Source organism: Polaromonas sp. (assembly GCF_010365105.1).
Classification (GTDB): domain Bacteria; phylum Pseudomonadota; class Gammaproteobacteria; order Burkholderiales; family Burkholderiaceae_C; genus Polaromonas.
This window is the reverse complement of the sequence record NZ_JAAFGZ010000009.1, coordinates 1-55,775: the sequence shown is the minus strand read 5'-3', so window position 1 is coordinate 55,775 and position 55,775 is coordinate 1. Positions and strand designations below refer to the sequence as shown.

Annotated in this window: 55 protein-coding genes and 1 tRNA gene (1 of these 56 running past the window's edge); 23 read left to right on the top strand and 33 right to left on the bottom strand. The window is 60.9% G+C overall.

Annotation, left to right across the window (positions count from 1 at the left end; genetic code table 11):
• Positions 1-977, bottom strand: the 5' portion of a protein-coding gene (locus GZ092_RS07970) for a tetratricopeptide repeat protein (RefSeq protein ID WP_293635863.1). It extends 820 nt beyond the left edge of the window; 977 of the gene's 1,797 nt are visible here — the first part of the coding sequence; its start codon is at positions 975-977; the stop codon falls past the left edge of the window.
• Between the two features lie 123 nt (positions 978-1,100).
• Here GZ092_RS07970 and mutM point away from each other — a divergent pair, with 123 nt between their 5' ends.
• The 3 genes from mutM (at position 1,101) to mutY (ending at position 5,125) form a co-directional block, all read left to right on the top strand.
• The gene (gene mutM / locus GZ092_RS07965) at positions 1,101-1,916 is read left to right on the top strand and encodes a bifunctional DNA-formamidopyrimidine glycosylase/DNA-(apurinic or apyrimidinic site) lyase (RefSeq protein WP_293635862.1); all 816 of its coding nucleotides are present in this window, start codon (positions 1,101-1,103) and stop codon (positions 1,914-1,916) included.
• A 66-nt stretch (positions 1,917-1,982) separates the two neighbouring features.
• Positions 1,983-3,971 carry a dynamin family protein gene (locus GZ092_RS07960; protein WP_293635861.1) on the top strand — a complete coding sequence of 663 codons (1,989 nt, stop codon included), beginning with the start codon at positions 1,983-1,985 and terminating at the stop codon, positions 3,969-3,971.
• Between the two features lie 65 nt (positions 3,972-4,036).
• On the top strand, positions 4,037-5,125 hold the full coding sequence (gene mutY, locus GZ092_RS07955) for an A/G-specific adenine glycosylase (RefSeq protein WP_293635981.1): 1,089 nt from the start codon (positions 4,037-4,039) through the stop codon (positions 5,123-5,125).
• Between the two features lie 151 nt (positions 5,126-5,276).
• Here mutY and rapZ read toward each other — a convergent pair whose 3' ends face one another.
• From rapZ to GZ092_RS07940, 3 genes are all read right to left on the bottom strand, one after another.
• The gene (gene rapZ / locus GZ092_RS07950) at positions 5,277-6,134 is read right to left on the bottom strand and encodes an RNase adapter RapZ (protein ID WP_293635860.1); all 858 of its coding nucleotides are present in this window, start codon (positions 6,132-6,134) and stop codon (positions 5,277-5,279) included.
• Positions 6,135-6,255: 121 nt separating this feature from the next.
• Positions 6,256-7,917: a DNA repair protein RecN gene (gene recN, locus GZ092_RS07945; RefSeq protein WP_293635859.1), complete on the bottom strand. Its 1,662-nt coding sequence runs from the start codon at positions 7,915-7,917 to the stop codon at positions 6,256-6,258.
• 33 nt (positions 7,918-7,950) lie between these two features.
• Positions 7,951-8,829 (bottom strand): NAD kinase, encoded by an 879-nt coding sequence (locus GZ092_RS07940; RefSeq protein ID WP_293635858.1) that lies wholly within the window; start codon positions 8,827-8,829, stop codon positions 7,951-7,953.
• A 48-nt stretch (positions 8,830-8,877) separates the two neighbouring features.
• On the opposite strand from GZ092_RS07940, the gene hrcA reads away from it, so the two are divergent.
• From hrcA to GZ092_RS07900, 8 genes are all read left to right on the top strand, one after another.
• A complete protein-coding gene (hrcA, locus tag GZ092_RS07935) occupies positions 8,878-9,891 on the top strand; it encodes a heat-inducible transcriptional repressor HrcA (protein ID WP_293635857.1) in 1,014 nt (337 codons plus the stop codon).
• 24 nt (positions 9,892-9,915) lie between these two features.
• Positions 9,916-9,992, top strand: a tRNA-Ile gene (locus GZ092_RS07930).
• Between the two features lie 166 nt (positions 9,993-10,158).
• Positions 10,159-10,626: a dihydroneopterin triphosphate diphosphatase gene (gene nudB / locus GZ092_RS07925; protein ID WP_293635856.1), complete on the top strand. Its 468-nt coding sequence runs from the start codon at positions 10,159-10,161 to the stop codon at positions 10,624-10,626.
• A gap of 143 nt (positions 10,627-10,769) precedes the next feature.
• Entirely contained in the window at positions 10,770-12,005 is a 1,236-nt protein-coding gene (gene clsB, locus GZ092_RS07920; protein WP_293635855.1) for a cardiolipin synthase ClsB, read from the top strand.
• Between the two features lie 149 nt (positions 12,006-12,154).
• Complete coding sequence (gene folE, locus GZ092_RS07915; RefSeq protein WP_293635854.1) at positions 12,155-12,877, top strand: GTP cyclohydrolase I; 723 nt, start codon at positions 12,155-12,157, stop codon at positions 12,875-12,877.
• A 3-nt stretch (positions 12,878-12,880) separates the two neighbouring features.
• Positions 12,881-13,303, top strand: a complete 423-nt coding sequence (locus tag GZ092_RS07910; RefSeq protein WP_293635853.1) for a BLUF domain-containing protein — start codon at positions 12,881-12,883, stop codon at positions 13,301-13,303.
• Between the two features lie 61 nt (positions 13,304-13,364).
• Complete coding sequence (locus tag GZ092_RS07905; RefSeq protein ID WP_293635852.1) at positions 13,365-14,198, top strand: DUF429 domain-containing protein; 834 nt, start codon at positions 13,365-13,367, stop codon at positions 14,196-14,198.
• A 288-nt stretch (positions 14,199-14,486) separates the two neighbouring features.
• Positions 14,487-15,020 (top strand): BON domain-containing protein, encoded by a 534-nt coding sequence (locus tag GZ092_RS07900; RefSeq protein WP_293635980.1) that lies wholly within the window; start codon positions 14,487-14,489, stop codon positions 15,018-15,020.
• A gap of 183 nt (positions 15,021-15,203) precedes the next feature.
• Here the strand turns inward: GZ092_RS07900 and GZ092_RS07895 are convergent, their stop codons facing one another.
• From GZ092_RS07895 to GZ092_RS07865, 7 genes are all read right to left on the bottom strand, one after another.
• Entirely contained in the window at positions 15,204-15,518 is a 315-nt protein-coding gene (locus tag GZ092_RS07895; protein WP_293635851.1) for a BON domain-containing protein, read from the bottom strand.
• 96 nt (positions 15,519-15,614) lie between these two features.
• The gene (locus GZ092_RS07890; protein ID WP_293635850.1) at positions 15,615-16,148 is read right to left on the bottom strand and encodes a ferritin-like domain-containing protein; all 534 of its coding nucleotides are present in this window, start codon (positions 16,146-16,148) and stop codon (positions 15,615-15,617) included.
• A 5-nt stretch (positions 16,149-16,153) separates the two neighbouring features.
• Positions 16,154-16,615, bottom strand: a complete 462-nt coding sequence (locus tag GZ092_RS07885; RefSeq protein ID WP_293635849.1) for a hypothetical protein — start codon at positions 16,613-16,615, stop codon at positions 16,154-16,156.
• Between the two features lie 24 nt (positions 16,616-16,639).
• Positions 16,640-17,005, bottom strand: a complete 366-nt coding sequence (locus GZ092_RS07880; protein WP_293635848.1) for a hypothetical protein — start codon at positions 17,003-17,005, stop codon at positions 16,640-16,642.
• A gap of 54 nt (positions 17,006-17,059) precedes the next feature.
• Positions 17,060-17,464, bottom strand: a complete 405-nt coding sequence (locus tag GZ092_RS07875; protein ID WP_293635847.1) for a hypothetical protein — start codon at positions 17,462-17,464, stop codon at positions 17,060-17,062.
• Positions 17,465-17,537: 73 nt separating this feature from the next.
• A complete protein-coding gene (locus GZ092_RS07870; RefSeq protein ID WP_293635846.1) occupies positions 17,538-17,702 on the bottom strand; it encodes a DUF1328 domain-containing protein in 165 nt (54 codons plus the stop codon).
• A 209-nt stretch (positions 17,703-17,911) separates the two neighbouring features.
• On the bottom strand, positions 17,912-19,252 hold the full coding sequence (locus tag GZ092_RS07865; protein WP_293635845.1) for a CHASE3 domain-containing protein: 1,341 nt from the start codon (positions 19,250-19,252) through the stop codon (positions 17,912-17,914).
• 135 nt (positions 19,253-19,387) lie between these two features.
• Here GZ092_RS07865 and GZ092_RS07860 point away from each other — a divergent pair, with 135 nt between their 5' ends.
• Positions 19,388-20,020 (top strand): response regulator transcription factor, encoded by a 633-nt coding sequence (locus GZ092_RS07860; protein ID WP_011800333.1) that lies wholly within the window; start codon positions 19,388-19,390, stop codon positions 20,018-20,020.
• A gap of 145 nt (positions 20,021-20,165) precedes the next feature.
• Here the strand turns inward: GZ092_RS07860 and GZ092_RS07855 are convergent, their stop codons facing one another.
• Complete coding sequence (locus GZ092_RS07855) at positions 20,166-20,555, bottom strand: response regulator (protein ID WP_293635844.1); 390 nt, start codon at positions 20,553-20,555, stop codon at positions 20,166-20,168.
• Positions 20,556-20,915: 360 nt separating this feature from the next.
• Between GZ092_RS07855 and GZ092_RS07850 the strand changes: the two genes are divergently transcribed.
• Positions 20,916-22,922 (top strand): AsmA family protein, encoded by a 2,007-nt coding sequence (locus GZ092_RS07850; protein WP_293635843.1) that lies wholly within the window; start codon positions 20,916-20,918, stop codon positions 22,920-22,922.
• Positions 22,923-23,108: 186 nt separating this feature from the next.
• On the opposite strand, the gene moeB is transcribed toward GZ092_RS07850, so the two are convergent.
• From moeB to gpmA, 3 genes are all read right to left on the bottom strand, one after another.
• Positions 23,109-23,870 (bottom strand): molybdopterin-synthase adenylyltransferase MoeB, encoded by a 762-nt coding sequence (gene moeB, locus GZ092_RS07845; RefSeq protein WP_293635842.1) that lies wholly within the window; start codon positions 23,868-23,870, stop codon positions 23,109-23,111.
• 141 nt (positions 23,871-24,011) lie between these two features.
• Positions 24,012-25,451 carry a S41 family peptidase gene (locus GZ092_RS07840; protein ID WP_293635841.1) on the bottom strand — a complete coding sequence of 480 codons (1,440 nt, stop codon included), beginning with the start codon at positions 25,449-25,451 and terminating at the stop codon, positions 24,012-24,014.
• Between the two features lie 258 nt (positions 25,452-25,709).
• Positions 25,710-26,462: a 2,3-diphosphoglycerate-dependent phosphoglycerate mutase gene (gene gpmA, locus GZ092_RS07835; protein WP_293635840.1), complete on the bottom strand. Its 753-nt coding sequence runs from the start codon at positions 26,460-26,462 to the stop codon at positions 25,710-25,712.
• A 121-nt stretch (positions 26,463-26,583) separates the two neighbouring features.
• Between gpmA and GZ092_RS07830 the strand changes: the two genes are divergently transcribed.
• From GZ092_RS07830 to GZ092_RS07815, 4 genes are all read left to right on the top strand, one after another.
• Entirely contained in the window at positions 26,584-26,994 is a 411-nt protein-coding gene (locus tag GZ092_RS07830) for a rhodanese-like domain-containing protein (RefSeq protein ID WP_293635839.1), read from the top strand.
• A gap of 117 nt (positions 26,995-27,111) precedes the next feature.
• Positions 27,112-27,375 carry a glutaredoxin 3 gene (gene grxC, locus GZ092_RS07825; protein ID WP_293635838.1) on the top strand — a complete coding sequence of 88 codons (264 nt, stop codon included), beginning with the start codon at positions 27,112-27,114 and terminating at the stop codon, positions 27,373-27,375.
• Between the two features lie 234 nt (positions 27,376-27,609).
• Complete coding sequence (gene secB, locus GZ092_RS07820; RefSeq protein ID WP_293635837.1) at positions 27,610-28,077, top strand: protein-export chaperone SecB; 468 nt, start codon at positions 27,610-27,612, stop codon at positions 28,075-28,077.
• Positions 28,078-28,117: 40 nt separating this feature from the next.
• Positions 28,118-29,185: an NAD(P)H-dependent glycerol-3-phosphate dehydrogenase gene (locus GZ092_RS07815; RefSeq protein WP_293635836.1), complete on the top strand. Its 1,068-nt coding sequence runs from the start codon at positions 28,118-28,120 to the stop codon at positions 29,183-29,185.
• Positions 29,186-29,236: 51 nt separating this feature from the next.
• On the opposite strand, the gene GZ092_RS07810 is transcribed toward GZ092_RS07815, so the two are convergent.
• The 4 genes from GZ092_RS07810 to GZ092_RS07795 all read right to left on the bottom strand — a co-directional run bounded on the left by GZ092_RS07810 (position 29,237) and on the right by GZ092_RS07795 (position 33,225).
• A complete protein-coding gene (locus tag GZ092_RS07810; RefSeq protein WP_293635835.1) occupies positions 29,237-29,566 on the bottom strand; it encodes a cupin domain-containing protein in 330 nt (109 codons plus the stop codon).
• 222 nt (positions 29,567-29,788) lie between these two features.
• Positions 29,789-30,640: a pantoate--beta-alanine ligase gene (gene panC, locus GZ092_RS07805; RefSeq protein WP_293635834.1), complete on the bottom strand. Its 852-nt coding sequence runs from the start codon at positions 30,638-30,640 to the stop codon at positions 29,789-29,791.
• Positions 30,641-30,737: 97 nt separating this feature from the next.
• Entirely contained in the window at positions 30,738-31,649 is a 912-nt protein-coding gene (gene panB / locus GZ092_RS07800) for a 3-methyl-2-oxobutanoate hydroxymethyltransferase (RefSeq protein WP_293635833.1), read from the bottom strand.
• A gap of 145 nt (positions 31,650-31,794) precedes the next feature.
• Entirely contained in the window at positions 31,795-33,225 is a 1,431-nt protein-coding gene (locus GZ092_RS07795) for a PLP-dependent aminotransferase family protein (RefSeq protein WP_293635832.1), read from the bottom strand.
• Between the two features lie 96 nt (positions 33,226-33,321).
• On the opposite strand from GZ092_RS07795, the gene GZ092_RS07790 reads away from it, so the two are divergent.
• Genes GZ092_RS07790 through GZ092_RS07780 form a run of 3 tightly spaced genes read left to right on the top strand, consistent with a single transcriptional unit; the run spans position 33,322 to position 35,819 of the window.
• Entirely contained in the window at positions 33,322-33,762 is a 441-nt protein-coding gene (locus tag GZ092_RS07790) for a carboxymuconolactone decarboxylase family protein (RefSeq protein ID WP_293635831.1), read from the top strand.
• Between the two features lie 9 nt (positions 33,763-33,771).
• Positions 33,772-34,209, top strand: coding sequence for a cupin domain-containing protein (locus tag GZ092_RS07785; protein ID WP_293635830.1), 438 nt, complete (start codon positions 33,772-33,774; stop codon positions 34,207-34,209).
• Between the two features lie 17 nt (positions 34,210-34,226).
• Positions 34,227-35,819 (top strand): MFS transporter, encoded by a 1,593-nt coding sequence (locus GZ092_RS07780; RefSeq protein WP_293635829.1) that lies wholly within the window; start codon positions 34,227-34,229, stop codon positions 35,817-35,819.
• 153 nt (positions 35,820-35,972) lie between these two features.
• Here GZ092_RS07780 and bioB read toward each other — a convergent pair whose 3' ends face one another.
• The 3 genes from bioB to panD form a co-directional block, all read right to left on the bottom strand.
• The gene (gene bioB / locus GZ092_RS07775) at positions 35,973-36,995 is read right to left on the bottom strand and encodes a biotin synthase BioB (RefSeq protein WP_293635828.1); all 1,023 of its coding nucleotides are present in this window, start codon (positions 36,993-36,995) and stop codon (positions 35,973-35,975) included.
• Between the two features lie 293 nt (positions 36,996-37,288).
• Complete coding sequence (locus tag GZ092_RS07770) at positions 37,289-38,530, bottom strand: sodium:proton antiporter (protein WP_293635827.1); 1,242 nt, start codon at positions 38,528-38,530, stop codon at positions 37,289-37,291.
• A gap of 86 nt (positions 38,531-38,616) precedes the next feature.
• Positions 38,617-38,997 carry an aspartate 1-decarboxylase gene (gene panD, locus GZ092_RS07765; protein WP_293635826.1) on the bottom strand — a complete coding sequence of 127 codons (381 nt, stop codon included), beginning with the start codon at positions 38,995-38,997 and terminating at the stop codon, positions 38,617-38,619.
• A 159-nt stretch (positions 38,998-39,156) separates the two neighbouring features.
• Here panD and nadC point away from each other — a divergent pair, with 159 nt between their 5' ends.
• From nadC to GZ092_RS07750, 3 genes are all read left to right on the top strand, one after another.
• A complete protein-coding gene (gene nadC / locus GZ092_RS07760; protein ID WP_293635825.1) occupies positions 39,157-40,035 on the top strand; it encodes a carboxylating nicotinate-nucleotide diphosphorylase in 879 nt (292 codons plus the stop codon).
• The gene (gene nadA / locus GZ092_RS07755) at positions 40,032-41,165 is read left to right on the top strand and encodes a quinolinate synthase NadA (protein WP_293635824.1); all 1,134 of its coding nucleotides are present in this window, start codon (positions 40,032-40,034) and stop codon (positions 41,163-41,165) included. The genes nadC and nadA overlap by 4 nt, the downstream gene beginning before the upstream one ends.
• A gap of 128 nt (positions 41,166-41,293) precedes the next feature.
• The gene (locus GZ092_RS07750) at positions 41,294-43,096 is read left to right on the top strand and encodes a chorismate-binding protein (RefSeq protein ID WP_293635823.1); all 1,803 of its coding nucleotides are present in this window, start codon (positions 41,294-41,296) and stop codon (positions 43,094-43,096) included.
• Between the two features lie 23 nt (positions 43,097-43,119).
• Here GZ092_RS07750 and GZ092_RS07745 read toward each other — a convergent pair whose 3' ends face one another.
• The 11 genes from GZ092_RS07745 to fahA all read right to left on the bottom strand — a co-directional run.
• On the bottom strand, positions 43,120-44,175 hold the full coding sequence (locus GZ092_RS07745; RefSeq protein WP_293635822.1) for a hypothetical protein: 1,056 nt from the start codon (positions 44,173-44,175) through the stop codon (positions 43,120-43,122).
• Between the two features lie 5 nt (positions 44,176-44,180).
• Positions 44,181-44,429, bottom strand: a complete 249-nt coding sequence (locus tag GZ092_RS07740; RefSeq protein WP_293635821.1) for an acyl carrier protein — start codon at positions 44,427-44,429, stop codon at positions 44,181-44,183.
• Positions 44,426-46,351: an HAD-IIIC family phosphatase gene (locus GZ092_RS07735; RefSeq protein WP_293635820.1), complete on the bottom strand. Its 1,926-nt coding sequence runs from the start codon at positions 46,349-46,351 to the stop codon at positions 44,426-44,428. The genes GZ092_RS07740 and GZ092_RS07735 overlap by 4 nt, the downstream gene beginning before the upstream one ends.
• A gap of 23 nt (positions 46,352-46,374) precedes the next feature.
• Positions 46,375-47,982, bottom strand: a complete 1,608-nt coding sequence (locus GZ092_RS07730; RefSeq protein ID WP_293635819.1) for an MBOAT family O-acyltransferase — start codon at positions 47,980-47,982, stop codon at positions 46,375-46,377.
• Between the two features lie 533 nt (positions 47,983-48,515).
• Positions 48,516-49,553 carry an SDR family oxidoreductase gene (locus tag GZ092_RS07725; RefSeq protein WP_293635818.1) on the bottom strand — a complete coding sequence of 346 codons (1,038 nt, stop codon included), beginning with the start codon at positions 49,551-49,553 and terminating at the stop codon, positions 48,516-48,518.
• Positions 49,550-50,878, bottom strand: a complete 1,329-nt coding sequence (locus GZ092_RS07720) for an NAD(P)-dependent oxidoreductase (protein ID WP_293635817.1) — start codon at positions 50,876-50,878, stop codon at positions 49,550-49,552. Before GZ092_RS07720 ends, GZ092_RS07725 begins: the two co-directional genes overlap by 4 nt.
• A complete protein-coding gene (rfbC, locus tag GZ092_RS07715) occupies positions 50,875-51,420 on the bottom strand; it encodes a dTDP-4-dehydrorhamnose 3,5-epimerase (protein WP_293635816.1) in 546 nt (181 codons plus the stop codon). The genes GZ092_RS07720 and rfbC overlap by 4 nt, the downstream gene beginning before the upstream one ends.
• Positions 51,421-51,467: 47 nt before the next feature.
• Complete coding sequence (gene rfbF / locus GZ092_RS07710) at positions 51,468-52,241, bottom strand: glucose-1-phosphate cytidylyltransferase (protein ID WP_293635815.1); 774 nt, start codon at positions 52,239-52,241, stop codon at positions 51,468-51,470.
• On the bottom strand, positions 52,229-53,380 hold the full coding sequence (locus GZ092_RS07705) for a hypothetical protein (protein ID WP_293635814.1): 1,152 nt from the start codon (positions 53,378-53,380) through the stop codon (positions 52,229-52,231). The genes rfbF and GZ092_RS07705 overlap by 13 nt, the downstream gene beginning before the upstream one ends.
• 640 nt (positions 53,381-54,020) lie before the next feature.
• Positions 54,021-54,692 carry a tRNA-uridine aminocarboxypropyltransferase gene (locus GZ092_RS07700; RefSeq protein ID WP_293635813.1) on the bottom strand — a complete coding sequence of 224 codons (672 nt, stop codon included), beginning with the start codon at positions 54,690-54,692 and terminating at the stop codon, positions 54,021-54,023.
• 187 nt (positions 54,693-54,879) lie between these two features.
• Positions 54,880-55,775 (bottom strand): fumarylacetoacetase (gene fahA / locus GZ092_RS07695; protein WP_293635812.1); only part of this gene is annotated, 896 nt, incomplete at its 5' end.

Here is a 55,775-nt window from a genome sequence, read left to right as displayed (position 1 = left end):
GAGGCCTGTGCGGCCGCCTGCTGGTTGTCCTGCAACTGCAGCGAACCGAGCACCAGCCAGCCTTCCGGGTAGTCGGGCTTTTCGCGCGTCACGATCTGCAGTTGTGCGGTGGCTTCGGCATAGCGTTGCGCATCAAGCAGCACGCGGGCATAGGCCATGCGAATTTCAGGCAGCGCTGTGGATGGGCTCTGGCCACCGGCCAGGTAGTTTCTGACCAGCGCCTCGGCTTCGGGCCGTTTCGGATCGATCAGTTCGAGCGCCACCACGACCGGGCCTTCGGCGCGCGGATCGGCTGCCTGGCCGCGCTGGGCCGCCTCGAAGGCGCCTGGCTTGTCGTCCGCAGCCAACCGCAACCGTCCGGCGGTGGTCCAGGCAGCGCTTGCCGTGGCGGGATTGGTCAGGTAGTCGGCCAGAGCGGTCTCGACCACGCTGGCCGCCAGCTTGCGGTCGCTGCTGCGGGCATAAATGCGCGGTATGGCCGCCAGCATGGCCAGTCGCTCGGCATCGGGCACCATCCTGAGCTCGGTTTTCAGCGGCTCGACGCTGTCGGCAACACGGTTCAGCGCAATCATGATCTGCAGGACATAGCGGTTGGCCTCGCGGGATGCGGGCAACTGCTGCTTCCACGCCAGAGCGGCCTGCAACGCCGCATCGCCGGAGCGGGCCTGCAGGGCAATGTCGGTGGCCCGCTGGTAAAGCTGGGCGTCGCCGGTTTTCCGGGCTGCGTCGAGCAGCAGGGCAAAGCCTGCGGCCGCTTCTCCCTCCTGCGCCGTCAGCTCGCCGACCAGCACCTGGTAAAACAACTCGCCGTCGAGCGGGGAAATGGTCGCCGCTGCCTGCGCCGCCCTGGCTTCGGAAAGGCCCGAGACTGCAGCGGGTCTGACGGGCGAGGGGGTCTCGGGCTTCGTGGCCTGCGCCAGCACCAGCGGAGCAGCAAGGCACAGGCAGACAAAAGCAAGGCCGGTTTTTTTCTTCATCGGCCCATGATAATTGAAGGCTTCTGTTGGCGCTTTGCGCCGGTCATGCATGCCGTCACTGAAGTGGCGTGCTCTTGTGTCAGGCTTTGCAAGCCCCATGTTTCCATGAAGAGTTGTAAACACATGCCTGAACTGCCCGAAGTTGAAGTCACCCGCCTGAGCTTTGCCAACCGTATCGCAGGCGCCCGCATTGAAGACGTGGTGGTGGGAAAACCCTTGCGCTGGCCACTGGGCTGCGAGGCGATGCAGTTGCGTGGCCAGCAGGTGCTGGCCGTGCGCCGCCGGGGCAAGTATTTGTTGCTGGACTTGAGCGACGGCCTGCTGCTGATGCACCTGGGCATGTCGGGCAGCGTCAGTTTTGGTGTCAACCTGCCGGTGCCAGGCAAGCATGATCACTTTGACCTGGTGACCAGCCTGGGCACCTTGCGATTGCACGACCCGCGCCGCTTTGGGGCCGTGGTCCATGCGGCGGGCGAAGCTGATGCGTCGGCACAGAAGCTGCTGGGCCGGCTGGGTGTCGAGCCGCTGAGCGAGGCTTTTGACGCGCTGGTGTTTCACGGATGGCTCAATGCGCGCAATACCGCCATCAAGCCGCTGCTGCTGGCGGGCCAGGCGGTGGTCGGCGTCGGAAACATCTATGCCTCCGAGGCCTTGTTCCTGGCAGGCATTCGCCCCACCACCCGGGCGTCGCGGATCAGCAAGCCGCGCGCTGCCCGCCTGCACCATGCGATCCAGACGGTGTTGACGAATGCGGTGGCCAAGGGCGGCAGCACGCTCAGGGATTTTTCCAATGCCGATGGCGAGGCCGGCCATTTCCAGCTGGACGCCATGGTGTATGACCGGGCCGGCTTGCCGTGCAGGGTTTGCGCCGCGCCGATCAAGATGATTCGGCAGGGACAGCGCTCCACTTTCTATTGCGCCAACTGCCAGAAACCCTAAGTGTTTCGATGCGGCCGGCCGGGGGCCGGTGCTATATTGCCTTGACCACTTTTATGACTACAGCGCATGTCTTTCAACGAACAATTTGACCAGCACGGTGTCTGGCGGCGCGAATTCGCCTTGCGCCTCAAACGTCTCTCCGAGTGGCTGAAAGAGCAGGGGCTGCTCAACGCGGCGGTCGAAGACCGGATGCTCAGGCTGCAGGCCCGGGTGCGCTCCGACAAGGTGATGGTGGCGTTCGTGGCGGAGTTCTCTCGCGGAAAGTCCGAGTTGATCAATGCCCTTTTCTTTGCCGGCTATGGTCGCCGCATCATGCCGGCAAGCGCCGGGCGGACCACCATGTGTCCGACCGAACTGGGCTATGACCCGGACATGGCGCCTTGCCTGCGCCTGTTGCCCATCGAAACCCGGCTGCAGCCGCAGGCCCTGGTGGAATGGCGCCTCGTGCCCGAAAAATGGCTCCAGATCGATCTGCAGGTGGACAACCCCGCCCAGCTGGCGGATGCCCTGCAGAAGGTCGCCGAAGTGCAGCACGTGTCCTTGGCGCAGGCCCGCGCCCTCGGTTTCTGGAATGACGACAGTCCCGAAGACCATCCGCCGGTAACGGCCGATGGCCGGGTCGAGGTGCCGAAATGGCGCCATGCGGTGATCAATATTGCACATCCGCTGCTCAAGCAGGGGCTGGTGATTCTTGATACGCCGGGGCTGAACGCCATCGGCGCGGAGCCTGAGCTGACGGTCAGCCTGATTCCGCAGGCGCATGCCGTGGTCTTCATCCTGGCGGCCGACACGGGCGTGACCCGGTCCGACCTGTCCATCTGGCAAGAGCATCTGGTCAGCAGCGCAAAAGGTAGCGACAACCGGCTGGTCGTGCTCAACAAGATCGACACCTTGTGGGATGCGCTGAGCACGCCCGAACAGGTCCAGGCGCAGATTGACCGGCAAATTGCAAACTCGGCCGAAATTCTGGGCTTGCAGCGCTCGCAGGTGCTGGCCGTGTCGGCGCAAAAGGGGCTGGTTGCCAAAGTCACACATGACGACGCGCTGTTGCAGGCCAGCCAGTTGCCGGCGCTTGAAGCAGCCCTGGCGAAAGGCTTGATGGGCCAGCGGCAAAAAATCCTGCGAACCGCCGTCGCCGCCAGTCTTCAGGAATTGAACACCGAGGCCTCACGCGCATTGCACATGCGCCGTCGCGACCAGGCCGAGCAGATGCTTGAACTGCGCGGCCTGCGGGGGAAAAATAGCATGGTCATCCAGCAGATGCGCAAGCGGATCGAGCACGAGCAGGCCGAGTTTTCAGGCAGCAGTGCCCGGCTGCATGCGGTTCGTTCGGTACACAACACCCTGCTGGGCGATGTTGTGGGTTTGATGGGCATGCCGACGCTAAAGGCCGAACTCGCCGGCTTGACCACTGCGCTCAAGCAGCCCGGCATCAAGCTGCGTCTGAAAAAAATCTATGGTGAAACGTTTTTGCGCCTGCGCGAAACGCTTCACCAGGCACAAACGATCATGTCTGAAATACAGGAAATGCTGGATTCGGCCTTCCGGCAGATCAACGCAGAATTCGGTTTTTCGCTGCAGGCAGGGCGGGCGCCGGAGATGGCGCAATATGCGCAGGACCTCGAACTGATCGAGCGCAGTCACTTGCAATACCTGAGCCTGGGAAATGTCATGCGGCTGGCGCAGGCCGGGTTTTCCGAACGGCTGGTGCGTGCGCTGAACAGCCGCCTGCGCATGGTGTTCGAGTCTGCCCTGGGTGAAGTGGAACTGTGGAACCAGTCAGCATCCGCGCAACTCGATGCGCAAATACGCGAGCGGCGCCATGGTTTTTCCAGACGCATCGAAGCCATCGAGCGCATCGAACAGGCTGCGTCCACGCTGGATGAACGAATTGCCGAACTCGATGCGCAGGACATCCGTCTTCAAGCCCTGAAAACCACGCTTGGCGACTTGACCTCTGAGCTTCTGGATGTTCAGCCTTTGCCTTTTGCGCTGCAGCCACCCCCGGATCAGGAAATTGATGCAGCGGATACACCTCTGACTGTATTGGCATGATGCGCAGTAAATCAGATGCCGGCGGCCTGCTTCCAGTAGGCCATCCGGCCGGGGCAGGCTCTTTTTTGCCGCCTTCGTTCGCCAATGAAATCGTGCATTGGCAGCAACGCCATGGACGCAACAGCCTGCCATGGCAGAACACGAGCGATCCTTACCGGGTCTGGCTGTCGGAAATCATGCTGCAGCAGACGCAGGTAGCCACGGTGCTGGCATATTACGACCGGTTTTTGCAGCGCTTTCCCGGTGTGGGGGATCTGGCTGCCGCTTCTGACGACGAGGTGATGTCCTTGTGGAGCGGACTGGGGTATTACCGCCGCGCCCGCAACCTGCATCGCTGTGCCCAGGAGGTGATGGCGCTGCACAACGGCCAGTTTCCAGCGTCTGCCGAGCAACTGCAGACCTTGCCGGGCATAGGCCGCTCGACCGCTGCTGCCATCGCTTCATTTTGCTTTGGAGAGCGGGTTGCCATTCTGGACGGAAACGTCAAGCGGGTGCTCACGCGGGTGCTGGGTTTTTCTGGCGATCTGGCGCAGGGCGCCCAGGAACGCGCGCTCTGGAGCCTGGCCACCGAGCTGCTGCCGCATGAAGACCTGGCGCAGGCGATGCCGCGCTACACCCAGGGGCTGATGGATTTGGGCGCCACCATTTGCACCGGCCGCCAGCCAAAGTGCCTGTTGTGTCCGGTGCAGGCGCTTTGCCGTGGACGGGCGCAAGGAAACCCCGAAAAATACCCGGTCAAGACGCGCAAGCTCAAGCGCAGCGCCCAGTCGCTCAGCCTGCTGTGGGCGCAACGGCCCGATGGTTCGGTGTGGCTTGAAAAGCGTCCTGCCACCGGCATCTGGAGCGGGCTTTACTGCCTGCCGGTGTTTGAAAGCGATGAGGCCTTCAAGTCGCTTCTGCCTGAAAGCCTTGAGGACCGTGTCGAGGCCCTGCCGGCCTTTGTCCATGTCCTGACGCACAAGGATCTGTACTTGTCGCCGTGGATTGCAGGCTTCCAGGCCGATCAGCCCATGCCTGAATCGATGGTGTCTGAAACGCTTCCGGCCGCCTGGTTCAGTCCGCAAGCGTGGCCGGCGCTGGGTCTGCCCGCGCCCATTCGCAAACTGCTGTCCCAAAATGCATCCGACCCAGAGGATGGGTCGGCTACGGTCTAACCCGAAAGCGGTTTTTTTATATAGAAAAGGCCTTTTCCGCAAGACTGGTATGCGTTAGTAGCTATGAATTAAGTAGCGAAAACCAGTCATGCGTGTTGGACGCTGTGAGGCAAGGGCAAGTGGATACTGCTCCAGGGTTGAGCCGGGCTGATCAGCCTGCTTCAAGCTCGCGGTGCCGTTTCAGCGTCGGCCAATCCTTGCCAAAGGCGGCGGCCAGCGCCTCCACCAGATAAACCGAACGATGCTGACCACCCGTGCAGCCCACCGCCACCGTGACGTAACTCCGGTGGTCGCGAACCAGGGCCTGCAGCCAGTGACTGAGGAATTGCTCGATATGCCTGAACATGTCGTCCACCTCCGAATGCGCCTTCAGGAAGTCCGCCACCGGCTCGTCAAGTCCGGTCTGGTGCCGAAGCCCTGCCTCGTAGTGGGGGTTGGGAAGCATGCGGACGTCAAACACGTAATCGGCATCAAGCGGCACGCCGCGCTTGAAGGCAAACGACTCAAACACCAGCGTCAGTTGACGGCCCGAATGCTGAAGAAGCGATTTCACGTAGCGCTGCAACTGGGCTGACCGGATCATGCTGGTGTCAATTACATGGGCCTGCTCGCGCATTTCGCCCAGCAGCTGCCGTTCAAGTTCGATGGCATCGACCAGCGCCCGGTGCTGGTCGGTGGCGTCGATTCTCGACAGCGGATGCAGACGCCTGGTTTCTGAAAATCGCCGCACCAGCGTGTCGGTGTTGGCATCGAGGAAGAGTGACTGTACTTCCACGCCCTGGGCCTTCAACTCCCTGAGTTGCTGTGGCACCAGCGGCAGTGACGTAGCGCTCCTGACATCCATGGCAATGGCGAGTTTGGGGGCGTTGTGCGGCCGCTTCAGGGCGACAAAAGGTGAAAGCAGTTCTGGCGGAAGATTGTCCACGCAGTAATAACCGGCATCCTCCAGTGCATGGAGCGCGACCGACTTGCCGGAGCCTGACATGCCGGTGATAAGGATCATTTTCATCACGCCATCCTTTCGTTGCGTGGCAAGCGACGCACGGCCTTGGGACGGTCATGGGGACAGGGTGAATTCGGGTAATTCAGAAGGCAGGTATTCATGCCCCTGATGGTATCAAGCAGGGTAACTACATCGCATCTTCAGGGGATTGGCCCAGCATTTCAGTGGCATGCGCAAGCGTGGCACCCGAAAGGCGTTCCCCGCCCAGCATTCGCGCAATTTCGGTCACGCGCAGTTTGCCGGTCACATGTTCAACGCTGCTCAGCGTCGTGCCCTGTTCCGAGCGTTTGGACACCACAAGATGCTGGTTGGCAAAAGCGGCCACCTGCGGCAAATGCGTCACCGCCATCACCTGCCGGTCCTGGCCGAGTTGCCGCATCAGCCTGCCAACGGTTTCCGCCACCGCGCCACCCACACCGGAATCCACCTCGTCAAACACAAGAGTCTGGGCCTGTCCCAGCTCGCTGGTGGTGACGGCAATGGCCAGCGCGATGCGTGACAATTCCCCCCCCGAAGCCACCTTGCCCACCGGTCTGGGCGTGCTGCCGCCATGGCCGGCGACCAGAAACTCGGCCTGCTCCAGCCCGTGCTGAGCCGGCTGTTCGGCTGGCGCAAGTACCACTTCAAACCTGCCGCCCTGCATGCCCAGACCTTGCATGGCCTGGGTGATGGCGTTGGCCAGCAAGGGGGCCGCCTGGCTTCGCAGGCACGAAACCTGGCTGGCCTCTTTCAGGTAAGCGGCTTTGGCCTGGTTCTCATTTCTTTCAAGCTGAACCAGGTCAGCGGCTTCGTCCAGTGCGTGCAGTTCAGCCTTCCACGATTTCAGTAATTCGGGCAGTTCGGCAGGCGCCTGCCTGTAACGACGCGCCAGGCTGATCCATTGCGCCAGGCGTTCGTCCAGCTCGGCCAGCCGCAGCGGGTCCAGTTCGGCATCCCTGGCATAGGCACGCAAGGAATGCACGGCGTCGTCCATCTGTGCCAGCGCCGTGTTCAGGACTTCGGCCAGTTCCTTGAATTGCGGCTCTATATGGGCCTGTTTTTCCAGGGCATGAATGGCACGGCTCAGCAGCGTCAGGGCATTGTCATCGGCCTCCCGCAAGGCATCGACCGCTGTTTGCACGGCATCGCGCAAGTCCTGGATGTTTGACAGTCGTCCATGCTGGGCGTTGAGTTCTTCCCATTCCTGCTCGCCAGGCGCCAGTTTGCCAAGCTCCCCAATCTGCCACGCCAGCCGTTCGCGGTCACGCTCCAGGCTCCCCCGGGCATCTTTCGCCTGTGCGAGGATTTTTTGTGCCATGCGCCATTCCTGCCAGCGCAACGAGAGCAGGTCGGTCGAAACCCCCGCATACGAATCCAGCAGGCCGCGAACGGCATCGGGACGCGTGAGGCTTTGCCAGGCATGCTGGCCATGAATGTCCACCAGCTGGCTGCCGATGTCCTTGAGCTGGGTCACGGTGACCGCGCTGCCGTTGATCCATGCCCGGCTCTTGCCCTGCGCGTCCACCGTGCGGCGCAGCAGCAAGATGTCTCCAGGCTCCAGGCCGGCGTGCTCCAGCCATGGCGCCAGCCGGGCAGGGCTGTCGAATTCGGCACTGATCTCGCAGCGCCCGGCGCCCTCGCGCACCACGCCGGCATCAGAGCGTGCGCCGAGCACCAGCTGCAGGGCGCCAACCAGTATCGACTTGCCGGCGCCGGTTTCCCCTGTAAGTGCCGTGAACCCGTCCATCAGCTCAAGATCGAGTTCGCGCACGATCACGAAATCCCGCAGGGCAATGCTTTTAAGGCTCATATTTCTGTGTTGTTCGACGCAGCGAGGCAGGCCTCAGCCCACGACGCCTTCGTTCCAGTGAAGCTTCTTGCGCAGCGTGTCGAAGTAGCTCCAGCCCTTGGGATGCAAAAAGCGCATCTGGAACTCCGAGCGCCTGACGCTGATCCGGTCGCCATGCAGCAAGCTGGCCAGCGACTGCATGTCGAAGCTGGCGCTTGCATCCCGGCCTGCCACCAGTTCAATGGCAACCTCTCCACTGTCTGAAAGCACGATGGGCCGATTTGACAAGGTATGCGGGGCAATCGGCACCAGTACCCAGCCGCCAATCGAGGGATGCAGCAACGGACCGCCCGCAGAAAGTGCGTAGGCCGTTGAACCGGTGGGCGACGCAATGATCAGGCCGTCGGCCCGCTGGTTGGCCACGAATCGGCCATCGACTTCGACGCGAAGTTCGACCATGCCGGAGGTTGCACCGCGGTTGACCACGACGTCATTCATCGCCGTTGCGCTGAAAACGCAGCGGCCATCGCGCATCACCTTGGCTTGCATCATCCAGCGCCGGTCTTCCTCGAATTCTCCGCGCAGCATGGGTGTCAGGGTATTTTGGTAGTCCTCAAAGGCAATGTCGGTGATGAAGCCCAGCCGTCCCTGGTTGATCCCGACCACGGGCACGCCAAACTGGGCCAGCAGGCGCCCAATGCCCAGCATGGTGCCGTCGCCGCCCACCACCAGGGCCAGGTCGCACTGCGCGCCAATTCCGGCCGCATCAAGCGTCGAGAACTGGCTCAAGCCTGTATTGCGCGCGGTGTCCTCCTCCAGCGCCACCTCGCAACCCTGCGAACCCAGGAAATGCGCAATGTGTTCCAAGGCCGAACGGGAGCCTTGGGCCTGGTACTTGCCGATCAGTGCGACATGGCGGAATTGCGACTTCATCGTCAAATTACATCACAACCTGCCAAGCAAGCTTCGTAGAATGTCCCCATGCTTGATAGTCGCGCCCGTTTGTTGTTGAAAGCGCTGGTTGAGCGCTATATTGCCGACGGCCAGCCGGTCGGTTCGCGTACGCTTTCCAAGGCTTCAGGCCTGGAATTGTCGCCCGCCACGATCCGCAATGTGATGAGCGACCTGGAGGATCTGGGCCTGATCGTCAGCCCGCACACCTCTGCCGGACGCATTCCGACAGCGCGGGGCTATCGCCTGTTTGTCGACACCATGCTGACCACGCAGCGCGACCCGTTGACGGTGGCCAGCCAGATGGCCCGCATTGCGCCGGACCAGCCGCTCAAGGTCATCAGCAATGCCGCTCACATGCTGTCAAGTCTTTCGCAATTTGTCGGGGTGGTGATGGCGCCGCGCCGGACATCGGTGTTCCGGCATATCGAGTTCTTGCGCCTGTCTGAAAAGCGCTTTCTGGTAATCATCGTGTCACCCGATGGTGATGTGCAGAACCGCGTCATCTTCACAGAAACCGACTACAGCGCCTCGCAATTGATCGAAGCGTCGAATTTTCTCAATTCCCACTATGCCGGCATGGCAATCGAGGAAGTGCGTGAGCGGCTGAAGACTGAAGTGGATGCACTCAGGGGAGAAATCGCTTCCCTGATGCAGGAAGCGGTCGTGGTCAGCTCCGAAGCCATCGAGTCGCGCGACGAAGTGGTCGTTTCAGGCGAGCGCAACCTGCTGGCGGTCAGTGATTTTTCGGGCGACATGGGCAGCCTTCGAAAGCTGTTCGATCTGTTCGAGCAAAAGGCGCAACTGATGCGCCTGCTCGATGTCTCCAGCCGCGCCGAGGGGGTGCGCATCTACATTGGCGGCGAAAGCCAGGTGATTCCGTATCAGGAACTGTCGGTGGTCACGGCGCCTTACGAGGTCGATGGCCAGGTGGTCGGAACACTGGGGGTGATTGGCCCGATGCGAATGCCCTATGAAAAGATGATCCAGATTGTCGATATCACGTCCAAGCTGGTCAGCACGGCGCTCAGCCACAGCAAATAGAGCCACTACAATCTGTCGGTGGAAGGGGCGTTAGCTCAGTTGGTTAGAGCAGAGGACTCATAATCCTTTGGTCCACGGTTCAAGTCCGTGACGCCCTACCACGACAGATATGGAAAGCCTGCTATTTAAAACGTGGCGGGTTTTTTTGTTTTTGATGCCGCAAGGCTGATTCCCGATTTACATGCTTTTCGTGTGAGCCTCCATATTGGCATGGTCATCGACCATTGGCTTTCCGGGCAAACGTCTGCCAAGCCGCAATAATCCATCATGGATTCAAATATTGCCTCATTCAAGATTCCGGAGTCGGTCCTGGTCATCGTTTACACGTCCGGACTTGATGTGCTGCTGATCGAACGCGCTGACCATCCGGGTTTCTGGCAGAGCGTGACCGGTTCAAAAGACACGCCAGACGAGCCTTTGCTGGAAACGGCGTTGCGTGAGCTTGAAGAAGAAACCGGCATTGTTGCCGCGCCGGCCCAAATGCAAGACTGGTGTCTTTCAAACGTGTACGACATCTATCCTGCCTGGCGCCACCGTTATGCGCACGGTGTAACACGCAACACCGAGCATGTCTTCGGCCTGTGCCTGCCCGAATGCTGCGCAGTCAGGCTCAGTCCAAGGGAGCATACGGCTTCGCAATGGCTCGCGCATCAAAAGGCTGCGGAAAAATGCTTTTCCCCATCCAATGCGGAGGCAATCTTGCTGTTGCCAAGGTTCAGGGGTTCAGTGGATTGAAGGGGTGTGGCACCGTCCGCGAATTTCAAGGCTCTTAGCGTTGCTGGTGGCCCCATGCTTCTCGGCTCCAATAGCGCGTTGTCTGTCGATTTGCTGTTATTCCAGGGATTTGAAGTTTTTCCCACAATTTTGTTCATCGACTCATGGCATCTTCCACCACGTCCGAAACATTCCACCTGCTTCAAGGGGGGGAGACATTGTTTCCCGCGCTAGTCCGTACCTTCGACGATGCTGCCAGCTGGATACAGCTTGAAACTTATATTTTTGATTTTCACGGGGCAGGTGCCGTTGTGGCCGAAGCCCTGGTCCGAGCGGCCCAACGCGGTGTGACAGTTCAGGTGCTGGTGGATGCAGTTGGTAGCGGGCCATTGCCAGACGAATGGCAGCAAAAGTTTTCCGGGTCAGGCGTTCAATGGTGTGCCTACTCGCCAGTGGGGTCAAGCCTCGGCTTTCTGGTGCCCGAGCGCTGGCGCAGGCTGCACCGCAAGCTGTGCGTGGTGGACGAGCGGATTGTTTTTTGCGGCGGAATCAATGTGCTGGACGATTTTTACGACCCCAACCACGGAGAACTGGAGGCGCCACGGTTTGATTTTGCAGTGATCCTGACCGGACCCCTGGCTGCCGAAGCGACCGACGCCATGGCCCTGTTGTGGTGGCGTGTGCAGGCTGGCTACAGCGCGCGGCAAAGGCATTTGAATGAAGCCTGGGAGAAATTCAAGGCGGCAGGTTACGGGGGGCGCACCGATTCAAAGTTGCTTTCACGTCCTGAGGACTCTGGCCTTTCTGGCCTGGCAGGCAGTTCACGCCCCAAGGCGGCGCTGCTGCTGCGCGACAACCTGCGCAACCGCCACAGCATCGAAAGGGCTTACCGCAAGGCCATTGGCAAGGCGCGCCAGGAGATCATCATTGCCAATGCTTATTTTCTGCCCGGCGGCAAGTTACGCCGTGCGCTGATGAAGGCCGCCAGGCGCGGTGTACGCGTAACCCTGTTGCTGCAGGGTAAATATGAATATTTCATGCAATACCACGCCGCCCGGCCGGTGTACGGCGCCCTGTTGGCCGCAGGTGTTGAAATTCATGAATACTCCACCAGTTTTTTGCATGCCAAAGTGGCAGTGGTCGATGGGCATTGGGCCACTGTCGGTTCGTCCAACCTTGATCCTCTGAGCCTTCTGCTGGCGCGCGAAGCCAATGTCGTGATAGAAGACCGTGCATTTGCAGGCGAGCTCAGCGCCTGCCTGCGCGAAGCGGTTGCGCACCACGGAGCGCGAATAGATCCTGCTGTGTACAGCCAGCGTCCCCTGGGCCGGCGTATCCAGGGCTGGATTGCCTACGCCCTGATGCGATTGGCCCTGATGTTGACGGGTCAGCGATATTGAAATAAAACACATTATCCCAGGCCATTGTTGAAAATTCCATTTGCTATGTAATTCATAGCTATCAAGGCTTTCCAGAAAAGCGCAGGATGCCTAAAAGGCTTATTGTTCTGCATTCAAGACAGGTTTAAAGGGGGCTGATAATATCTGCCATGCTTATGAAAACTACTACGACCCTCCAGGATGCTACAGACGAGGGAACGCCCGTTTCCGTCAAGATACGCGAACGCCTGGTCCAGGCACGCAAACGTTTTCATGCCAATGACAACATTTCCGGTTTTATCGAGCCCGGTGAACTGGAGCGCCTGCTTGATGAGGTGGAGGTCAAGATGCAAGGCGTTCTGGACAGCCTGGTGATCGACACTGACGGTGACCACAACACGGGCAACACGGCGCGCCGGGTTGCCAAGATGTACCTGAACGAAGTCTTCAACGGGCGCTACGTGGCGGCACCGAGCATCACCGAGTTTCCCAATGCCGAGCATCTGAACGAGTTAATGATCGTCGGACCCATCACCGTTCGCAGCGCCTGTTCTCACCACTTTTGTCCGGTTATCGGCAAGATATGGATTGGTGTCATGCCCAATGAACATACCAATGTGATTGGCTTGTCCAAATACGCGCGTCTGGCCGAATGGGTCATGGGCCGTCCGCAAATCCAGGAAGAGGCCGTGGTGCAGCTAGCCGACCTGATCATGGAAAAAACCCAGCCTGACGGTCTGGCCATCGTCATGGAAGCAAGTCACTACTGTATGGCTTGGCGCGGCGTCAAGGACATGGACAGCAAGATGATCAATTCGGTCATGCGTGGCGTATTTCTTAAAGATCCCACCTTGCGCCGCGAATTTCTCGCACTTATTCCCAGAAAAGGTTGACACATGCTGGTTCGTTTGCTTTATGCGAGTCGCGCGGTGGATATGGGCGACGAAGCCATCGCCAGCATCCTGGCGCACTCCCGCCAGTACAACCCGGTACTGGGAATTACCGGTATTCTCTGTTACGGCGGGGGTGTTTTCCTGCAGGCCATCGAAGGCGGCCGCATGGCTGTGAGTGAACTGTACGGACATATCTTGAAAGACCCTCGCCACAAGGATGTCGTATTGCTGGACTTTGAGGAGATTTCAGAACGCCGGTTTGGCGGATGGACCATGGGAACGGTCAATTTGCTCAAGCTGAACCATTCCATCTTGTTGAAATATTCCGAGAAAGCCGAGCTTGATCCCTATGCCGCCTCGGGTAAAGTTTCCATGGCCTTGCTTGAAGAACTGATGGCGACCGCTTCCATCATTGGTCGCTCCTGAAAAAAAGCCGGTAAACCTGTGAGTGCTCCTGAGTGGACTATCTCAGACGCACAAGGACAAGATGAGTACGCCAGGCTTGATTCCCGAATTTTTGGTCGGTTGCGATTTTTCCAGCAGTCCCAGTAAACGTAAACCGATCGTGATGGCTGCGGGAACCTCACTGAACGGACGCGTGCTTTTGTCAAGCCTGGAACGTCTCGATTCACTTCATGAATTTGAACAGTGGCTCCGCCAGGATCGCCAATGGCTTGGAGCGTTTGATTTTCCATTCGGTTTGCCGCGCGAACTGGTGACGAACCTGGGCTGGCCTACGCAATGGCTTGAGTCGATGAATCACTATGCCGGACTGAGCCGGCTTGAGATTCGCAACACGTTTGCGGCATTCTGCGATGCCCGGCCTATCGGAAAAAAATTTGCCCATCGTGCCACTGACGGACCATCCGGCGCCAGTCCCTCCATGAAGTGGGTGAATCCGCCGGTGGCTTTCATGCTTCACGCCGGCATTCCACGGCTTGTCGCTGCAGGTGCCAACATCCCCGGACTTCATCCAGGCGACACCAGGCGTAATGCGCTGGAAGGGTATCCCGGTTTGCTGGCACGGGAGGTATTGGGAAATCGGTCTTACAAAAGCGATGACAAGGCCAAGCAGACGTCCGAGCGGCTCATTGCGCGCAAAGACCTGATCACTGCACTGGAGCACGGACAGACACGTCTGGGCCTGCGCTTGAAGGTCAGCCATGCGCAGCGCGATACCTTGGTCGATGATGGAAGTGGCGACAGCCTGGATGCCGTGCTGTGCCTGATGCAGGCTGCCTGGGCAGCGCAACAGGGCGCGCCTGGATACGGTTTGCCTGCTGACATGGATGCGCTGGAAGGATGGATTGTGACGGCCTGAATGTCCTGCTGAACTGGGGCAGAATAAATGCGTTGCATCGATTGCCCGTGCTGATGGCCAAATACTTTAAGGCCTGATGAATTTCATCGATTTGGCTTGACCGTAAATGGTTTTCAGGCGACTGTCCGGGAATTCATGCAGTGGCGATGCCTGCTCTATTCTGTGCCTGGGCGGCACTGCTGCTGTGCAGTGGCATGGCGCAAGGGGTGAATGCCAGATTGAAAAATCAAACGGCTGCCTGTGGTTTTTTGAGTTTTGAACCGACGAAAAGGATATATCGTGCAAAAAATGCGTTCGCAAATCAACCCGCTTGCTGTCTTTGGTCTGAAAACACGCATCTTCGCTGTCGCGTCGCTGGGCATTGCAATGGCTTTAAGTGGCTGCAACAAGGTCGATGATGCGCAAACGCCGGGTCAAAAACTTGATTCGGCGATTGGCAAGACAGAAAAGGCTGCCGCCGAAGCAAAACTCCAGGGCGAGCAGTCAGGCGCCGACGTTAAGGCTAAAACCGAAGCTGCCTTTGCCAATGCAGGCGAGGCATTGAGAAATGCCACCGAAAATGCCGAATCCTCCGCCAAGGTGGCGGCCAACAAAGCCATCAACAAAATCGATGACATGGCCATCACCACAGCCATTTCAGCGGAATTGATAAAGGACGCTGAAATTAAACTCTTCCGGATCAATGTCGATACAAAAGACGGAGCAGTGATATTGAAAGGCACAGTGCCTACAGACGCGGTGCGCGAAAGGGCGGCTGCGATTGCCAAAACGTTCAGCGGCGTTCAGTCGGTGGACAATCAACTGGTGGTCAAGGCCAACTGACCCCATTACTTCCGCTGCATGGTCGCTCGGCTTGTGAACGGCATTTTCCGCTGTCAGGACGAGAGCAGTCATGCAACGTGCTTGAAACGCCACGAGGAACAAAAAAAAGCAGGCACGAAAATTTTTCGATGCCTGCTTTTTGGCGTTGCCTCGTAGGGCACCGCAGTCGATTAGAAAAATCGATTAAGGACGAACGACGATGTCGTTGCGAACGCTCTTGACGTGGTTTACGCCACGGGCAATATTCTCAGCCTGCATTTTTTCAGCAGTGGATTTTGCAAAACCGGACAGCTGTACGGTTCCGTTGAGCGTTTCAACGCTGAGTGATGTTGCTGAAACAGTCTTGTCTTCAGCAAACTTTGCCTTGACGGAGGTGGTGATAGCTGCATCATCAACGTAGGAGCCTGCCGTCTGCTGACCACGTCCCACAGAGCACCCGCTTCCAATAATGGTGATGCCAGCCAGGGCTGCGAATGCGATTGCACGTGCGTATTTCATAGGGTTTCCTCTTCGAGTTGATTTGTTTAGGTTGGTGCAAAGTTTATAAAGCCTGTCGATTAACGGCACCACGCCTATCGACCAGCACCCGGAAGTTTAAAGATCAAGCCAGTCTTTGAGTTCGTCTGCATGCTCTTCTTCTTCTGCCAGAATGTCTTCAAGCATTCTGCGTGTTGTGGGGTCCTTGTCGGCCAGCAATGAAATCATCTGGCGATAGGCTTCCACCGCGATCCGCTCGGCGATCAGATTGACCCGGACCATGGTTTTCAGATCGTTGGACTCATCATAATCTGCATGGCTGCGCTGGAGAAGGGTAGATGGTGAAAAGTCAGGTTCGCCGCCCAGCTGCACGATACGCTGCGCAATGCGGTCGGCATGTGCCGATTCTTCCGTGGCATGCACCATGAATTCGTCGGCAATCCGGGGTGAAGAAAGACCGCTGGCCATGAAATGATGCCGCTTGTAGCGCAGCACACATACCAGTTCAGTCGCCAATGCATCGTTCAAAAGCTTGACGATAGCCTCGCGATGCGGTCCATATGCCGGCGTGATCGCACCCTGGTCCAGGCTGGACCTGACCGCGTTGAGTGCCGACTCGTCAAGGCTGAGTTCGCTGGGTGAGTTGGTCATGGTAGTCATAGTGTTGTATCGTTATTGCCAGAATGGCGGGTAAAAGAAGACAGCATCGTGAACAGCGTGTTTGACAGGCCCGAGGACTTGACAGCTGCCACCAGCAGGGCGCTGGCAGACATCATGCGCCACGGCCTGGCAATAACCATTGCGGCACCTGCTGCAGCAGAAATGCCAACAAGTTTGAAAGGATGCACAGTTGCGTAATCACTCAAAAGAGGTGTGGCAAGTTCCACTGCCGCACTGGCAGGATGCCGATGCCACCACATGCGCGCTGCGTACTTGATTTTGCTCAGCACACTGCGATCAGATGAATCCGTCTCTAAGCCGTTTCGGTTCGCCACTTCAATGTCGCTGTCAGCCCGCTCTTCAACATCCCGATGGTGCCGGTTCATATGCCTGACGATTGCCTTGCGGCTGATAGCCAAGCGCTCTTGAGGCGTAAGTTCAATTGGAGGAGAGGCCATGCCGGGTTCTTTTGATGACGTGATTCAGGAAACAGTACGCAACGCTTGCGCATCACTGTCGATCTGCGCTTTCAGTTCTGGAAAGCGCTCGCTTTTCAGCGGCTTCATGACAATGACGGCAGCAATAACGGTAAGCACCAAGGCCGTGCCAGGGACTGCTACCAGCACCCAGTGAAACTGGTTTTGTAAAAAACCGAGCATTACAGCTGTCCCTGTAAGCACCAGAAAAATGACAAGCGCCAAAATAGCCACCACGCCTGCCACTGCACGCGCCATCAGGTCAGACCCTGCGCTTGTTGCTTCCTTGTGGAACAGCGATCCATACGCAGACAAATGGTCAATGACCAGATCAGGTCTTTGCACAATCGTTGAAAAAAGAGGATGCAGCATAAATTAAGAGAAGTGGTGCGTCAGTGGTGGGCAGGCCTGATTGGCAAGAAAATTTTAATAGCGGTTGTGATTGCGATGGCGTGAACTTGAAACCAGCAGGGCTACTGCAGCGCCAACGGCTGCGGCGATCAGCACCGAGCGCATGGGTTGCTCTGAAACATAACGCGTGGTGGCATCTGCGGCATGCTTGAACGATTTTTCTGCACGTTCTTTGGCTTCCGAAGCCATGTCCAGGCTCTGGCGGGCCATTTTTTGTGCTTTGGTGGCCAGCATTTCGACCATAGGATCGACGCTGCCACGCAGTTCGCGAACCTTGCTTTCGGCCCGGTCGAGCGCTTGATTGGCATGCTCGCGCGTTGACTCAATCGCCCTGCCTGCCGAGTTCATCATCTCGTCTGAAGCTTTTTGCATTGCGGGAACTGCATCGCGCGCCATGTTCGAAGGGCTGTTTGTGTTCATGTCTTTTTCCTTGGTGAATAAATGATGAAAGAGAAGATAAGGGCGACCACTTTGAAGTAGCTGTTCGCTTGGGCTAATTTTTTTTGATGAGGCTCAAAACAAAGCTGACTATTGCCATGATAGCGAACAGAAAGAAAAGAATTTTGGCAATTTCCACAGCACCCGCCGCGATGCCACCGAAGCCAAAAACTGCAGCGATCAGGGCGATCACCAAAAAGACAACGGAATAGTGCAGCATTTGATTTCCCCTGATGTTTGCTTGGCACATGAAAAGTGCTTCTTTAAACTCCTGTATAGCTTCGCTTCAAAGCCAGACTCCTCTCATCGGCTTGAGCCCTAAACCCCTGTCAGGGTCTGGGTTAATGCTCTGTAGGAGAAGGATGACATTTTGTAACGTACAGCCTGTCTTTTCGAGAAGTCGGCGCTTTATCAATTTTTGCTGCTTCTTCAACGGGATTTTGGCAGAACCGCACCGACCTGAGTACCTCTGTTTTCAGCGCTGGCTACAGTCAGTTTTCCGCCAGCTGCTTCCACCCGGTGATGCATGCCGGCGAGGCCATGACTCCCTGGCCCGATGCTTTCCAGCTTGAAGCCCTTGCCGTTGTCTTTCACATCCACCGTGATGAACCCGTCAAAGTTGTGCACACTGATTTCCACCTGGGTGGCATTGGCATATTTGGCAATGTTGGTCAAGGATTCCTGGACCAGGCGGTAAACGGTCAATTGCGCTGATCCACCGAGTTCGACGGTTTCCAGGTCAGTGGTGATCGACAGTCCCGATCTTTCCTCAAATTCACGCGCCAAAATTTCAAGTGATGCGACCAGTCCCAAATGGGAGAGCGAAGAAGGTCGAAGGTCTTCAACAATGCGTCTTTTCAGGGCAATCCCGGTGTTGAGCGTACTGGTCAGATGCTCAAGCCGTTCCGAGGCTTCCGGCAGGTTGTCAGCAAGTCGGGATTTGAGTCGTGCCACATCAAGTTTGGCTGCCGTAAGGAGGGCACCGAGTTCATCGTGGAGTTCTCTCGCCAGATGGCCGCGTTCATCTTCGCGCACGTTCTGCAGGTGGGTCGCCAGTTCAGCCAGACTTGCTGTACGCTCCCTGACCTGCTTTTCCAGCAGGTCCCGCTCACGCTCCAGAGTCTCCTGTTCGCGCTGGCCTGAAGCCAGCAGTGCCTTGTTTTGCATCAGATACATGTAAAAAGCAAGTAATCCGACAAGCGCAGTCATGGCGATGCCTATGCGTGAAAGCTGCAGCGCCTTTCTGACTTGTACCTGGCCTTGTTCCATCTGCTGAATGCTGCTGGCGGACAGTTTGTCCGATTGATTCCGGATGGCTTCCATTTCTTCCTTGCCTACATCGGTGGTCAGCACAAACTTCCAGCCATCGTCATTGCCTTCCTTGCGCATGCGTACGCTCAGTTCCATCTCGGCCATCTTGCGTGACACGTGACGCGACAAGGTATCGAACTCGCCGATCAGCGCTGGCTGTGAAACAAAAATCTGCTGCAAAACGTTGAGGTTCTCAGTAATATCGCCTACTGCAACCCGGTAAGGCTCCAGGTAGCGCGTATCGCCTGTCAACAGGTAACCACGCTGCCCGGTTTCTGCATCCAGAACCTGGCGCACCAGACTCGTGGTGGCACTGCGTGTCTGCTGAGCCTTCTCCATGTTGCTGACGGCCTTGGTTGATTGCTGGAAACTCGCCTCGTTGATAAAAATCATGAAGGCGGCCGCCAAAACGGCCAGTGGCAAACTGATAGCGGTTTTCAACGCAGCAAATTTTTTCAAGACGGACTCCCGTTCGGTACTGGTATGGATAACTCGTCAATAATGAGCAGTGATAATCACGACTGTTTTTTTTGCATCGGCGCTGTTTTTTGGCAGCTTGTCCGGGCGGCGCAGGTTTTATAGAAAGATAGCGACATGATAAAAATTGGAATTGTGGATGACCATGCCATTGTGCGGTCGGGACTGAAGCAGTTTTTTTCGGATCAAGTGGACTTGCGCGTTGTGGGTGAAGCGGCAAGTGGCCGGGAGGCGATTGACCTGGTTCGCAATGTTGAGCTGGACATACTCGTCATGGATCTGTCCATGCCGGGACAGAGCGGTATTGATGCGCTGGCCATGATTCGTGCGAAGGCGCCCGATGTGGGAATCCTGATTTTGAGCGGCTATCCCGAAGAGCATTACGCCGTCAACCTGATTCGTCAGGGTGCCAGCGGTTACCTCAACAAGGAATGCGATCCTTCCGAGATTGTCGATGCCATTCGCGTGATTTCCCTGGGCAAGCGCTACATCACGGCAGCGGTGGCAGAACTGCTTGCGCAACAATTGAACAGGCCCAAAGACGTTGCGGCGCACGAACAGCTGTCCGAACGGGAATTTCAGGTTTTCCTCAAGCTTGCCAAAGGGGAAACGGCGGGAGATATTGCCAAGGCGCTTTCGCTTAGCGTTAAAACGGTGAGCACTTACCGTACCCGCGTGATGGAAAAAATGAGTCTGGCATCGAACAGCGACTTGACCTATTACGCCCTGAAAAACAAGCTGATCGATTGAATTCTGAACATCTCGATTCATTGTTGGTTGAAACCGGTGTGCCAACAAGTCAACCGGTTTTCTGCGAGGCAGGTAGCTTTGAAAGCTCAGAAATAGATAACGTGAGAATTCACGTTGAAATCACACCAAATTCATCTGAGTCAACTTAGCTTTTGGCATCAAGTCTGCTCATTTGTTCCAGGCAGTAGTCGATAAGCGCATCAATTTCGTTGGACTTATCAAATACTGCATCAACTCCGAGTTGTGCGCATCTTTGGCGAATATCTTCAGTAGCGTAATTGCTCAGCACCACCACTTTTTGGCTTGAGGAACGGTCCTGGCAGGCTGCAAGCACACCCAGGCCACTGCCCTGTTTTAAAAACAGATCGACGATCGCCAGATCCCAATCCTGCGGGTTGGTGTTCAACCACGTCTTGCCATCGTTTTCGGTTTCAGCCGTTCCCACCGCAATCACACAGGCGAGTTCTTCCAGCGTACCAATCAGGTTCTCACGAATGGTAGGGTTGTCTTCGACGATGTATGTTTTCAATCTCACGGCTCATATCCAGTTAACGGAGGCAGGAATTCGGTGTGAGTTGCGAAAAGCCCGCCATTGCGGCCAGCAGTAGCCGGAAATGCCAGCTTCTCTTGTTTCCTAATGTATCTTCGATTCGATGCCCGATTGTGCCAGCGGCATTTGTTTGTACTTGTAGGGGTTTTTCGACGATTGAGCATTTGGATGGTGTAGGCACCTGCCGACAGTTGTTCATCGCATTTACCGACTGCCCAAAATCCTGTGGCCGGTTGATAGTCAAGTTGTCCACCGAGGCTTACTTGCGCCAGTTGTTCACCATATTTGTGCATTGTCAGCCATTGCCGGCCGGGTCTTCAAGACGGCTGTTTCTCTTACCAACGCATGAAAACTCCCCTTATCAAATCTCCGACACTTCGCCATTGGCTGGCTGGCACAGGCATCGTCCTGATCGTGCTGGTGCTGGTCATCTCCTTTTTTCCCTGGGACTCGCTACGTGGGCCCATCAACCGCTATGTTTCTGATCAACTCGGCAGGCGTTTCGAGATCACACGCCATCTTTCGGTCCGCCTGGGTTTTACGACGACGGTCAGCGTGGACGGCATTGAAATTGCAAATCCTGAATGGGCCAACGATCCCTACCTGCTCAAGGCTACGGCTGCGGAATTTGACATCAGTCTGCTGCCGCTGATCGTTGGAAAAGTCGTGCTGCCGAACATCAAGCTGACCGAACCCCGTATTGGTCTGCAGATCGAACCTGATGGCCGAAGAACATGGGCCTTTTCGCGGGATACGTCAGAAAAGGGAGCTGCACCGAAAATCGGCTCTTTCGTCGTGGACCAGGGAAACGTCAGTTACCTTGCCAAGGCCCAGGGCGCTGACCTTGATGTCCAATTTTCATTGGCAACTGCGTCCGGCAACGACTTGCCACTGAGCTTCAAGGCAACCGGGCGGTGGAACAACGGCGCATTCACCGCCAACGGACGTACCGGTGGCGTTTTGGAGTTCAGCAGGGATTCCAAAGCTTCCTTTCCCGTTGAAGTGAACGCCGTAGCCGGAAGAACCCGCCTCAAGGCCAAGGGCTCGCTTGCCGATATTGCAAACCTGGCCGGCATCGACGCAACTTTTGACCTGCAGGGCGAAAATCTTGACGACCTGTATGGCTTGCTCGGCATCGTTCTGCCTGCCACGCCACCTTACAAGCTGAGTGGAAAGTTGAACAAGAAAGACAAAATCTGGGCGGTCAGTCAGATTCAGGGGCTGCTGGGCAAGTCTGACCTCAGCGGTGCCTTGAGTTTTGACCAGTCTTCAGCGGTCCCGCTGCTGACCGGCAAGGTGCAATCGAAAATCATGGATTTCGCGGATCTGGCCCCGGTCATTGGCCTGGCGCCTTCTGGCAGTTCAACGCCGAAGGCACAGCCGGCAAATGCTTCAACAGGCAGCCAGGCAGCGCCGTCCACTGTCGGCAAGAAAGCGTTGCCAACCGGAACCGCGCCGGGCAAGGTGTTGCCGCGTACGCCACTGGACGTGAACAGGCTTAACGCCATGAATGCCGACGTCACCTACTCTGCGGCCGACATCCGGCATGTCAAGGAATTGCCGCTCGATAAAGGCTCCGTTCATGTCAAGCTGAATGCCGGTGTTTTGCAACTCGATCCCATTTCGCTGGGCGTTGCCGGGGGATCAGTGGCAGGCACCATCCGCATCGATTCGACCGTTGCGCCAGCGGCCATCACCACCCGGCTGGATGTACGTGCCTTGCAACTGAACCGGCTGTTTCCTGCGGTGGAAAGCACCAAGACCGGTTTTGGCAAGTTCAGCGGACAGTTCAACTTGACGGGCCGCGGCAATTCTGTGGCGCAAATGCTGGGTTCGGCCTCGGGTGACGTGGCCATTCTCATGGGCAAAGGCGAGATCAGCAACATCCTGCTGGAGTTCATGGGGCTTGATGGCGGTGAGGTGATCAAGTTTTTGGTGCGCGGCGACAACACGGTGCAGTTGCGTTGCGCGGCAGCGGCTTTTGACGTGAAACAGGGCTTGATGACCAGCCGGGCCATCGTGCTCGACACCAGCGATACCGTCATCACAGGGCAGGGGCAGGTCAGCCTGGCCAATGAAACGCTTGATATTTTGTTCAAACCACAACCCAAGGACATGAGTATCCTGAGCCTGCGTTCGCCGCTTCGGATCGGTGGAACATTTGCGAAAACGACAGCAGGACCAGAGAAATCGGCTCTTGCGGGACGGGTTGGGATTGCGCTGGTTCTGGCGGCCATCAACCCTTTGCTGGCGCTGGCGGCGACGATTGAAACCGGGCCGGGCGAGAATGCCGACTGTGCTGCCGTTCTGTCCAAAGCTGCGCAGCCTGCAGCAGCAAACGGCAAAAAGTAAGTTCGAGCCACAGCCGGATCAGCGTCTTGTCTTTGGAGCGCAATTCTCCTGACTTGCAATCACGTGAACAGGTGATTCGGGATTTTGCTATTAAATTAATAGCTTCTAACACATATGCATCATGCGCAAACGGCCAATTTGATTATAAAAATTCGTTCGATGCACAAATGAATGCGTTCCAGCCGATCAAGTTTTGCTGTCCACAACTCCGCAGACTGCGCACCCTTCGTTGCGCACCAGCATCAACTGATGCCACTCCATGCTCCTGCCATCCAGCATCAGCAGCCGCCCTGTCAAGGCCTGCCCGATGCCGCACAGCAACTTCAGGGCCTCGGCGGCCTGCATGGCGCCCACGATACCGACCAGCGGCGCAAACACGCCCATGGTGGCGCAGCTGATTTCCTCGGGCAGGGCCGATTCGGGAAAAATGCAGGCATAGCATGGGGATTCAGGGATTCGGACGTCATAGACTGAAATTTGACCGTCAAACCGGATGGCCGCGCCTGAAACAAGGGGCTTGCGGTGCCTGACGCAGGCCCGGTTGATGGCGTGCCGGGTCGCAAAGTTGTCGGTGCAGTCAAGCACCAGGTCTGCCTGCGGCACCAGTTGATCCAGCAGGTCATCATCCGCTCTTTGCACCACCGGGACAACCTCGACATCCGGATTCAGGGCTGCGACGGCCTGCACCACCGACACCGCCTTGCATTCGCCGATGCGTGACACCGTGTGGGCAATCTGGCGCTGGAGGTTGGTGACATCGACACGGTCATCGTCCACCACCGTGATGCGGCCAACGCCGGCGCTGCCAAGATAAAGCGCGACCGGCGATCCCAGCCCGCCCGCGCCAATGATCAGTACATTTGAGGCCAGGAGCTTTTCCTGGCCTTCGATGTCTATCTCGTCAAGCAGGATATGCCGTGAGTAGCGAAGCAACTGGTCGTCGTTCATGAGGCTGGAAGTTTTATAAAGTACGCTGGAGGGCGTGACATTCGGGAGCGAAAAACCGCAGTCGATGACCTGTTAAGGGCATACAAAACAAAGCCCGTCCGGAAAAGGACGGGCTTTGCTTGAACCAGACGAATCGGCTGCCTAGTTTTCTTTTTTCTCGTTCTTGGGTTCGATCACTGCTGTCTTGCTGACCAGTACCGGACGCCCCTTGAGCTGATTGATCGCCTGGGCCAACTGGAAGTCCTTGTCGCTGCCCAACTCGGGCGGACGACGCTGCTCGGGCGTTTTCTTGGCTTCTTCTTCAAGTCGCTTCAGCGCTTCCTCACGGGCTTTTTCACGGCCCGGGTCCTTGACTTCAGCACCCTGGCCACTGTTGAGGTGCTTTTCCAGGTCGGCTTCACGGGTGCGCAGCGCGGCAAAGGGGCTGCCTTCTGCTGTTTCGTCAATCAGCACGTCGGGCACGATACCGCGCGCCTGGATTGATTTGCCGCTTGGCGTGTAATAGCGCGCGGTGGTCAGCTTGATGCCGGTGTCAGGGCCCAGCGGTCGTACCGTCTGCACCGAGCCCTTGCCGAAGGTCTGGTTGCCCATGATGGTGGCGCGCTTGTAATCCTGAAGGGCGCCAGCCACAATTTCGCTGGCCGATGCAGAACCCTCATTCACCAGCACGATGAGTGGCACGGTCTTGAGGGCCGCAGGCAGCCGCTTGAGCGGATCGACGCCGTTGCGCCGCTGGTAAAACTCTGGTGACGCCTTGTAGACCGACTTGCTTTCAGCCAACTGGCCGTTGGTGGACACCACGGTCACGTTTTCAGGCAAAAAGGCTGCCGACACTGCCACGGCCGCATCCAGCAGACCGCCCGGGTCATTGCGCAGGTCCAGCACCAGGCCCTTGAGTTTGGGTTCCTGTTTGTAAATCTGTTCAATTTTGGTAACAAAGTCGTCCACTGTCCGTTCCTGAAACTGGCTCAGGCGAATCCACGCGTAACCCGGCTCAATCACCTTGCTGCGAACCGATTGGGTACGAATTTCTTCACGCGTGATGCTGACCGGGAAGGTGCGGCTTTCGTCTTTGCGAAAGATCGTCAGCATCACCTTGGTCTGCGGCTCGCCACGCATTTTCTTGACCGCATCGTTCAGGCTCAGACCCTTGACCGCGGTGTCATCGATGCGCGTGATCAGGTCATTCGGCTTGAGACCCGCGCGGTCGGCAGGAGAGCCTTCAATCGGTGACACCACCTTGACCAGCCCGTCTTCCTGTGAGATTTCGATGCCCACGCCGACGAAACGGCCAGAAGTGCCTTCGCGAAATTCCTTGTAGGTCTTTTTGTCGAAATACACCGAATGCGGATCAAGGCTGGAGACCATGCCCGAAATGGCATCGGTGATGAGCTTCTTTTCATCCACGGGCTCGACATAGTCGGTCTTGACCATGCCGAAAACAGCTGCGAGTTGCTGCAGTTCTTCCAGTGGCAAGGGCGCCATGCCTGCACGCGCAACTGCCTGCAGTTGCACCGTGGTAAGGGCACCTGCCATAGCACCGATTGAAATCCATCCTGCGATTTTTAGCTTCTGACCCATGAGATTTTCCTAAGCCTGTTGAAGGAGCCTGCGCTCCTTTTTTTGTGAGAAGCAATATACACCTTGGATGCATAAACCTCCCTGCGGTTCCGTGAACGGCAGGGCAATGACTACCAAATGTAGGGAAAGATGCGGCTTTTGCAAGGTGCTGGCTGCATCATTGCAGACATCGGGGGCCAAGGGTCTGGCAAGGGTCATTGACAGCTCTTGTTGCCTCGCTAGCCAACCAGCCCATCATTTGGCCGCTGTGGCGGCATCCTATGCTGAAACCGCCTTGCCTTGCGCACCGACAGCCGCTGCAGCTTTGGCAGCGGCTTCGCTGTCGCCCAGGTAATAGCTGCGCAGCGGTTTGAGGTTCTCGTCCAGCTCATAAACCAGCGGAATGCCGTTGGGAATGTTCAGGCCCACGATCTCGCTGTCGGAAATATTGTCGAGGTATTTCACCAGCGCGCGAATCGAGTTGCCATGCGCAGCCACCACCAGGCGTTTGCCGGCCTTGATGGCAGGCGCCATGGCTTCGTTCCAGAAGGGCAGCACGCGCTCGACCGTGTCCTTGAGGCATTCGGTCAGCGGCACCTGGCCGGGCAGCAGCCTGGCATAACGCCGGTCGCCGCGCTCGCTGCGGGCGTCGCCGGCTGCCAGCGGCGGCGGCGGCGTGTCGTAGCTGCGGCGCCAGACCAGCACCTGCTCGTCACCAAACTTTTTGGCAGTTTCGGCCTTGTTCAGGCCCTGCAGGTCGCCGTAATGCCGCTCGTTCAAACGCCAGCTGTGCACCACCGGCAACCAGGTCTGGTCCATTTCGTCGAGCACATGCCAGAGCGTGCGGGTGGCGCGCTTGAGGACGCTGGTGTGGGCCACGTCGAATTCGTAACCTTCGGCCTTGAGCAGCTGACCGGCATTTTTGGCCTGGGCGATTCCGGTTTCGGTGAGATCGACATCTGTCCAGCCGGTAAAGCGGTTGTCCAGGTTCCAGGTTGATTCGCCGTGGCGGATGAGCACGAGTTTGTACATTGTGATGAGATTTTGGAAGAAATGGAAGGCAGAAAGGTGGAATTTAAAAGCCGGCTTTCGGGCGAACTTGTGCCCCCATTCTAAAATCAGCCTTCAAGTGAAAAATATACAAAGGGTTTACGTGAAATTTCTGATCGACAACTGGATGCTGATTTCCATAGCCATTGCCTCGGGCGGCATGCTGGTCTGGCCGCTGATTGCGGGCAGCATGAACGCCGGCGCATTGAACGCCAGCGGAGCAGTACAGCTCATCAACCGCGAAAAGGCCGTGGTGGTGGACATTTGCGAGCCTGCCGAATTTGCCGCCGGCCACGTGACCGGCGCCAAAAACATACCCCTGGGCGACCTCGAAGCCAGGCTGCCAGGCGTGGTCAAGAACAAGGCCTTGCCCTTGATTCTTGTTTGCGCCAGCGGCGCACGCTCGGGCCGGGCAGTGGCCATCGCCAAAAAACTGGGTTACGAACAAGCCCAATCCCTGGGCGGCGGGCTCAAGGCCTGGAAAGACGCTAACCTTCCCGTCGAGAAAGCCTGACAGCGCGCCTTTCTCAAGCTTTCCACGCCTGCCCGAACGCTGTCGATGTGCAGCGCGGGCATTGACCATTCCCATCGGACACCGCGCCCCGCCGCGATGTCGCACAACAGGAAAACCATGCAAACCGTGAAGATTTACACCACCGGCTCCTGCCCCTACTGCATTCAGGCCAAACAGTTGCTCAAGGAGCGCGGTGTCGCCGTGCTCGATGAAATCAGGGTGGACCTGACGCCGGGCGAGCGGCAGAAAATGACGCAGATCACCGGCCGGCGCACCGTACCGCAGATTTTCATTGGCACCACGCATGTTGGCGGCTGCGACGATTTGATGGCTCTGGACGGCCGGGGCGGCCTGGTGCCGCTGCTGACAGGCGCGGCCTGATTTGGTTCGCATTTCCGTTTCGATCCGATAGGCCGTTGCGTTGCCGTGCTACGGCTTCGCGCCTGATCCCGCATTGAAATGAAAACGGCATGCGCGCCAAACCGGCGTTTTTTCGGGCAAAGTCCCTGAGATAATCCGCCTCGAATCGCCTGTGCCCCGGTGCTGTCCCCTGCGGATGGCGCCGGGGCTTGCGCCTCCCAATCCATCGTTTAAACACCCTCACGAAAGACCCCCATGGCCGAAGAAAATCTTGACCCCGTATTCCAGATCCAGCGCGTTTACCTGAAGGACATGTCGCTGGAGCAGCCCAATTCGCCAGAAATTTTGCTGAACCAGGAGCAGCCCGCTGTCGAGATCCAGCTTGGAGTGGACGCCAAGCCGGTGGCTGACGGCCTGTTTGAAATCACCGTGACGGCCACCGTTCACACCAAGATCGAGGACAAGACCGTGTTCATGGTTGAAGCCAAGCAGGCCGGCATTTTTGAAATCCGCAACATCGGCAACGACCAGATGGGGGCATTGCTGGGCATTGCCTGCCCGCAAATCGTTTATCCCTACCTTCGCGGCAACGTGGCCGACATCATCCAGCGCGGCGGCTTTCCGCCGGTGCACCTGGCTGAAATCAATTTCCAGGCGATGTACGAGCAGCAGCAGGCCGAAGCCATGATGGCCTCGGCCGAAGCGCCACAAATCATCGTCTGATGGCGCAGCGCGTGCACATGGGCCGCGCGCCCTGGCCGGCATGAAAATCGTCGTGCTGGGCGCAGGCGCCTGGGGCACCGCGCTGGCTGTCAATGCCGCAGGCGCAAGCGACGCCAGCATCGGCCGGCACGACGTCACCCTGTGGGCGCGCAATCCGCTTCAGCTCCAGGCCCTGCAGGCCGAGCGGGCCAATACCCGTTACCTGCCCGGCATTGCCCTGCCGCACCGCCTGCGCTTGCAGGGCGGCGACGGGGTGTCGCTGGCCCAGGCGGTCAGCGGACAGGACCTGATCATTGTGGCCACGCCGGTAGCGGCCGCGCGCAGCATGCTGATGCAACTCAGGCAGGCGCCGGTGCCGGTGGCCTGGCTGAGCAAAGGCTTTGAATCGCCGGTTTCGGCGGAACCTGCGGAACCGGTATCAGCTTCTTATTCAACGCCTTTTGGCCTGATGGTGCATGAGGTGCGGGCACAGGTTGCGCCTGATTTGAGAGCGGGCGTGCTCAGCGGCCCGAGTTTTGCGCTGGAAGTGGCCCGCAGGCAGCCCACGGCGCTGGTGGCCGCCAGCCAGCATGCCGAAGTGCGCGCCGCGCTGGTCGCCGCCTTTCACAGCCCCAGCCTGCGTGTCTATGCCAGCGACGACCTGGTCGGCGTCGAGGTCGGCGGCGCCGTCAAGAATGTCATGGCGATTGCTGCCGGGCTGTGCGACGGCCTGCAACTCGGCCTGAATGCCCGGGCCGCCCTGATCACGCGCGGACTGGCCGAAATGACGCGGCTGGGCGTGGCGCTCGGGGCACGCGCCGAGACCTTCACCGGCCTGTCGGGCCTGGGCGATCTGGTCCTGACGGCCACCGGCGACCTGAGCCGCAACCGCAAGGTCGGCCTGCTGCTGGCACAAGGCAAATCCCTGGAAGAAGTGCTGGCGTCGCTGGGTCATGTGGCCGAAGGCGTGTACTGCGCCCGAACCGTGGTGCAACGCGCCGCCAGCCTGGGCGTGGACATGCCCATCGCACAAAGCGTGGTGGCCTTGCTCGATGGCCGGCTCAAGGCCTCCGAAGCGGTTGCGCTGCTGATGGAGCGCGAGCCGAAGACAGAACTTGATTGCTATTGAATCAATAGCTGCTAATGCCTATCCGTTATGCGGAAAATGCATATTTCATCATTATTTTCTAAGCACGATGGTCAGCAGCATCGACGAATCCTGTACCGCCGTCAGCGCATGGTCCACGCCACCTTCGAGCCAGACCAGCTGGCCGGCCTTCATCTGCCGGGTTCGTCCGCCCGCTGTCAGGCTGATCTCGCCCTCCAGGCAGTGAATCGTGACTTCGCCCTTGACCCAGTGCGACGGCATGGTCTTGCCCGCTGGCATGACCAGGCGAATGACTTCCAGCTCATCGGTCTTGAACAGGGCCACATTGCGTGATTCGGACAGCTTGTCACCCAGCGGCTGAACGTCTACGAGTTGCCCGGGGGAAGCGTGTGCAATGGCCATGGTGAAACTCCTTGAACGCGGCAGGAATGCCTTTGGCCGGTTTATACATCAGGCTCAGGGGCCGGCGCGCTGGTGCGGATGATGGGCGCAGGCAGGGCGCTGACGGCGCCAGTCCTTGAAAATATAAAAAAATGGCCTGTTGCGCATATCCACATTGGGCAAGCTGCTATTGAAACAGGAGTCAACGCATTCACGTCCTGCAGCAGGACCGGCGTTTTTGCATCAAATCTCCAGGTTGTCAATCAGCCGCGTGTTGCCCAGCTTGGCCGCGCCGAGCACGACCAGCGGCACATCGGCCAGTGCGCCTTGTGGCGGCATCAGGTCGGCGCGGCGGCGTACCGTCAGGTAGTCGGGCTTCCAGCCGCGCCGCGCCAGCGCTTGCATGGCCTGGGCTTCCAGCGCGGCCAGGTCAGGCAGGCCTGACACCGCGCGCGCGGTCTCGCCCAGTGCGCGCAAGGCTTGCGAAAGATGCACCGCTTCGAGCCGCTGCTCGGGCGTGAGGTAGCTGTTGCGCGACGACAGCGCCAGTCCGTCTTCTGCGCGCTGCGTCTCGCCGGCCAGAATCTCGATGGGCAGGGCAAACTGCTGCACCATGCGGCGCACCACCATGACCTGCTGGTAGTCCTTCTTGCCGAAGGCCGCGACGCCCCCAGGCATGCCGGCAAACACGCAGGAAAACAGCTTCATCACCACGGTGCTCACGCCAATGAAAAAGCCGGGCCGGAAATGGCCTTCCAGGATGTCGCTCAGGTCGGTGGCCGGATGCACCTTGAAGGTTTGCGGCTCGGGGTACAGGTCTTTCTCGCGCGGGGCAAACACCACGTCGCAGCCGGCGGCTTCGAGCCGCTGGGCATCGGCGTCCAGCGTGCGCGGGTAGCTGTCGAAGTCTTCGTGCGGCGCAAACTGCAGGCGGTTGACAAAAATGCTGGACACGGTCACGTCGCCCAGCGGCCTGGCCTGCCTGACCAGGGCAATATGCCCTTCGTGCAGGTTGCCCATGGTGGGAACAAAAGCCGGGCGCTTGAAGCCGCTCAGCTGCTGGCGCAGTTCTGCAATGGTGTGGACGATGTGCATTTTTGGGATTCCCTGGAAAAGGCCTTGGGCGGCCGGTCTGGATGAAGGCGGGTTGAATCGGTTGGGCGCGTAGGGGCTTGGGCGAAAGGGCGGGCGGCTACCAGGCGTGGGTAGCGTTCACTGGAAAGCTGCCGTCTTTCACGGCACGCACATAGGCCTCCATGGCGCCGCGCACGCTGGGCGCGCCGTCCATGAAGTTGTGGACAAATTTGGCCATCTTGCCCAGGTTCATGCCCAGCATGTCATGCAGCACCAGCACCTGGCCCGAGGTGCCGTTGCCCGCGCCGATGCCGATGGTCGGGCAGTGCGTGAGCAGCTGCGTGACCTCGGCCGACAACGCCGCCGGCACCATTTCCAGCACCAGCATGGACGCGCCGGCGTCCTGCAGCGCACTGGCTTCGCGGCGCAGCAGGGCGGCCGATTCCTCGGTCTTGCCCTGGACGCGGTAGCCGCCCAGCGCATGCACGGTTTGCGGCGTCAGGCCCAGGTGGGCGCAGACCGGAATGCCGCGCTCGACCAGGAAACGCACCGTTTCCGTCGTCCAGCCGCCGCCTTCGAGCTTGACCATGTGCGCGCCGGCCTGCATCAGCACCACGGCGCTGCGCAGCGCCTGCTCTTTGGATTCGTGGTAGCTGCCGAAGGGCAGGTCGCCAATCAGCCAGGCCACGCCTTGCGCGCGGCGCAGGCCGTTGGCCACGCATTCGGTGTGGTGGCGCATGGTTTCCAGCGTCACGCCGACAGTGCTCGACAGGCCCTGGCAGACCATGCCGAGCGAGTCGCCGACCAGGATGCATTCAACGCCGGCGGCATCGGCCACGGCGGCAAAGGTGGCGTCGTAAGCGGTGAGCATGGCGATCTTGTCGCCGTGGGCATGCATTTCGCGCAGGCGCGGCAGGCTCATGGGCTTGCGCGCCGAAGGATTGGACGCCGGTGGCAGCGTGCCGTAGGGCGTGGCTGCGGGCGTTATGGACGTTGTCGACGTTGTCATGGATGCATTGGCTGGGGTCATGGGCACTCTCCTGAATGAGCGGGAGTTTAATCTGCCGGCGCGTGGCCATTTCGGTCCTCAGGCCGTGTGACCGAGCCCCTGAATTGCGTAGCCCATAACCGGGATCATGAACCGGCTAAATTGTTCGGCGGATTAAGAAATGGAATTACATTTGTTCAAGGATGTCCCGAACACGGTCCAGTGAGGGGTTGATGCCAGCGCTCTCGATGGCGCCGTAGCCCAGTGCCAGCCCTTGCCGCGCAGGCGTGAAATGGTAGAAGCCATCGATGCAGTAAAGGCCGACTTCCGCGCGTCGCGCCAGTCGCACCAAGGTGTCCATGTCGATTGTTCGCCTGCACATCGCTGCCATGTGAATACCGGCCTGCGCCGGCACCAGTTCAAACCACGGTGCGAGGTCGCTGGAAAAACGCTGCACGATCAGGCGGCGGCGCTCTGCATACTCCACATGGCAGCGGCGGATGTGCTTGGCCAGCGCGCCGTCCGCAATGAACTTGGCCAAGGCCCATTGCGCAGGCATGGAGGTGTGCCAGTCGCACAGGTGCTTGGCAACCGCCACGGCCTGCAAAATGGCCGGCGGCGCGATCAGGTAACCCAGGCGAAGCTCGGGCGAAAGGGTTTTGGAGAAAGTGCCCACAAAGGCCACCAGGCCGTCGCTGTCCATGCTTTGCAGCGAGTCGGTGGGCCGCCCCTCGTAACGGAACTCACTGTCGTAGTCGTCTTCGATGATGATGGCGCCAAGCTCGCGCGCCCGCATCAACAGGTCTTTGCGCCTTTGCGCACTCATGGGCATGCCGAGTGGAAACTGGTGCGCCGGCGTGACATAAATCAGCCGGGTGCCGTCCGGAATATGCGCGACCTGCATACCCTGCGCATCCACCGGAATGCCGACGACTTTTGCGCCCTGAGCGGCCAGCAACTGCCTGGCCGGCGGGTAGCCGGGCTCTTCGAACGCCACGGTGCTGCCCGGCTCCACCAGCACCCGCGCCACCAGGTCGAGTGCCTGCTGCGCGCCGGTGGTGACGATCACGTCTTCAGGGGTGCAGCGCACACCGCGTGAGAAAGCCGCATGGCACGCAATGGCTGCGCGCAATTCGGGCAGGCCTTCGGTCTCGCCATACATGCCGCGCGACTTGGCCGCCTGGCGCAGGGCATGCAGCACGCAGCGGCGCCAGTCAGCCTGCGGGAACAGGGCTCTGGAAGGTGTGCCGCCGATGTATTCGTAACGTGCGCTGCCTGCCGGGGAGGGATGTCGTAGCGGGGTTGGCATGTCGCGCCAGCGCGCCGCGACGGCAGCACCGGCAATGGTGGATTCGAGGTGCGCGGGTTTGGCCGCGTGGGCCGCGGGTCCGACAAAACTGCCGCTGCCCACCTTGCCGACCAGCAGCTTGTCATAGGTCAACCGGGCATAGGCTTCGGCCACCGTCTTGCGTGAGAGCTTGAGCTGCTCGGCCAGCAGGCGGGTTGGCGGCAGCTTCTCGCCGGTGGCCAACCGACCCGAGGTGATGGCTTGCCGGAGCTGGCGGTAAAGCTGGCCCGTCAGGTCCTTGTCGCCCTCGATCACGACATGCAACTCCATCGATTGGCCTCCTCAAAAAGCCTGGCATTGGCCGCCTGCGGGACAGGTGTGCACCCCTAGCATGAAGGCTCTATTTAACCACCCGAGGAAATCGACATGGAACAGCGACTGGACTTCTACAAAACCTCCCCCGATGCGATGAAAGCCCTGATGGCCCTGGAGGTTGCGGTCTCCAAACTCGGCATCGAGCCCGCACTTCAGGAACTGGTGCGGCTGCGCGCCTCGCAGGTCAATGGCTGCGCCTATTGTGTGGACCTGCACACCAGCGATGCCCGCAAGAAGGGCGAGACCGAGCGGCGTCTGTACGCCGTGTCGGTCTGGCGCGAAACCCCGTTCTTTACACCGCGTGAACGTGCAGCCCTGGGCTGGACCGAGGCCATCACCCGCATCGCTGATACGCATGCGCCTGATGAGGCTTACGACGCCTTGCGCGCCGAGTTCAGCGAGGTCGAGTGCGTCAACCTCACCTTGGCCATTGGCCTGATCAACAGCTGGAACCGGCTGGCCATCGGTTTTCGCAAAATGCCTGCCGCCTGAGGAGTCACCATGAACATTTTCACAAAAATTCCCGCCATGTTGCTGCCTGCCTTGGTCTTGGCCGTCGTGTTTGCCAGCACGGGCGCGCAGGCGCACGGCCCTGCCGACGAAGAAAAAGTCGTGCCACTGCAAATGCAAAAGCTGCCCGACGCCCCGGGAAAACAAGTCGCCATGGCGGTGGTCAGCTATGAACCGGGCCAGGCTTCTGCGCCGCACTTTCATTCGGGCTCGGTGTTTGCGTATGTGCTGGAAGGCGAGGTGGTGTCTCAGCTGGAAGGCCAGCCAGCCGTGACCTACCGCGCCGGCGAGTCCTGGTACGAACCGCCCCGTGCGGCCCACCTCATGTCGCGCAATGCCAGCAATACCCGGCCAGCCAAGCTGCTGGCCTGGCTGCTGATGGACGAGGGCGGCCAGATCAAACAGCCTTTGCCCCGGCAGGCGCCCTAGGCGCACCGGAGATTGTCATGAACCCGCAGCTTCCCCGCAGCCGGTTTTTTCTGTATGGCCTGATTGCCAGCCTGACCTTCGGTGACTTCCTGCAAACGGGTCTGGTGGCTTTCAGCGCCGCGCCCATCATGGGCGATATTTCGGCGAGCCCGGAGGAGTACAGCGTGGTCGCGACCTTGTACGCCGTCGTGGCCATCGGCATGATTGCGCTTCAGCGGCAACTGGTCGAGATGCTCGGCTGGCGCAAGCTGGTTCAGGTTTCGGCGTTGTTGTTTGCCGCTGGGACTGCAGGCTGCGGCCTGAGCCACAGCCTGGCGGGGTTTGCCATAAGCCGGATCGTCATGGCGCTGGGATGCGCTTCCTTTATGACGGCAGCGCGCTTGCTGGTCAACCATATCCCGCCTTCGCCTCGCCGCTTTACCGGCATCAAGTTTCTGGCCTCAGGCCTGGCCTGGGGCGTTGCCATGGGGCCGCTGCTGGGCTCGTTCGCCTTGGGTTCGCAGGGCTGGCGTTTGGGCTTCTGGGTGATGCTCGTGCCGGCCCTGGTGATTGCTCTGCTGGCGCAGCAGGCGCTGGACGATACCCCAGCCCCGCAACGGCAAGCCAAAATGATTCCCGCCCAAGGCCTGGCGGGTGCTGTAGTGCTCATGGGGGCCAGTTTTCTCGTGCTGCATGCCTTGCAGCGCACGGGGTTTGATTATTTCAGCGAACCGCTGCATCTGGGGCTGGTGGCGTGCCTCGCGGTGCCGGCGGGCATGCTGTTTTGGCACCTGAACCGGCAGGCCCATCGTCCGCTGATCGGCTTCGCGGCGCTGGCGCAACGCCGCTACCTCGTCGGCATGACGATTTTCGGCAGCGCCTATGTCGTGCTGGGCGCCAACAACACCATGTTGCCGGTCTTGCTGCAGCGGGCGCTGGGCATGCCGCTGGAGTCGGCTGGCCGCCATCTCGGGATGGGTGCGCTGGCCGGTGTGGCGACGTTCATCGCGCTGGCCCGCTTGTTGCCGCGCTACCCAGCGCCGACGCCTTATTACCTGGCAGGCTTCAGCGCATTGATGCTGTGCGGCTGGCAGCTGGGCCGACTGGGCGAGGGGGCTGACGTGATGCAGGTCGTGATGCCCGCGCTGCTGTGCAATGCCAGCTTTGTCATCGCCGTGCTGGCCACCACCGCCATGCAGACCTTCCAGACATTGCAGCATGACGAGGCGGTTTTCTCGCACGCCAATCAGGTGAAGAACATGCTGTCGCAGTTTGGCATTGCGGCCGGCGTTGCGCTGGCTACTCTGGTCACCCAGTGGCGCAGCACTGTGCACTATGTGCAGCTGGGTGAAAGCCTGTCGCCATCCAGCCCGGCGCTGCAATCCACGCTGGACACGCTGACCCGTTTCTTTGCGTCCACCCACGACCCGGCTGCCGCACCACGGCTGGCTTTGGTGCAGGTGGCCCAGTTGCTGAACCAGGAGGCCACGCTCATGGGCGTGCTTGACTACTTTGTCGCGCTGCGCTGGTTTGCTGCTGGATGTCTTGTGTTGGTGGTGGGAGAAATGTTTTGGCGCACGGTTTTAGCGAAACGGCTGAAAGCCACTGCGCAAGAGCCAATCCAGGCCTGAGCACGCGCTCACAGCTGCGGGGACGGACCGCAAGGGCGCGCTGCAAGCGTGCCTTGAAGCGATGGATGAACTGTGCGCGGCTGCTCCATACCCCCTGCAGTTCGTGCACCCCGCTTTTCTGGCTTTGCGCTGCAGGAGGCCGTCAGCACGCGCTCAGGCCGCGTGCGGGGCCGAGCGGCTCATGCCCAGGCGCGCCAGCAATTGCACATCGGCTTCGGTGTCGGGGTTGCCGGTGACCAGCAGCTTGTCGCCGTAAAAAATCGAGTTCGCGCCGGCCAGGAAACACAGCGCCTGCACCGCGTCGCCCATTTGCTGGCGGCCGGCCGACAGGCGCACCCGCGCCGTCGGCATGGTGATGCGCGCCACGGCAATGGTGCGGACAAACTCGAACGGGTCCAGGTCGGCCTGGTCGGCCAGCGGCGTGCCTTCGATTTTCACCAGGTTGTTGATGGGCACTGATTCCGGGTAGGGCGTGAGGTTGGCCAGCTCGGCCACCAGTCCGGCGCGCTGGCGGCGGGTTTCGCCCATGCCGACAATGCCGCCGCAGCAGACTTTCACCCCGGCACTGCGCACCCGCGCCAGCGTGTCGAGCCGGTCCTGGTAGTTGCGCGTGGTGATGATGTCGCCGTAAAAATCGGGTGCGCTGTCCAGGTTGTGGTTGTAGTAGTCGAGCCCGGCGCTTTGCAGGGTTTGTGCCTGGCCGTCTTCAAGCATGCCCAGCGTGGCGCAGGTTTCCAGCCCCAGCGCCTTGACGGTGCGGATCAGTTCGGCGACTTTTTCAATGTCGCGCTCCTTGGGCGAGCGCCAGGCCGCGCCCATGCAAAAGCGCGTGGCGCCGGCGGCTTGCGCGAGTTTGGCGGCGGCCAGCACTTCGGCCGGCTCCATCAGTTTGCTGGCCTCGACGCCGGTGTCGTAGCGGGCGGCTTGCGGGCAGTAGCCGCAGTCTTCGGCGCAGCCGCCGGTCTTGACCGACAGCAGCGTGGCGAATTCAACCCGGGTGGGGTCGAAGTTTTCACGGTGCACGCTCTGCGCCTGGTGCATCAGCTCGGGGAAGGGCAGGTTGAACAGCGCTTCGATGGCGTCAACGCTCCAGCGTTCGGCGCCGGTTTTCGGGGCTGGCGCTGCGGCTGCACTGGGGCGGTGCAAGGTGATGGTCTGTGCTGTGGACGTGATCATGGTCTGTTTTCCTGCGTGAAAAATGGGTTTCGGAATTTGGCCAGGGCCGGGTGGGGCACGGGCTTGGAATTGGAATTGGAATTGGAATTGGAATTGGAATTGGAATTGGAATTGGAGTTTGACCAGGCGGCTCAGGGCGCCAATCAACGGGTCCACACCGGTTTCGGTCTGGGCGGCCGACAGGACAATGCGCAGGCGACTGGAGCCGGTGTTGCCATGCAGGCGATGACAAGTCTTTCATCCGCGCGCAGGGCAGCAACAGGCGTCAATAACGGGGCAATCGTCAGAACTGATCAAGGTGCGGTGTGCATCGTCTTGCGCACCAGGCGCGCAATGCTCAAGCCCTGCACCAGGATGGAAAATACCACCACGCAGTAGGTCAGCGCCAGCACGGTATCGCGCTCGGGCCCCGCGGGCAGTGACAGCGCCAGCGCCACCGAAATGCCGCCGCGCAGCCCGCCCCAGGTCAGCACTTTCCAGGCCCCGGCGGGCAGGCCAAATCGCCGGCCCAGCGCGCCCACCGCCACCCCGGCCGTCAGCAGCCGCGCCAGCAGTGTGATGCAGATGGCCACTGAGCCGGCCAGGATCAGCGAGCCTGTCAGGCTGAACCGCAGCACTTCCATCCCGATGAGCACGAACAGCACTGCATTGAGAATGCCGTCCACCAGTTCCCAGAACATGTCCACATAGCTGCGCGTGGTGTCCGACATCGCCAGCGCCCGGCCATGATTGCCGACGATCAGGCCGGTCGCCACCATGGCCAGCGGACCGGAGACGTGCAGATAGTTGGCCAGCGCATAGCCCCCGGTCACCGCCGCCAGCGTGATCAGCACCTCGACCTGGTACTCGTCCACGCTGCGGAGCAGCCAGAACGTCGCATAGCCCAGCAGCACGCCAAAGACCAGGCCGCCGCCCGCCTCGTGCAGCAGCAGCAGCGCCGCCGAGCCGACCGTGGGCGTACCGCCGCTGGTCAGCACGCCCAGCAGCAAGGCGAAGATCACCACGCCCACGCCGTCGTTGAACAGCGACTCGCCGGCAATCACCAGTTCCAGGTCCTTGGGCGCGCCGGCCGATTTCAGGATGCCCATCACCGCAATCGGGTCGGTCGGCGAGATCAGCGCACCGAACAGCAGGCAGTGCAGCAGGCTCATCGGCAGTCCGATCCAGGGCAGTGCCAGCCACAGTGCGCCGCCCACCAGCAAGGTGGACAGCAGCGTGCCGCCCAGCGCCAGCATCGCCACAGGCCAGCGCTGGCTCTTGAGTTCGCTCAAATCGACATGCAGGGCGCCGGCAAACAGCAGCAGCGACAGCATGCCCTGCATCAGCACTTCTGAAAAGTCGATCGAGCGGATCAGCGATTCTTCATAGCGCCGCAGCACACGCACCCAGCCCAGCGCATCGAGCCCGACGATGGCCAGCGAAAGCACCAGCGAAATGGCCATCACCCCGATGGTCGTGGGCAGCTTGACAAAACGCTGGTTCAGCCACGACAGCAGGGCGGTGATGACGAGGAAGGTGGCAGCAATGTCAAGCATGGGGCAGGTCAATCAAAAATAAAGGCGGTGTTCACGCTGGCGGCACTGCAGGCCGCTGGCGCCCTTGCCCGTTGGTTGGGCTGCCCTCAAGCCATCTGCACCGGAATGGTCGAGCGCTCTTCCTTGATGCGGTTGTCCGGGTTGACGAACACCAGCTTGGGGCTGAAACCGGCGACTTCCTGCTCCTCGACCTGTGCAAAGGCGGCAATGATGACCAGGTCGCCGACGGCCGCGCGCCGCGCTGCCGAGCCGTTCACCGAAATGATGCGGCTGCCGCGTTCGGCGCGTATGGCGTAGGTGATGAATCGCTCGCCGTTGTTGATGTTCCAGATGTGGACCTGTTCGTTTTCACCCAGGTTGGCGGCGTCCAGCAGGTCTTCGTCAATGGCGCAGGAGCCTTCGTAATTGAGTTCGCAGTGGGTCACGGCGGCGCGGTGGATTTTGGATTTGAGCAGGGTTCTGAACATAAGTGTGCAAAAAAAGGGGGGTAAAACAAAAGGCCATGTCTGCGGGCCGGGTGGCGCGGCAGGCACGGGTTGGCCGGCGCGGTAACATTTGGACCGGTCCGGCGCGACAGCCCCGGTAGTTTAGGGCACGGTGCAGTGCATTTTCTGGGTCAATGGTTGATGAAAAAGTCGTTTGATTTCAATGCTGAGGCACTGGCCCGGCTGGCCGGGGCCGATGTGGCGCGGGCATTGGCCGAGGATGTGGGCGCCGGCGATCTGACCGCCGCGCTGATCGATCCGCAAGCCCAGGCGCGCGCCCATGTGCTGGCGCGTGAAAGCGCGGTGCTGTGCGGCAGCGCCTGGTTCGAAGCCGCGCTGCGGCAGCTCGACCCGGACGTGGCGGTCGTCTGGCATGTGCGCGACGGCGAGCGCTGTGCCCCGAACCAGGTGGTCGTCGAAATGCGCGGCCTGGCCCGGGCCTTGCTGTCAGCCGAGCGCACGGCACTGAACTTTTTGCAACTTTTGAGCGCCGTGGCCACCAAGACCGCCGCCTATGTCGCGCAGGTCAAAGGCACGAAAGCGCGCATCGTCGATACCCGCAAGACGCTGCCGGGTTTGCGCCTGGCGCAAAAATACGCGGTCCTTACCGGCGGCGGCACCAACCACCGCGTCGGCCTGTATGACGCGGTGCTGATCAAGGAAAACCACATCGCGGCGGCCGGCGGCGTTGCGCAGGTGCTGGCGCAGGCCGCCAAAATAGCCGCGCAGGCCGATTTTGTCGAGATCGAGGTGGAAAACCTGGACCAGCTTGGCCAGGCGCTGGACGCCGGTGCGCGCATGGTGCTGCTCGACAACATGGACCTGGCGACGCTGAACGAGGCGGTGTGCCTCAACGCCGGCCGGGCCGTGCTGGAGATTTCCGGCGGCGTCACGCTGGACGGCTTGCGCGCCCTTGCAGAAACCGGCGTAGACCGCATTTCCATCGGCACGCTGACGAAAGATGTTCAGGCCATAGATTTTTCGATGCGCTTCGAAGCGCTGCAAGGAGGAAACAGATGACTGCTCTTGTCACGCGCATCAACGTCGATTACGACCAGCCGCTGATGACGGACGCTGGCGTGGTGGCCCGCTGCTCGACGCACCACGCCTGGGCGCGCGTGCCGGCCGAGCCGACACAGGCCGAGCGCATGGCGCTGAAAGAGCGCATCCGCCACCAGCTGAAGGAAAAAAACGCCGTCATGGTGTCGCACTACTACGTGCATCCGGACTTGCAGGACCTGGCCGAGGAAACCGGCGGGCTGGTGTCAGATTCGCTGGAGATGGCGCGCTTCGGCCGCGACCATGCGGCGCAGACGCTGGTGGTGTCGGGCGTGCGTTTCATGGGTGAAACCGCCAAAATCCTGTCGCCTGAAAAGCGCGTGCTGATGCCCGACCTGGACGCCACCTGCTCGCTCGACCTGGGCTGCCCGGTGGACGCGTTCAGCGCCTTTTGCGACGCGCATCCCGACCGCGCGGTGGTGGTCTATGCCAACACCAGCGCCGCCGTCAAGGCACGGGCCGACTGGGTCGTGACGTCGAGTTGCGCGCTGGACATCGTTCGCGCGCTGAAGGAACAAGGCCAGAAAATCCTCTGGGCGCCCGACCGGCACCTGGGCGGCTACATCCAGCGCGAGACTGGCGCCGACATGGTGATGTGGAATGGCGCGTGCATCGTGCATGACGAGTTCAAGGCGTTTGAATTGCAATTGCTCATGAAACAACACCCGCTGGCCAAGGTGCTGGTGCATCCCGAGTCACCGGTCGATGTGGTGGCGCTGGCCGACGCGGTCGGTTCGACCTCGGCGATTTTGAAGGCCGCGCGCGAGATGGATGCGCCCGAATTCATCGTCGCCACCGACAACGGCATGATGCACAAGCTGCGCACGCTGAATCCCGGCAAGACTTTCATCGAAGCGCCGACAGCCGGCAACAGCGCCACCTGCAAAAGCTGCGCGCATTGCCCGTGGATGGCGATGAACGGGCTGGCAGGGTTGGCGCAGGTGCTGGAAGCCGGCACGAACGAAGTCCACATCGACCCGGCGCTGAGCCTGCGCGCCCGCCTGCCGATCGACCGCATGCTGGCCTTCACGGCGGCCCTGAAAAACGGCCAGTCCACCGCCGGGCTGGTGCCGAACATCGGCGCGGCCTGAGGCTGGGTGTGGTCTGGGGCCGGGGCGGCTTCTGGCCATTCGGTTTTACTCCCTCTCCCTATGGGAGAGGGTTGGGGTGAGGGCCAGCGCTGCCTGCGCCTGAACCGCTTCTTTTTTGATAGCTGCTTATGCCCGCCAGGCAAGCGCAGAAGGCTGATTTGACCCAAATTACTGCCCGCATCGACTTTTCCGACCCCGACGACAGCACCGCGCCGCGCCTGCGCCATGCCTTTGGCCTGCCGCGCGCCGTGCTGGTGGCGCATGCGCCGCATGAAGTGCGCGCCGTGCTCGACGCCGTGCAGGCAGCAGCGGCGCAGGGCGCCTGGTGCGTCGGCTACCTGCGTTATGAAGCCGCTCCGGCATTCGACGCCGCGCTGGCCGTGCAGGCCGCCGACGGCCCGCTGGCCTGGTTTGCCGTGCATGACATCGCCTTGCCCTGGCCTGAAGACGACAGCGACGCAGCCGCCTGCGTCGAATGGACTGAAAGCTGCCCGCGTCCCGTGTTCGGCGCAGCCATGGACCGCATCCAGGGCGCCATTGCCGCTGGCGAGCTGTACCAGGTCAACCTCACCGCGCCGCTTGAAGGCGCCTGGCAGGGCGTGCCGCTGCCCGGCGCATCCCAGGCCCTGTTCGCTGCCCTGCAGCGCGCCCAGCCGGGCGGCTATGCAGCCTTCATCGACACCGGCGGGGCTGACGGGCAGCTGCTGTCGGTGTCGCCCGAGCTGTTTTTCGACTGGTGGGACGGCCAGATTCTGGCGCGGCCCATGAAGGGCACGGCCGCACGCAGCGCCACGCCCGAGGCCGACGCCGCCCAGGCCGCCGGCCTGCGCGCATCGCCCAAGGAGCGCGCCGAGAACGTCATGATCGTGGACCTGCTGCGCAACGACCTTTCGCGCATCGCCGAGTCTTTCAGCGTGCGCGTGCCTACGCTGTTCCATACCCAGGCGCTGCCCAGCGTCTGGCAGATGACATCCGATGTGCGCGCCCGCACCCGCGCCGGCGCGTCGCTGGCCGACGTGTTTGGCGCGCTGTTTCCCTGCGGCTCGGTCACCGGTGCGCCCAAGGTGCGGGCCATGCAGATGATCCGCGCGCTGGAAGCCGGGCCGCGCGGCGTGTACTGCGGCGCCATCGGCATCGTGCGGCCGGGCGCGCCGGGGCAGGGCATCCGCGCCACCTTCAATGTGCCAATTCGCACCGTGACCGTGCGACATGGCGCGCTGCGCTGCGGCATTGGCAGCGGCATCACGTCCGGCGCCGGGCCCGATGCCGAATGGCAGGAGTGGCGTGACAAGCGCAAATTCCTGGAGCGGGCCAGCCGGCCGTTCGAGCTGCTGGAAACCCTGGCGCTGGAGGACGGCCAGCTGCGACATGCCGACGCCCATCTGCAGCGCCTTGCCGGTGCCGCTGCGCATTTCGGCCATGCGTTCGACAGGGCGGGCGTGCAGCGTTGCCTGCATGCGCTGGCGCGGGCGCATCCGCAAGGCCTGTGGCGTGTTCGCCTGCTCCTCGATGCGCAGGGCCGGCCACGCGCCGAAGCCTTTGCGATGGAGGCATCGCCTGCCCTGGTGCGGCTGCGACTGGCAACAAAGCCCCTGGAAGCGGCCCACGGCGAGTTCGTGCGCTTCAAGACCACCCGCCGGGCGCATTACGACGCCTTCACCCCCCTTGAGGCGGATGTGTTCGACACGGTGCTGTGGAATGAACAGGGCCAGGTCACCGAATGCACGCGCGGCAATGTGGCCATGCTGCTCGACGGCCGCTGGGTGACGCCGCCGCTGGCTTGCGGGCTGCTGCCCGGCGTGGGCCGGGCGCTGGCGCTGCAAGCGGGCCGGCTGGTTGAATCGGAGGTGTGGCTGGACGACTTGCCGCGCGTGCAGGGCTGGGCCTTCATCAACAGCCTGCGCGGGTGGATTGGGGCCGAAATGGCCTGAGCGCTGACCATTGTGCTGGGTAGTTATGGCTTTACCGCAGGGCCAGCGATGGGTTCAAGCTGGTTTGCCAAGGCCACGGAAAATTCCTGCACTGCCGACCAGCGCATATGGATGCCGTCCGTGAACGACGCGTTCGCGGTTTTCCATTCCGAGTCAGCGTCCCAGTAGCGGGCGTTCGTTCCCTCCAGCGACTTGGCCAGCCGGAGGTGAAAATTGTTGATGAACGCACCGCTGGGATCTTCGCGGGCCTTCCAGATCGGGTTGAGCGGGGTGGTGACAACGGTAAACGCCTGACCTTGTTTTTGCAGGCGCTGGGCCAGGGATTCCAGGGCCTGAAAACAGACAGGGTCCAGCGGCTCCGGCTTTCCATAATTCGTCAGACCTTCGACGCTTTGGGCGGTGTTGAGCGGACCATCACCGTAGGCGGTGAACACCAGCGGGTCCAGCTCGACCTGGTTGGCACGCTGGCCCTTGACCCGGCGCGCATTGCCCATGAGCGAAATCGGCGAAAAATACCGCAGGTAATACGGCCATTGCGATGCACCGCCATAAACGTAATCGTCCACATCCTGCCGGTCGAAAACCGCCTGGCGCTTGACGCTGCATTCGCCAAAGTCCTGCGGCGACGCGATCATCACCACCTGCTGGACGCTAGGCAGGCGGTCGAGCAGCCAGTTGGCGGTGAACACCGACTGGTTGGCATGCAGGCCGCAAAAGCCGCCGTTGATCGGCCTGATGCTGCCTTTTGACTGGCGGGCCACGGTTGCTCCGTCAAAATGCCGCCAGGCCACCGAGGAGCCGACGACCAGCAGATTCGGCGACCCCGCTGGCAGCTCGCGCATGAACATGAGCTTTTCGTCAACACACAGCGAGTTTGAAAAGGCTGGCGGTGGCAGGTTGTCAGTGGACTGGAGCAGGAGCAGGGCGCCGTAGAACGCCGCCAGTGCGCCGAACATGCCGGCCAGTACGCAAGCCAGGTAAAGCCCCGAAGGGACCGCCGGCGCGGCGGCCTTGCTGGCGTCTGTCCCTGTGGCCTCGCGGGGAATGTTGCTGGCGGGATTTTTCACGATCTCGGCCATGGCGGTCACCGTCCCGCCAGCTTGGTGCGGATCAGCTGGACAAACTGCCCCACATCGTGCAGCGACTCCAGCTCGGCGGTGCGAAAACGCACGCCAAAGCGCACCTCGGCCGCGACGATCAGGTTGACGTGCGCCTGGCTGTCCCAGCCTTCGATGTCCTCGGCCGTGGTGTTGGCGGTCACGATGATGTTGTCGTCGTCAAACACGTCCCGGAAGACGGGGTTCAGCGCGTTCAGGATTTCTGTTTCAGTCATGTTTCGGTCACCTTGATGAAATGTGTGAGTGGAGGGTTCGATGTCAGCGCGTACTGCCAGAAGGTCGAGCCGGGCTCGGCGCCTTGCGGTGCCGGCCGCGCCATGAAGCCGAGCCGCTGGTAATGCCCTGCGACCATGCCGTTGCGCGGCGTGGCGCGGTATTGCCCGACCAGCGCCTTTTTGCCGCGCCGCACCGCCGCTGCTGCCAGCACGCCGAGCACCGCTTCCTCGACCTGCCGGCCGAGCACGCGGCAGCTCATGAGCCAGGTGTCGATCAGCAGCTCGTCGGGTGGCAAGCCGGCATCGGGCCGCGCCAGCAGCACGCTGATCAGGCCGTTGTCGCCGAACTTGTCGGAAAGGCGCAGCGCCAGCGCCACCGCGTCCGGGTCGTCGGCGAGCAGCGCCACTTCGGCTTCGGTGTAGCGGCGCGTGGTCAGGTTGAACTGGTTGGTCTTGTTGATCAGCTGCGTCACGCGCGGCAACTCGGCCTTGCCGACCGGGGCGGCGGCCAGCGTCATGTCCAGGCCGCGCAGATAGCCGGCGATGTCGGTCGAATCGCCCAGCGCCGCTTTTCTCTCGGCGTTCAGCGCATAGCTGCGCCCGCGCGTGGCGTCATCCGTGGTGAAGGACACCGCCTCGAAATAGCCGGCCGCAGCAAGGCAGGCGGGGTAGCCGGACACGTCCTCGGGCAACTCCGGCACGGCGACTTCGGGCAGCTCGCGCCTGACGATGTCACGCTCGGCCGGGTTGTCATCGACAAACACCAGGCTGTCCAGCCCGATGTCGAGCATGGCGGCGATACGGCGCAGGTTGCCGGCCTTGTCGTCCCAGTTGGCGACAAAGGCTGCAATGTCGGCGCGACGGAGCGCCATTTCCGGATGGGCAAACCCCGCCTCGGCCACGGCCGCGTCGTTCTTGCTGCACACCGCCAGGATGATGCCGCGCTGTGCCAGCAGACCCGCGTAGCGCTGAAAGGCCAGATATGCCTCGCCGGTCGGGTTGCCCTGGCCCAGGCGGATGCCGTCCAGGCCATCGTCACCGATCACGCCGCCCCACAGCGTGTTGTCCAGGTCGAGCACCAGGCATTTGCGCGACAGGCCCGCCACGCCAGCCGCAATGCGCGCCAGCAGGTCGCCATAGAGGGGCGCGAAGGTCGGGCTGACCAGTTGCTTGGCCTGGTGCCAGCGCACCGGGTCGGCGATGCCCTGACCGTGGCCGCCCTGCGCCGCTTGCCAGGCCAGGTCGAGCAGCAGCACGCCGTCCCGCCGCGCTGCGGCGCGGATGCCGGTGTTGAGCCGCTCGATCACCGCCTGCGGCGCGGCCGGCACCAGCCCTTCAAAAGAACCAAAGACTGGCGGGTCGGCTGGCACCAGGGTCTGCTGCACGACCTGGGCGGCATGGCGCTCGCGCGCCTGGCGCCACAACAGGCGCAATTCGTCAACGCGGGCTTCGACGGCTTCAGCCACCTCGGACTCGGAGGCGTGCAGCGGCAACTGCAGCGGTGCGTCGCGGGCGTCCAGCGCCAGCATGACCACTTGCGGTGCAAAGGCGGCCAGTTCGGCGTTGTCGCCCAGCAGCGCCTGCCGGTACATGCCGTAGGGCGCAAGCCAGGTCGAAAGCGCCAGCCGGCGCTGCAGTCCGGCCACACGGATGGCCGGCAGGAGATGGTCCACGGTATGCGACGCCAGGATGGCCACGCGCAGCGGCGTGAAGCCGGGGCCAGGCTGCGCCTGGCCGGCAGCCAGGCCGGCCAGTCCTTCGACGGCCAGGCGGTCCAGGCGGCCTGTCAGGGTGAAGTCGCGCTGGAAGCCGGCCAGCCGGGCGGCCAGGGCCAGGCGCGTTGCCGGATCAGGTTCTCGGCGCGCATCGCTGATGGCCGCGCCGAGGTCGGTGTGTTTGGGTAGCCAGAAAAGTGAGTCCACTGCACAGTGCTCCGGTGATGAGGTCAGAACTGAAAATAAAGAAATTCGGTAGGCGCGACGGACAGGACGCGGGCCAGCGCAAAAAAGCTGAACACGCCAATGGCGATGCCAATGGCAGGGGAAGGGCGCCAGGTGATGAAGGGTACAGATCTGGGCAGCCAGCGCTCCAGCCAGTACTCACGCGGACGCCAGTTCAGGGCGGTGCGGTAGTGGCGCATCCATTGCTGCGTGTTGGGCAAGGTCCAGACAAACAGCATCATCAGTCCGATGCGCGTGTAATCGTGCCGGGCAATCTGGCCGATGATCTGCAGCAGCGTCAGGCTGGCAGGTGTTTGCGCAAAAGGGTCCACCACGATGACAGGCTGGCCCAGGCCGACCATGCCGCCCAGGATTTGCAGCGCGGCGGGCACGCTGTCCGCCCGGAAAAACACCATCGCCACCACCACGCACAGAAAAGTCAGCAGCACGGCGCTGGCGCGATGCCAGGCCACATCGCTGTCGAGCTTCCAGCCGCGCGCCGCCTTGAAGGCCCGCCAGCCATGGGCCACCACCAGGTAAAAACCGTGCAGCAGCCCGAACACCAGGAACTGCCAGCCGGCGCCATGCCAGACGCCCGAGATGAACATGGTCAGCACGGTCGGGTAGGCGACCAGCGCAAAAAAGGTGCCGCCCGTCATCTTGCCCCGGCGCGGCTGCGGCTTGCCGGCGGCCATCCGGGCGCGGGTGACGTGCAGCACGATGGGGTTGTAGATATAGGCGGTCAGGAAGCGCGTCAGCGTCATGTGCCAGCGCGACCAGAACTCGATCACGTTGCGCGCCTTGTAGGGGCTGTCAAAGTTGGCCGGCAGGCTGATGCCGAACAACAGGCCCAGGCCGATGGCCATGTCGGTGTAGCCGGAAAAATCGAAATAGATCTGCAAGGTGTAGCTCAGTGCGGCGTTCCAGGCGTCATGCATTGAAAGGTCGATGCCGGCGGCGGCAGCGGCAAACAGCGGTGTTGCCGCCTCGCCCAGCGGATCGGCCAGGATGACCTTCTTGAACAGGCCCAGCAAAAACAGCGTGACCCCCACGGCGATGTTGTCCAGCCGGGGCCGGAAATTGGCCGGTTCACGGAACTGTTCGAGCATTTCGCGGTGATGCGTGATCGGCCCTGCGATCAGGTGCGGAAAAAAGGTGATGAACAGGCTGTAGTTCAGGAAATCGTGCTCCACCACCGCGCCATCGTGGGCATCGACCAGGTAGGCGATCTGCTGGAAGGTGAAAAACGAAATGGCCAGCGGCAGGACAATCCCGTTGATCGACCAGCCCAGGCCAAACGCCTGGTCAAGCGTCTGCACCAGAAAACCCGTGTATTTGTAATAACCCAGCAGCAAAAGGTTGGCGCTGATTCCCAGCACCAGCGCAAACCGGGAGGGATGTTTGAGCAGGTAGCCGCCCAGCAGGTAATTGAAGGCCATGCTGCCCAGCAGCAGCGGCACATAGCCCGGATTCCACCAGCCATAAAAGACCAGCGATGAAATCGTCAGCCAGACACCCGCCAGGCGCTGCTGACCGGTGCCTGCCAACAGAAAAAATCCCAGCAGCACGACGGGCAGGAAGCCGCCTATAAAAATGGCAGAGTTGAAAAGCACTGCTCTCTCCTTGGGAAACGGTGCTGGCTGACCGCGCAGCGAGTGATGAAATTGGAGTAAGCCCGTCCTTCGGGAAAAAATGGACGTGAACAGGCCTGCCGAGGAAATTCGGATAAAAAGTAGCGGTGAAATGTGGTTGGACACGCACTGACAAGGCGCCCGTTGGTGAACGCAAGGTGCGTGACGCCAGGGTTAACTGCCTAAGGCGGAGTCACCGAGCAAAAATAGCCGCGCGGCAACTCGCGGCCACGGCACAGGGCTGCCGTGGTGGAGGGTTTATCGCAGCGGATTTGCATGATTCAACTGTACGCCTCAAAACGATTGGATGTAACTTGGGTATATAGCCAGAAAGCACTGTTTCACGTGTTTTTTTTGAAATATTTTGAAAACAGACAGGGCCCGACAAACGGTTTTAAAACTTCATTCCTGTTCAACGCCAGCAAGCTGTTCCGGTGATTGAACAAGCTGGTGAAGCGAATACCGGGTGCTGGCCGCAAAAGCGGCAAGCTTTAATTTTTCAATACTTCAATACTTCAATACTTCCAGAAGAAGCGGTCGTCAATTTGTCCGGTTGCGCTCAGGTACTTGAGCTGCTTGAGCCGGGTGAAGGGGCGTGCATTGAAGGTGCCGGCGTCCATGCCGATACGCTCGTACACATCATGCAGTTGCTGTGCGCCCTTGCGTGCGTCCCAGGCGCAATGAAAGCCGTGCAGCTTTTCATGGATCTTGGCAAAGCTGACGCGGTAGCTGCGGTTGTCGCCGCTGGAGTCGCCAAAGCTCAGCTCGCAGCCCGGATAGACGTTGGCCACGATCTGGGCGATCTCGCGCACCTGGTAGTTGTCCTCGTCATGGCCGACGTTGAAGATCTCGTTGTGGATCGCATCCTGCGGCGCTTCGAGGGCGCTGGCCACGGCCTGGCAGATGTCCAGCACATGCACCAGCGGCCGCCACGGCGTGCCGTCGCTGGTCATGGCGATCTTGCCGGTGGTTGCGGCAATGCCGCACAGGTTGTTCAGCACGATGTCAAAGCGCATGCGCGGCGAGGCGCCATACGCGGTCGCGTTGCGCAGGAAGGTCGGCGAAAAGTCGCTTGATGCCAGCGCCATCACGTCGCGCTCGACCAGCGTCTTGCATTTGGCATAGGCGGTCTGCGGATTGGTCGGCGACAGCTCGGTCATCGGCTCGTCGCCGTTGGCCACGCCATAGACGCTGCATGACGAGGTATAGACAAAGCGTTTGGCGCCCGCCGCCTTGGCGAGTTCGGCCAGCCGCACCGAGGCCTGGTGATTGATCTGGAAGGTGAGTTCCGGAACGTTCTCGCCCAGCGGATCGTTCGACAGTTCGGCCAGGTGAACCACCGCGTCGATGCCCTGCAGGTCTTCGGCCTGGATGTTGCGAATGTCGCGGTTGATGGTGCGCGGAAATCCCGGTACCAGCTTGCTGTCGCTGAACAGCCAGCCGTCGCGGTAGTAGCCGGTGTCGAGGCCGACGATTTCATGGCCGCGTGCCTGAAGGAAGGGGGCGAGCAGGCAGCCGATGTAGCCTTCGACACCCGTGACGAGCAGTTTCATTTGTTTTCTCCTGAGGGGGTTGGTGAATGTTCGGGGAAAAAGCGCGCCATCTGTTCACGCCAGAGCTGGTCGCACAGCCGGTTCTGCGGCAGCTCGACGTCGTCAAAGGTGAGCAGTGCGTCCTTGCGCACATCGCGCTTCAGGGTGCAGCCTTCAGCCAGACCGATGGGCAGCAGGTTTTGCGACCGGGCGGTGTCGGCGTTTTCAGCCAGGCCGTAGGTCATGTAGCCGCCCAGGCCGTCGATGGACTCGCCCGCCTTCAGGTCGATCTTGGCCGTGGCCAGCACTTCAACGCAGGGCGCGCCCAGCGGGGACAGCGCAGCGTCCTGGAACAGCACGGCCCGCGCCACGGTGTTGGGCACCTCGAAATGGCACAGGTGGTAGGGCGTGTAGAAGCAGTAAAGCGGTCCGTTGCCCAGCTTATAGAGCGACAGGTAATGCTTTTGCTGCGGATGGTCGTGCGTGCCCAGCACAAACACGCCGGGGCCGGGCATGGCGCCCACGACATAGTCCACGATGCCCGGGCCTTCAAGCATGGCTTCGAGCGGGTAGCGCTCTGCGACCTCCTGGATGGGCGTGCCGGCGGATACGGTGGGGCCGTACATGCCGCGCTGGCCGACGCGCATGCCGGTGCCGTTGGCGACGATGGCGTTCTCGAACGAGATCTTGGTGCCGTCGGCAAACGAGGTCACCATGGCCGGGTTCTGGCCCCATTGCCGGGCAAAGCCTTCCTGCGTGGTCGGGTTGCGGTAGGGGTCGTGCAGCCCCTTGATGTTGCCGCACATCACCGGCTTGACGCCGATGCCCTTGACGAAGCGGTACAGGTTCATCATCACGCCGGGCTGGTCGCCGTCGGCGGTGGTCAGCACCACGCCGGCGCGGTCGGCATAGGTTTTCAGGATGGGGCCGATGGTGCCGTCTATCTCGGCATTCATCAGCACCACATGCTTGCGGTGGGCAATGGCTTCGAGCGTTACCCGCGCGGCATGCTCGATGGTGCCGGTGACTTCGATGATCGCGTCGATGCCGGCGGCGCGGCACAGCAGCATCGCGTCTTCGGTGATGGCCGGCACGCCGGACTCGATGGCGCGCTCCAGTTGCGTGACGGTCTCGACGACGCGAACGCCTGAAACATCGGCCTCGCGGTAGGCGCGCCTGGCGCCTTCGAGCGTCCGGTTGGCAATCGCGGCCACGCGCATGCCGGGCACCGACAGGGCAATCTGCAGCGCCACGCCGCGCGCCATGAAGCCGGCGCCGACCAGTCCGACGCGGATGGGCCGTCCTTCGCGTGCCCGCTGCTGCAGGGCAGTGTCAACGATGATCATGCTGCGACTCCTTCGGCCACGAAGCCGGGCCAGGTACGGTCCTTGTCCGACATGTCAAGCACCGGCACCGGCCAGGCGATACCGAACGCCGGGTCGTCATGGCGGGCGCCGCGTTCGGCCTGCGGCGTGTAGAAGGCCGACACCTGGTAGGTGACGGCTGCATCGTCCGACAGCGTGACAAAACCGTGGGCAAAGCCCTTGGGCACCAGCAGCATGCGGCCATTGGCTTCGCTCAGCTCCACGCCGATCCACTGGCAGTAGGTGGGCGACTCGGGGCGGATATCGACAATCGCGTCCCAGATCGCGCCCTGCACGCAGCGCACCAGCTTGTCCTCGGCATGCGGCGCCATCTGGTAATGCATGCCGCGCAGGGTGCCCGCCCGGCGTGTCAGCGACATGTTGGTTTGCACCATGCGGGTCGGCAGGCCGTTGGCCTCGAACTCGCGTTCGCAGTAGGTTCGGCCGAAATAGCCGCGTGCATCCTCGCGCCGCTCCATGTCGACGATGGTCGCTCCAGACAGCGCCGTTTTTGTAAAAATCATGGGGTTACCTTGAAAAAACGAATGTGAAAAAAATCAGGCGCCAGCACTCACCAGGTTTTCCAGGGCGCCTTGCCTGCATCCCAGAGGGACTCAAGCGTCTGCTTGTCGCGCAGCGTGTCCATCGGCTGCCAGAAGCCTTCGTGGCGAAAGGCGGCCATCTGGTTGTTGGCTGCCAGGTGTTCCATGGGGCCGCGCTCCCAGATGGTGTCGTCGCCTTCGATCAGTTCGACCACCGTGCGGTCGAGCACAAAAAAGCCGCCGTTGATCCAGGCACCGTCGCCGCCCGGCTTTTCCTTGAAACTCGGCACCAGCGCGTCGTCGGCATGCAGGTTGAAAGCGCCGAAGCGACCCGGAGGCTGCACTGCCGTGACGGTGGCCAGTACGTCCTGCTCACGGTGAAAGGCGATCAGCTTGCCGATGTCCACGTCGCTCACGCCGTCGCCGTAGGTGCAGCAAAACGGCCCGTCCTCCAGGTAACGCGCGGCGCGCCGGATGCGCCCGCCGGTCATGGTGTCCAGCCCGGTATCGACCAGCGTGACCTTCCACGGCTCGGTCGAGGTGCGCAGCATGGTCGTGGTGCTGTCGCGCATGTCAAAGGTGATGTCGGCCCCGTCCATGGCGTAGTCACGGAAAAACTGCTTGATCAGGTGGCCCTTGTAGCCGCAACAGATCACGAAGTCGTTCACGCCGTGCGCCATGTACATCTTCATGATGTGCCAGATGATGGGCCTGCCGCCAATCTCGACCATTGGCTTGGGGCGAACGGCGCTTTCCTCGCTGATGCGCGTTCCCAGTCCACCGGCCAGAATCATTGCCTGCATGTTGAATTTCCTGTGATTGATGTTGTTCCAGGCGCATGGGGCCGCTGTCCCTCCTGCGCAACCTTGCCCTGGCCAAAAAGACCGGCCAGAAAATTGCCGTCTGCCGGCTGGTCGGTGGCCATTGACGCCGTTGCGCCAGGCGCCGCCGGCGCGTTGTTGTTCTGCGGTTTTTCGCCGGCTGTTTCAGGGTGCTCTGCAGGCAGTCCGCTGCCTGCCAGTTCGGCCAGCACCCGGATTCGTATCGGCGCCGCCGGATCATCGGGAAACTTGCGGGCAAAAAAGGCGGGAACGGCCTTGAGCTGCGCCATGTCCTTGTCCTCGATCCTTCCCGGGTGTGCGTGGTCGAATCGCTGGATGAAATGGTTCATCGGGCCCTTGGCGGGCGCGACATGCATCAGCAGCGTCGGAATCAGGAACTCGTCGGCAATGCACAGCCGGCTGAAATAGTCGCGCACGCCGGGTTGCATGAATTTTTCCAGCATGGCGGCCACGACGTGGCGACTGGCGCCGAACCAGACCGAGCCGTAGTAGGGACGAAAACTTTCGTTGAAAATATGCTGACCTATCGACGGCCGGCTGAGCGCCTTGAACACGCCGAGCGCCAACAGGGCCATGAGGGTTTTGCGCCCGCCGCTGTGCAGCCAGATGCCGGCCTCATCGCGCCTGCCGCTCGATGCGCCAAAATAGGCATCGCCCAGGCGCCGCACGACCCGGTGTCGGAACGATTTTTCAGGTGTCAGCGCCCTGAAGCCGACCGACATCAGCGCATCCTGGTCGGCAAACAGGTCAATGCAGTCGAAATGGGCTTCTTCGCGGCCGGAGATGTGCGCCTCGAAGGCTTCGATGGGTTTGATGGGCAGGCAACTCGGGCTGAGCAGCTGCAGGTAATCAAACTCCAGGTTGTCCAGCGCGTACTTCATCGAATGGAAAATCCCGTCGACAAATCCGAAGAACGCCCAGCCGGTGCGCTTGGGGTTGGTGACAAACCGGGCGTTCGGTGCGGTCAGCGCAAAGTCCGGGGTCTGGGAAAAATCATGGTGCACCAGCACCGTATGCGGCGCCAGTGAATGCGCCAGCTGATCAACCGTTTCTGGCTTGCCGACCGCAGACATCACCAGGAAAACAATGTTTGGTTTCATTTGTTTTTGTATTTGTTGACGGCACCCGAAAGGGTGCAGAGCGGTCTGTTTACTGCCAAACATGTCGTTGCCGTGTTCAGTTCGTTCAATGCCTTGCCTGTAATTGCGGGTGGGTGCATTGCGTTTTTTGTCAATTCGTGAAGATTTGTTGATTGGGTTAAGTGTTTGCGAAAACAGTAAAAGTCGTCAATCTCATGAACGGACTAATAAGCTCTCATAAATGGACTATTGACAAACCCAAAAGCAACCTTTTTGAGGGGTAAATTTTTACCTTCCTACTGAAACCGTGACGGCAATGCGTGTGATGCTTGCCGCCGTGGTCCTTCCGGATCCGCGTTGGTTCTGGAAAAAAAAAGCTCATTCCAGTCCCAAATCAACCCGATATGTCCTTGCTTCGCCTTGCCATGCTTCAGCACTGAGGGCGGCTTCGCGCCTGATTCCGGATTGATTTGGAAACGGCATCACACGGGCCTCGCGAAACCCGGCATGCGGTATTCCACAGGCACCAGTGCAGGTGCCATTCGCAAGGTCTAGTTTTGCGCTTTGGCTGCCAGATTCAGGGCGCCACAGGCTAATGCATTTTTGCTATTGAAAAAAGAGCTGACAACGCTTTGCAGTAAAGCGCAAAAGCCTGATTTCTTCAATAATCCGGCGTTTGGGCGCTGCCATTGCCGCGCAGGTTTCGGTAGCCCATCTGCTGGGCGACAAAGCCATCGAAGGCGGCGAGCAATGGCTGGAGCGGTCCGGCCCCGCCTTGCAACTGGGCCAGCGCGGCGCAGGTCGCCTCCAGCGTGGAAAGCTGGTCGGGCCGATGCGCCTTGCGGATCAGGTAGTGCGACGCCCCCACATCCTGCAGCGCCAGGCGCGGCAGTTGTTGCAGCAGCGGGTTGGCGTAAAGCATCTTGAGGCTTTTGCGCCAGGTGCCGTCCAGCACGACCAGCCGCAGCCGTGTGGGGTCTTCCAGGTCGTCCGGCGCAAGCTGCCCGGGCTTGCTGCCTGGCGGCTGGTTTTGCGGCGTTTCCGGATACAGCAGGAGGTTGAGCTTTTCGCTGCCTGAGGCGCCCCGGTGGTCTGGCGAATCGGCCAGCAGGTCCGGCAGGTCATCGAACACTTCGCCCGTCACCAGCCGGCTGCCCGGCAGGCTCAGGTGCAGCAGGCGCGCACTGCCCTTCGGGTTTTCGACCTCCAGCGGATGCTGCAGGATCAGCACCTCAACCTGATGCGCCACGGGCGTGACCCAGCGGCAGATGCAGGCGCTTTGCGGGCGCAGGCAGGCGGTGCAGGTCAGGCGTCTGCGGGAGATGGGCGTCATGGGCGTCAAGGGCGAAATTCTGCGTGGCGCAGTTTTTTCACTATCAAAAAGAGAGCTATAAGTGCTTTCTGGATGTGCGGTAGAGCCTTATTTGATCTGTAAAAAGGCGTGTTGGCAAGCCTGGCCAGGGAGGGAGTGCTTTACAGGGACCGCCGGTCAAACGATGCCAGCCGCCTTCTGGTACAGATCAGCTGCGCGCAGGCAGCACGGTTCCACGGCATTCGCCAAAGCCTATGCGTGCGGCGCCGGACTTTTCGCACCAGCCGCGAATCACCACCGCGTCGCCGTCTTCAAGGTAGGTTCGGCTTTCGCCATTGGGCAGCGCAAGCGGGTGCTTGCCGCCAGTGGTCAGCTCGATCAGCGCGCCGGCCTGGTCCAGCGTCGGGCCTGACAGCGTGCCGCTGCCAAACAGGTCGCCGGGCTGCAGGTTGCAGCCGTTGACCGTGTGGTGCGTCACCAGCTGCGCCACCGTCCAGTAAGCATGGCGGTAGCTGGTGCGGCAGAGGGTGGCGTCAGCCTGGCCGGCTTCGCGCATTCGGGGCGTCAGCAGGCCGACCTGCAACTGGATGTCGAGCGCGCCTTGCTGGCGGTTGCTGTCGGAATCCAGGTAGGGCAGGGGCTGCGGGTCTGCTTCGGGGCGCACAAAGGGAAGGCGATAAGGCGCCAGCGCTTCCAGCGTCACGATCCACGGGGAAATCGTGGTGGCGAAGTTTTTCGACAGGAAAGGCCCGAGCGGCTGGTATTCCCAGGCCTGCAGGTCACGGGCCGACCAGTCGTTGAGCAGGCACAGGCCGAACACATGGTCTTCGGCCTGCGTGATGGGAACCGGCTCGCCCAGCGCATTGCCGGTGCCGACAAAAATGCCGAGTTCGAGTTCGATGTCCAGCCGCTGGCTCGCGCCGAACACCGGCTGTGTGGCGCCAGGTGGCAGCGTCTGGCCTACCGGGCGGTGAAAGCTTTGCCCGGACACGCCAATGCTCGAAGCCCGGCCGTGGTAGCCGATGGGCACCCATTTGTAGTTGGGCAGCAGCGGGTTGTCGGGGCGGAACAACCGGCCGATGTTGGTGGCGTGGTGGACGGAGG

What these genes read in the sequence shown, in the direction of transcription:
- mutM (WP_293635862.1), top strand. Translation starts at nt 1,101, where the DNA reads ATGCCTGAACTGCCCGAAGTTGAAGTCACCCGCCTGAGCTTTGCCAAC.
- GZ092_RS07960 (WP_293635861.1), top strand. Translation starts at nt 1,983, where the DNA reads ATGTCTTTCAACGAACAATTTGACCAGCACGGTGTCTGGCGGCGCGAA.
- rapZ (WP_293635860.1), bottom strand. Translation starts at nt 6,134, where the DNA reads ATGAAAATGATCCTTATCACCGGCATGTCAGGCTCCGGCAAGTCGGTC.
- recN (WP_293635859.1), bottom strand. Translation starts at nt 7,917, where the DNA reads ATGAGCCTTAAAAGCATTGCCCTGCGGGATTTCGTGATCGTGCGCGAA.
- GZ092_RS07940 (WP_293635858.1), bottom strand. Translation starts at nt 8,829, where the DNA reads ATGAAGTCGCAATTCCGCCATGTCGCACTGATCGGCAAGTACCAGGCC.
- hrcA (WP_293635857.1), top strand. Translation starts at nt 8,878, where the DNA reads ATGCTTGATAGTCGCGCCCGTTTGTTGTTGAAAGCGCTGGTTGAGCGC.
- nudB (WP_293635856.1), top strand. Translation starts at nt 10,159, where the DNA reads ATGGATTCAAATATTGCCTCATTCAAGATTCCGGAGTCGGTCCTGGTC.
- clsB (WP_293635855.1), top strand. Translation starts at nt 10,770, where the DNA reads ATGGCATCTTCCACCACGTCCGAAACATTCCACCTGCTTCAAGGGGGG.
- folE (WP_293635854.1), top strand. Translation starts at nt 12,155, where the DNA reads ATGCTTATGAAAACTACTACGACCCTCCAGGATGCTACAGACGAGGGA.
- GZ092_RS07910 (WP_293635853.1), top strand. Translation starts at nt 12,881, where the DNA reads ATGCTGGTTCGTTTGCTTTATGCGAGTCGCGCGGTGGATATGGGCGAC.
- GZ092_RS07905 (WP_293635852.1), top strand. Translation starts at nt 13,365, where the DNA reads ATGAGTACGCCAGGCTTGATTCCCGAATTTTTGGTCGGTTGCGATTTT.
- GZ092_RS07900 (WP_293635980.1), top strand. Translation starts at nt 14,487, where the DNA reads ATGCGTTCGCAAATCAACCCGCTTGCTGTCTTTGGTCTGAAAACACGC.
- GZ092_RS07895 (WP_293635851.1), bottom strand. Translation starts at nt 15,518, where the DNA reads ATGAAATACGCACGTGCAATCGCATTCGCAGCCCTGGCTGGCATCACC.
- GZ092_RS07890 (WP_293635850.1), bottom strand. Translation starts at nt 16,148, where the DNA reads ATGACCAACTCACCCAGCGAACTCAGCCTTGACGAGTCGGCACTCAAC.
- GZ092_RS07885 (WP_293635849.1), bottom strand. Translation starts at nt 16,615, where the DNA reads ATGGCCTCTCCTCCAATTGAACTTACGCCTCAAGAGCGCTTGGCTATC.
- GZ092_RS07880 (WP_293635848.1), bottom strand. Translation starts at nt 17,005, where the DNA reads ATGCTGCATCCTCTTTTTTCAACGATTGTGCAAAGACCTGATCTGGTC.
- GZ092_RS07875 (WP_293635847.1), bottom strand. Translation starts at nt 17,464, where the DNA reads ATGAACACAAACAGCCCTTCGAACATGGCGCGCGATGCAGTTCCCGCA.
- GZ092_RS07870 (WP_293635846.1), bottom strand. Translation starts at nt 17,702, where the DNA reads ATGCTGCACTATTCCGTTGTCTTTTTGGTGATCGCCCTGATCGCTGCA.
- GZ092_RS07860 (WP_011800333.1), top strand. Translation starts at nt 19,388, where the DNA reads ATGATAAAAATTGGAATTGTGGATGACCATGCCATTGTGCGGTCGGGA.
- GZ092_RS07850 (WP_293635843.1), top strand. Translation starts at nt 20,916, where the DNA reads ATGAAAACTCCCCTTATCAAATCTCCGACACTTCGCCATTGGCTGGCT.
- moeB (WP_293635842.1), bottom strand. Translation starts at nt 23,870, where the DNA reads ATGAACGACGACCAGTTGCTTCGCTACTCACGGCATATCCTGCTTGAC.
- GZ092_RS07840 (WP_293635841.1), bottom strand. Translation starts at nt 25,451, where the DNA reads ATGGGTCAGAAGCTAAAAATCGCAGGATGGATTTCAATCGGTGCTATG.
- gpmA (WP_293635840.1), bottom strand. Translation starts at nt 26,462, where the DNA reads ATGTACAAACTCGTGCTCATCCGCCACGGCGAATCAACCTGGAACCTG.
- grxC (WP_293635838.1), top strand. Translation starts at nt 27,112, where the DNA reads ATGCAAACCGTGAAGATTTACACCACCGGCTCCTGCCCCTACTGCATT.
- secB (WP_293635837.1), top strand. Translation starts at nt 27,610, where the DNA reads ATGGCCGAAGAAAATCTTGACCCCGTATTCCAGATCCAGCGCGTTTAC.
- GZ092_RS07815 (WP_293635836.1), top strand. Translation starts at nt 28,118, where the DNA reads ATGAAAATCGTCGTGCTGGGCGCAGGCGCCTGGGGCACCGCGCTGGCT.
- GZ092_RS07810 (WP_293635835.1), bottom strand. Translation starts at nt 29,566, where the DNA reads ATGGCCATTGCACACGCTTCCCCCGGGCAACTCGTAGACGTTCAGCCG.
- panC (WP_293635834.1), bottom strand. Translation starts at nt 30,640, where the DNA reads ATGCACATCGTCCACACCATTGCAGAACTGCGCCAGCAGCTGAGCGGC.
- panB (WP_293635833.1), bottom strand. Translation starts at nt 31,649, where the DNA reads ATGACCCCAGCCAATGCATCCATGACAACGTCGACAACGTCCATAACG.
- GZ092_RS07795 (WP_293635832.1), bottom strand. Translation starts at nt 33,225, where the DNA reads ATGGAGTTGCATGTCGTGATCGAGGGCGACAAGGACCTGACGGGCCAG.
- GZ092_RS07790 (WP_293635831.1), top strand. Translation starts at nt 33,322, where the DNA reads ATGGAACAGCGACTGGACTTCTACAAAACCTCCCCCGATGCGATGAAA.
- GZ092_RS07785 (WP_293635830.1), top strand. Translation starts at nt 33,772, where the DNA reads ATGAACATTTTCACAAAAATTCCCGCCATGTTGCTGCCTGCCTTGGTC.
- GZ092_RS07780 (WP_293635829.1), top strand. Translation starts at nt 34,227, where the DNA reads ATGAACCCGCAGCTTCCCCGCAGCCGGTTTTTTCTGTATGGCCTGATT.
- bioB (WP_293635828.1), bottom strand. Translation starts at nt 36,995, where the DNA reads ATGATCACGTCCACAGCACAGACCATCACCTTGCACCGCCCCAGTGCA.
- GZ092_RS07770 (WP_293635827.1), bottom strand. Translation starts at nt 38,530, where the DNA reads ATGCTTGACATTGCTGCCACCTTCCTCGTCATCACCGCCCTGCTGTCG.
- panD (WP_293635826.1), bottom strand. Translation starts at nt 38,997, where the DNA reads ATGTTCAGAACCCTGCTCAAATCCAAAATCCACCGCGCCGCCGTGACC.
- nadC (WP_293635825.1), top strand. Translation starts at nt 39,157, where the DNA reads ATGAAAAAGTCGTTTGATTTCAATGCTGAGGCACTGGCCCGGCTGGCC.
- nadA (WP_293635824.1), top strand. Translation starts at nt 40,032, where the DNA reads ATGACTGCTCTTGTCACGCGCATCAACGTCGATTACGACCAGCCGCTG.
- GZ092_RS07750 (WP_293635823.1), top strand. Translation starts at nt 41,294, where the DNA reads ATGCCCGCCAGGCAAGCGCAGAAGGCTGATTTGACCCAAATTACTGCC.
- GZ092_RS07745 (WP_293635822.1), bottom strand. Translation starts at nt 44,175, where the DNA reads ATGGCCGAGATCGTGAAAAATCCCGCCAGCAACATTCCCCGCGAGGCC.
- GZ092_RS07740 (WP_293635821.1), bottom strand. Translation starts at nt 44,429, where the DNA reads ATGACTGAAACAGAAATCCTGAACGCGCTGAACCCCGTCTTCCGGGAC.
- GZ092_RS07725 (WP_293635818.1), bottom strand. Translation starts at nt 49,553, where the DNA reads ATGAAACTGCTCGTCACGGGTGTCGAAGGCTACATCGGCTGCCTGCTC.
- GZ092_RS07720 (WP_293635817.1), bottom strand. Translation starts at nt 50,878, where the DNA reads ATGATCATCGTTGACACTGCCCTGCAGCAGCGGGCACGCGAAGGACGG.
- rfbC (WP_293635816.1), bottom strand. Translation starts at nt 51,420, where the DNA reads ATGATTTTTACAAAAACGGCGCTGTCTGGAGCGACCATCGTCGACATG.
- rfbF (WP_293635815.1), bottom strand. Translation starts at nt 52,241, where the DNA reads ATGCAGGCAATGATTCTGGCCGGTGGACTGGGAACGCGCATCAGCGAG.
- GZ092_RS07705 (WP_293635814.1), bottom strand. Translation starts at nt 53,380, where the DNA reads ATGAAACCAAACATTGTTTTCCTGGTGATGTCTGCGGTCGGCAAGCCA.
- GZ092_RS07700 (WP_293635813.1), bottom strand. Translation starts at nt 54,692, where the DNA reads ATGACGCCCATCTCCCGCAGACGCCTGACCTGCACCGCCTGCCTGCGC.